At 65.4% G+C, this 56,012-nt stretch carries 44 protein-coding genes and 1 tRNA gene; 19 read left to right on the forward strand and 26 right to left on the reverse strand.

The genetic code is table 11. The features are described from left to right. The 5 genes from GXB81_RS12495 to GXB81_RS12515 all read left to right on the forward strand — a co-directional run. Positions 1-677, forward strand: a 677-nt coding sequence (locus tag GXB81_RS12495) for a helix-turn-helix transcriptional regulator (RefSeq protein ID WP_205989277.1), incomplete at its 5' end; no start/stop codon positions are given. Positions 678-917: 240 nt separating this feature from the next. Then, complete coding sequence (gene argH, locus GXB81_RS12500; RefSeq protein WP_167284384.1) at positions 918-2,324, forward strand: argininosuccinate lyase; 1,407 nt, start codon at positions 918-920, stop codon at positions 2,322-2,324. 475 nt (positions 2,325-2,799) lie between these two features. After that, positions 2,800-3,300, forward strand: a complete 501-nt coding sequence (locus GXB81_RS12505) for an energy transducer TonB (protein WP_241016332.1) — start codon at positions 2,800-2,802, stop codon at positions 3,298-3,300. Positions 3,301-3,749: 449 nt separating this feature from the next. Next, positions 3,750-5,057 (forward strand): MFS transporter, encoded by a 1,308-nt coding sequence (locus GXB81_RS12510; RefSeq protein WP_167036747.1) that lies wholly within the window; start codon positions 3,750-3,752, stop codon positions 5,055-5,057. 306 nt (positions 5,058-5,363) lie between these two features. Beyond that, positions 5,364-5,543 (forward strand): hypothetical protein, encoded by a 180-nt coding sequence (locus GXB81_RS12515; protein ID WP_167036744.1) that lies wholly within the window; start codon positions 5,364-5,366, stop codon positions 5,541-5,543. Positions 5,544-5,569: 26 nt separating this feature from the next. Here the strand turns inward: GXB81_RS12515 and GXB81_RS31760 are convergent, their stop codons facing one another. Together GXB81_RS31760 and waaC are read right to left on the reverse strand one after the other, a co-directional pair. After that, positions 5,570-5,704: a hypothetical protein gene (locus tag GXB81_RS31760; protein WP_275691474.1), complete on the reverse strand. Its 135-nt coding sequence runs from the start codon at positions 5,702-5,704 to the stop codon at positions 5,570-5,572. 598 nt (positions 5,705-6,302) lie between these two features. Further along, entirely contained in the window at positions 6,303-7,307 is a 1,005-nt protein-coding gene (waaC, locus tag GXB81_RS12520) for a lipopolysaccharide heptosyltransferase I (protein ID WP_167036741.1), read from the reverse strand. A 246-nt stretch (positions 7,308-7,553) separates the two neighbouring features. Between waaC and GXB81_RS12525 the strand changes: the two genes are divergently transcribed. Further along, positions 7,554-9,161, forward strand: coding sequence for a chloride channel protein (locus GXB81_RS12525; RefSeq protein ID WP_205989279.1), 1,608 nt, complete (start codon positions 7,554-7,556; stop codon positions 9,159-9,161). 287 nt (positions 9,162-9,448) lie between these two features. On the opposite strand, the gene GXB81_RS12530 is transcribed toward GXB81_RS12525, so the two are convergent. The 6 genes from GXB81_RS12530 to map all read right to left on the reverse strand — a co-directional run bounded on the left by GXB81_RS12530 (position 9,449) and on the right by map (position 14,014). Continuing rightward, the gene (locus tag GXB81_RS12530) at positions 9,449-9,760 is read right to left on the reverse strand and encodes a YXWGXW repeat-containing protein (protein ID WP_167036737.1); all 312 of its coding nucleotides are present in this window, start codon (positions 9,758-9,760) and stop codon (positions 9,449-9,451) included. A 429-nt stretch (positions 9,761-10,189) separates the two neighbouring features. Then, positions 10,190-10,444 carry a cell division topological specificity factor MinE gene (gene minE, locus GXB81_RS12535; RefSeq protein WP_094783024.1) on the reverse strand — a complete coding sequence of 85 codons (255 nt, stop codon included), beginning with the start codon at positions 10,442-10,444 and terminating at the stop codon, positions 10,190-10,192. Between the two features lie 15 nt (positions 10,445-10,459). Next, a complete protein-coding gene (minD, locus tag GXB81_RS12540; protein ID WP_167036735.1) occupies positions 10,460-11,275 on the reverse strand; it encodes a septum site-determining protein MinD in 816 nt (271 codons plus the stop codon). A gap of 103 nt (positions 11,276-11,378) precedes the next feature. Next, positions 11,379-12,233: a septum site-determining protein MinC gene (gene minC / locus GXB81_RS12545; protein WP_167036732.1), complete on the reverse strand. Its 855-nt coding sequence runs from the start codon at positions 12,231-12,233 to the stop codon at positions 11,379-11,381. Positions 12,234-12,526: 293 nt separating this feature from the next. After that, positions 12,527-13,057 (reverse strand): GNAT family N-acetyltransferase, encoded by a 531-nt coding sequence (locus tag GXB81_RS12550; protein WP_167036729.1) that lies wholly within the window; start codon positions 13,055-13,057, stop codon positions 12,527-12,529. 171 nt (positions 13,058-13,228) lie between these two features. Then, entirely contained in the window at positions 13,229-14,014 is a 786-nt protein-coding gene (map, locus tag GXB81_RS12555; RefSeq protein ID WP_205989280.1) for a type I methionyl aminopeptidase, read from the reverse strand. A gap of 421 nt (positions 14,015-14,435) precedes the next feature. On the opposite strand from map, the gene GXB81_RS12560 reads away from it, so the two are divergent. Beyond that, entirely contained in the window at positions 14,436-15,977 is a 1,542-nt protein-coding gene (locus GXB81_RS12560) for a methyl-accepting chemotaxis protein (protein ID WP_205989281.1), read from the forward strand. Positions 15,978-16,056: 79 nt separating this feature from the next. Here the strand turns inward: GXB81_RS12560 and GXB81_RS12565 are convergent, their stop codons facing one another. Continuing rightward, a complete protein-coding gene (locus GXB81_RS12565) occupies positions 16,057-16,968 on the reverse strand; it encodes a LysR family transcriptional regulator (protein WP_167284381.1) in 912 nt (303 codons plus the stop codon). Between the two features lie 102 nt (positions 16,969-17,070). Between GXB81_RS12565 and GXB81_RS12570 the strand changes: the two genes are divergently transcribed. Then, positions 17,071-17,496: an ester cyclase gene (locus GXB81_RS12570; RefSeq protein WP_167036685.1), complete on the forward strand. Its 426-nt coding sequence runs from the start codon at positions 17,071-17,073 to the stop codon at positions 17,494-17,496. A gap of 161 nt (positions 17,497-17,657) precedes the next feature. Here GXB81_RS12570 and GXB81_RS12575 read toward each other — a convergent pair. From GXB81_RS12575 to GXB81_RS12585, 3 genes are all read right to left on the reverse strand, one after another. Beyond that, positions 17,658-17,748: transfer RNA gene (locus tag GXB81_RS12575), tRNA-Ser, on the reverse strand. 242 nt (positions 17,749-17,990) lie between these two features. Continuing rightward, complete coding sequence (gene serS / locus GXB81_RS12580; protein ID WP_205989282.1) at positions 17,991-19,286, reverse strand: serine--tRNA ligase; 1,296 nt, start codon at positions 19,284-19,286, stop codon at positions 17,991-17,993. Between the two features lie 93 nt (positions 19,287-19,379). Further along, positions 19,380-20,693, reverse strand: a complete 1,314-nt coding sequence (locus tag GXB81_RS12585; RefSeq protein WP_167036679.1) for a replication-associated recombination protein A — start codon at positions 20,691-20,693, stop codon at positions 19,380-19,382. Between the two features lie 400 nt (positions 20,694-21,093). On the opposite strand from GXB81_RS12585, the gene cytX reads away from it, so the two are divergent. Then, a complete protein-coding gene (gene cytX, locus GXB81_RS12590) occupies positions 21,094-22,410 on the forward strand; it encodes a putative hydroxymethylpyrimidine transporter CytX (protein ID WP_205989283.1) in 1,317 nt (438 codons plus the stop codon). A 264-nt stretch (positions 22,411-22,674) separates the two neighbouring features. Here the strand turns inward: cytX and GXB81_RS12595 are convergent, their stop codons facing one another. The 4 genes from GXB81_RS12595 to GXB81_RS12610 form a co-directional block, all read right to left on the reverse strand. Continuing rightward, positions 22,675-22,902, reverse strand: coding sequence for a hypothetical protein (locus GXB81_RS12595; protein WP_167036673.1), 228 nt, complete (start codon positions 22,900-22,902; stop codon positions 22,675-22,677). 190 nt (positions 22,903-23,092) lie between these two features. Further along, positions 23,093-23,323: a hypothetical protein gene (locus tag GXB81_RS12600; RefSeq protein WP_205989291.1), complete on the reverse strand. Its 231-nt coding sequence runs from the start codon at positions 23,321-23,323 to the stop codon at positions 23,093-23,095. Positions 23,324-23,642: 319 nt separating this feature from the next. Then, entirely contained in the window at positions 23,643-24,386 is a 744-nt protein-coding gene (gene lolA / locus GXB81_RS12605; RefSeq protein ID WP_205989284.1) for an outer membrane lipoprotein chaperone LolA, read from the reverse strand. A 152-nt stretch (positions 24,387-24,538) separates the two neighbouring features. Next, complete coding sequence (locus tag GXB81_RS12610) at positions 24,539-26,848, reverse strand: DNA translocase FtsK (RefSeq protein ID WP_167284379.1); 2,310 nt, start codon at positions 26,846-26,848, stop codon at positions 24,539-24,541. Between the two features lie 438 nt (positions 26,849-27,286). Here GXB81_RS12610 and trxB point away from each other — a divergent pair, with 438 nt between their 5' ends. The 4 genes from trxB (at position 27,287) to GXB81_RS12630 (ending at position 31,694) form a co-directional block, all read left to right on the forward strand. Further along, positions 27,287-28,288, forward strand: coding sequence for a thioredoxin-disulfide reductase (gene trxB, locus GXB81_RS12615; RefSeq protein WP_167036660.1), 1,002 nt, complete (start codon positions 27,287-27,289; stop codon positions 28,286-28,288). Positions 28,289-28,711: 423 nt separating this feature from the next. Next, on the forward strand, positions 28,712-29,479 hold the full coding sequence (locus GXB81_RS12620; RefSeq protein ID WP_167036657.1) for a Smr/MutS family protein: 768 nt from the start codon (positions 28,712-28,714) through the stop codon (positions 29,477-29,479). A gap of 363 nt (positions 29,480-29,842) precedes the next feature. After that, positions 29,843-30,502 carry a glutathione S-transferase family protein gene (locus GXB81_RS12625; protein ID WP_167036654.1) on the forward strand — a complete coding sequence of 220 codons (660 nt, stop codon included), beginning with the start codon at positions 29,843-29,845 and terminating at the stop codon, positions 30,500-30,502. A gap of 271 nt (positions 30,503-30,773) precedes the next feature. Beyond that, entirely contained in the window at positions 30,774-31,694 is a 921-nt protein-coding gene (locus GXB81_RS12630; RefSeq protein WP_167036651.1) for a LysR family transcriptional regulator, read from the forward strand. A 181-nt stretch (positions 31,695-31,875) separates the two neighbouring features. Here GXB81_RS12630 and ugpC read toward each other — a convergent pair whose 3' ends face one another. From ugpC to GXB81_RS12650, 4 genes are all read right to left on the reverse strand, one after another. Then, positions 31,876-32,991, reverse strand: a complete 1,116-nt coding sequence (gene ugpC / locus GXB81_RS12635; protein WP_167036648.1) for a sn-glycerol-3-phosphate ABC transporter ATP-binding protein UgpC — start codon at positions 32,989-32,991, stop codon at positions 31,876-31,878. A gap of 112 nt (positions 32,992-33,103) precedes the next feature. Continuing rightward, entirely contained in the window at positions 33,104-33,961 is an 858-nt protein-coding gene (locus GXB81_RS12640) for a carbohydrate ABC transporter permease (RefSeq protein WP_167036645.1), read from the reverse strand. Beyond that, positions 33,951-34,889 (reverse strand): sugar ABC transporter permease, encoded by a 939-nt coding sequence (locus tag GXB81_RS12645; RefSeq protein ID WP_205989285.1) that lies wholly within the window; start codon positions 34,887-34,889, stop codon positions 33,951-33,953. Before GXB81_RS12645 ends, GXB81_RS12640 begins: the two co-directional genes overlap by 11 nt. Positions 34,890-35,051: 162 nt before the next feature. Beyond that, a complete protein-coding gene (locus GXB81_RS12650; RefSeq protein ID WP_167036639.1) occupies positions 35,052-36,299 on the reverse strand; it encodes an ABC transporter substrate-binding protein in 1,248 nt (415 codons plus the stop codon). Between the two features lie 534 nt (positions 36,300-36,833). Between GXB81_RS12650 and zwf the strand changes: the two genes are divergently transcribed. The 4 genes from zwf to GXB81_RS12670 all read left to right on the forward strand — a co-directional run bounded on the left by zwf (position 36,834) and on the right by GXB81_RS12670 (position 42,223). After that, positions 36,834-38,297, forward strand: coding sequence for a glucose-6-phosphate dehydrogenase (gene zwf / locus GXB81_RS12655; RefSeq protein ID WP_167036636.1), 1,464 nt, complete (start codon positions 36,834-36,836; stop codon positions 38,295-38,297). A 204-nt stretch (positions 38,298-38,501) separates the two neighbouring features. Continuing rightward, on the forward strand, positions 38,502-39,227 hold the full coding sequence (gene pgl, locus GXB81_RS12660) for a 6-phosphogluconolactonase (RefSeq protein WP_205989286.1): 726 nt from the start codon (positions 38,502-38,504) through the stop codon (positions 39,225-39,227). Continuing rightward, positions 39,205-41,121 carry a bifunctional transcriptional regulator/glucokinase gene (locus GXB81_RS12665; protein ID WP_167036630.1) on the forward strand — a complete coding sequence of 639 codons (1,917 nt, stop codon included), beginning with the start codon at positions 39,205-39,207 and terminating at the stop codon, positions 41,119-41,121. The genes pgl and GXB81_RS12665 overlap by 23 nt, the downstream gene beginning before the upstream one ends. A gap of 175 nt (positions 41,122-41,296) precedes the next feature. Beyond that, the gene (locus GXB81_RS12670) at positions 41,297-42,223 is read left to right on the forward strand and encodes a bestrophin family ion channel (RefSeq protein WP_205989287.1); all 927 of its coding nucleotides are present in this window, start codon (positions 41,297-41,299) and stop codon (positions 42,221-42,223) included. A 21-nt stretch (positions 42,224-42,244) separates the two neighbouring features. Here the strand turns inward: GXB81_RS12670 and GXB81_RS12675 are convergent, their stop codons facing one another. The 5 genes from GXB81_RS12675 to apbC all read right to left on the reverse strand — a co-directional run bounded on the left by GXB81_RS12675 (position 42,245) and on the right by apbC (position 47,863). Next, complete coding sequence (locus tag GXB81_RS12675) at positions 42,245-43,006, reverse strand: lysozyme inhibitor LprI family protein (protein WP_205989288.1); 762 nt, start codon at positions 43,004-43,006, stop codon at positions 42,245-42,247. Between the two features lie 2 nt (positions 43,007-43,008). Then, complete coding sequence (locus GXB81_RS12680; protein ID WP_167036621.1) at positions 43,009-45,294, reverse strand: arginine/lysine/ornithine decarboxylase; 2,286 nt, start codon at positions 45,292-45,294, stop codon at positions 43,009-43,011. Positions 45,295-45,382: 88 nt separating this feature from the next. After that, positions 45,383-45,952 carry a dCTP deaminase gene (gene dcd, locus GXB81_RS12685; RefSeq protein WP_008924193.1) on the reverse strand — a complete coding sequence of 190 codons (570 nt, stop codon included), beginning with the start codon at positions 45,950-45,952 and terminating at the stop codon, positions 45,383-45,385. Between the two features lie 142 nt (positions 45,953-46,094). Continuing rightward, the gene (locus GXB81_RS12690; protein ID WP_167036619.1) at positions 46,095-46,628 is read right to left on the reverse strand and encodes a superoxide dismutase family protein; all 534 of its coding nucleotides are present in this window, start codon (positions 46,626-46,628) and stop codon (positions 46,095-46,097) included. 146 nt (positions 46,629-46,774) lie between these two features. Continuing rightward, positions 46,775-47,863, reverse strand: coding sequence for an iron-sulfur cluster carrier protein ApbC (gene apbC / locus GXB81_RS12695; protein ID WP_205989289.1), 1,089 nt, complete (start codon positions 47,861-47,863; stop codon positions 46,775-46,777). Between the two features lie 399 nt (positions 47,864-48,262). Between apbC and GXB81_RS12700 the strand changes: the two genes are divergently transcribed. Further along, positions 48,263-48,916 (forward strand): OmpA family protein, encoded by a 654-nt coding sequence (locus tag GXB81_RS12700; RefSeq protein WP_167036613.1) that lies wholly within the window; start codon positions 48,263-48,265, stop codon positions 48,914-48,916. Positions 48,917-49,397: 481 nt separating this feature from the next. Beyond that, positions 49,398-51,530 (forward strand): methionine--tRNA ligase, encoded by a 2,133-nt coding sequence (gene metG, locus GXB81_RS12705; RefSeq protein WP_167036610.1) that lies wholly within the window; start codon positions 49,398-49,400, stop codon positions 51,528-51,530. A gap of 263 nt (positions 51,531-51,793) precedes the next feature. Here metG and GXB81_RS12710 read toward each other — a convergent pair. Beyond that, positions 51,794-56,012: translocation/assembly module TamB domain-containing protein (locus GXB81_RS12710; protein WP_205989290.1), on the reverse strand; the 4,219-nt coding region annotated here is incomplete at its 5' end.

Here is a 56,012-nt window from a genome sequence, read left to right on the forward strand (position 1 = left end):
CCACGCCCGGTCTGCGGCGCGAGGAAGTCGCGCAACTGTGCGGCGTGAGCCCGACCTGGTACACGTGGATCGAGCAGGGCCGGCCCGTGTCCGCTTCCGCCGACGCGCTCGCGCGCATCGCGGTCGCGTTGCAGCTCTCGCGCGCCGAACGCGCCTATCTGTTCGAACTGGCCGCGCAGCGCGATCCGGCCGAGCCCGACCCGGCCGCCGCCGATGCGCCCGCCACGCTGCTGCAAACCGTGCAGCTCGTCAGCTCGCCGGCCTACGTGCTCGACCGGCAGTGGAATGCGCTCGCCTGGAACGAGCGCGCGGCCGAGCTGTTCGTCGGCTGGCTCGACGGCGCGCACGACCGCAATCTGCTGCGCTACACGTTCACCGAGCCGGCCGCGCGCGCGTTGATCGTCGATTGGGAAACGCGCGCGCGGCGGCTGGCGGCCGAATTCCGCGCCGACTCGATCCGCCATCTGAGCGATGCGCCGACGCACGCGCTGATCGATGCGCTGTCCGCCGCGAGCGACGAGTTCGCGCGTTACTGGGCCTCGCAGGACGTCGGCGGCCGCGAGGGCGGACGGCGCGAGTTCAATCATCCGCGCGACGGGCGCCTCGTTTACGACCAGATCACGTTCAAGCCCGCGCATCGCGAGGATCTGAAGCTGGTGGTACTGGTGCGGGAGTAGGCTGGCGGCTACCCGTCGCGGCGCAGCCTCAAGCGCGCGCCCATCGCCGCTGCGCCGTTCGCCGTGCTCCTGCCCCGTCTTGAGCGCCCACGCCCGGTGTTAAAATCGTCGTTTCTCCTCGCTGCGGCGCGGCCTTCGGGCCACTCAGCCAGGCTTGCCGTCAGCCGCTTTACCGCCCGATCAACGGCCGCTTCATTGCGGCCTGGTTTCCATTTAACTGCCGCTTAACCGCCCAACACCATGACGTCCCAATTGCACAAAAAAGGCGAAGCCTGGTCGGCTCGCTTCTCGGAGCCGATGTCGGAGCTCGTCAAACGCTATACGTCGTCGGTTTTCTTCGATAAGCGTCTCGCGTTCGTCGACATCGAAGGGTCGCTCGCGCACGCCTCGATGCTCGCCGCGCAGAAGATCATCTCCGCCGACGACCTCGCCGCGATCCAGCGCGGCATGGCGCAGATCAAGGGCGAAATCGAGCGCGGCGAGTTCGAATGGCAACTCGATCTCGAAGACGTGCACCTGAACATCGAAGCGCGCCTGACCGCGCTGATCGGCGACGCCGGCAAGCGCCTGCACACGGGCCGCTCGCGCAACGACCAGGTCGCGACCGACATCCGCCTGTGGCTGCGCGGCGAGATCGACCGCATCGGCGGACTGCTCACCGAACTGCGCACGGCGCTGCTCGACATCGCCGAGAAAAATGCCTCGACCATCATGCCGGGCTTCACGCACCTGCAAGTTGCACAGCCGGTCACGTTCGGCCATCACCTGCTCGCCTACGTCGAGATGTTCTCGCGCGACGCCGAGCGCATGATCGACTGCCGCAAGCGCGTGAACCGTCTGCCGCTCGGCGCGGCGGCGCTTGCCGGCACCAGCTATCCGATCGACCGTCACGCGGTGGCGAAGACGCTCGGCTTCGACGGCATCTGCGCGAACTCGCTCGACGCCGTCTCCGACCGCGACTTCGCGATCGAATTCACGGCGGCTTCCGCGCTCGTGATGACGCACGTGTCGCGCTTCTCCGAAGAACTCGTGCTGTGGATGAGCCCGCGCGTCGGCTTCATCGATCTGGCCGACCGTTTCTGCACCGGCTCGTCGATCATGCCGCAGAAGAAGAACCCGGACGTGCCCGAACTCGCGCGGGGCAAGACCGGCCGCGTGAACGGCCATCTGATGGCGCTGCTCACGCTGATGAAGGGCCAGCCGCTCGCGTACAACAAGGACAACCAGGAAGACAAGGAGCCGCTGTTCGACACGGTCGATACCGTTGCGGACACGCTGCGCATCTTCGCCGAGATGGTCGCCGGTATCACGGTCAAGCCCGACGCGATGCGCGCCGCGGCATTGCAAGGCTTCTCGACCGCGACCGATCTCGCCGACTATCTGGTCAAGCGCGGCCTGCCGTTCCGCGATGCGCACGAAGCGGTCGCGCTCGCGGTGCGCGTGTGCGCCGATCGCGGCTGCGATCTCGCGGACCTGACGCTCGACGAAATGCGCGGCGAATTGCCGAACGTCGCGCATCTGATCGGCGAGGATGTGTTCTCGTATCTGACGCTCGAAGGCTCGGTGGCGAGCCGCAATCATCCGGGCGGCACGGCGCCCGAGCAGGTGCTGGCCGCAGTGAAGGCCGCGCGCGAAGCGCTGAAGTAAGCGATGCCCGACGAGGCCACGGGCGTGAGCTTGTGGTCTCGCGGGAATCCGCGTGCGGCATGGACCTGTATTACACGAACATGCAGCACGGACATGCAGAAGGCGAACCCCGCAGGCGGGTTCGCTTTTTTTTCGCCTGCGTCTGGCGGACTCCACGCCAGCCACCGAAGCGGCAAGTGAGGCGGCCAGCGAAGACAAAAGAAAGCCCGCGTAAAGCGGGCTGAAAAGACTTCCACCGATGCCTCGTTGAAGAGGCCATCAAAGTGTAGGCGCGTTTGATCCATCGACCAATTCGCGGATATTTCCGGCCATTACATCGACGTGCCATACATCACACAGCGACCACGCAACGACCGCGTAGCGGGTGAACGCCGATTGAATACCGGTGGTTTTTGACTACCATCGAATCAGGCCCTCTTCGCGCTGTTCCCCGACGATGCTTTCCCGTCTCCCCGCCCTTCCGCGTCGCCGCGCGATGCAATGCCTGCCATGCATCCGACGCTCGTCGCATACGTCGCGCGTGCTGCTCGCCGCGCTGAGCGCCGCCGTGCTCGCCGGCTGCACGATCACCTCGCTGATGCCGCGCGAAACCGTCAACACGCCGCTCGCCGCGATCAACAGCGCGACGCTCGATCAATACCGCGACGCGGTCGCGCGGCGCATCGTCGAGCGCAATTCCTCGTATGTGCTGCAAGGCAAGCCGCAGGCGATGCTGCGCTCGCTCGTGGTGGTGTCGTTTACAGTCGATCGTAACGGACGCATCGTCGAGTCGTCGGTCTATCGCTCCAACGGCGACGACGAAGCCGAAAGCACGGCCCTCGCCACGCTGCGCCGCTCGGCCCCGCTGCCCTTACCGCCGGGCAAGCTGCTGAACAGCCGCGGTCAGCTCGAACTGTTCGAGGACTGGCTCTTCAACGACAACGGCAAATTCCAGTTGCGCGAGTTGGCCGCGCCGCAAGCGGAATCGCTTGAGTAGGCGTTTGCGCCGCGGTTTTGCGTCACTGCGTTTTGCTTTTCCGCGTTTTGCTTTTCCGCGTCTTGCTTCTCCGTACTCTGCGCTACCGTGCCTTGCTCCGCGATGCATTGCGTCATTGCGCGTTGCCTCATTGCGCTTCACTTCGCCCGACGCCGCGCAGCATCGCGTACGACTACGACAATCTGCCGCCCCCCCCGGGTAGTGCGCCTGGTAGTGCGTCGCATCGCGCGCCGCCACAACCTTACGCCGCCATTGCTGCGCGCCGGCCGCGCTCGCTATAATTTCCGATCCCCTGCGCCGGCAGCATCCGGCATGGCTCACGCCGCCCGCACACCCGCCGGCGCGGCGGGCAAGCCCTCAGAATTTCAACACGGACACCGCGCGAGCGCATGCCGCCTGCTCCAGCAGCCGCATTGCGCCCCACGGCTTTACGACATAGGGAGACCTGCATGTCCATTTCGCCGATTTCCGCGGCTCAGCCTGCAAGCGGGCAAAACAGCAGCGCGCGAATCATCTTCGCGAGCTTTATCGGCACCGCGATCGAGTTCTACGACTTCTACGTCTACGCAACCGCCGCGGCGCTCGTCATCGGACCGGTATTCTTCCCGCATGGCTCGGCCACCGCGCAGGCGCTATCGGCGTTCGTCACGTTCGGCATCGCATTCGTCGCGCGGCCGATCGGCTCGTTCCTGTTCGGCCACTTCGGCGACCGCATCGGCCGCAAGTCGACGCTGGTGGCCTCGCTGCTCGTCATGGGCCTCTCGACCACGCTGATCGGCTTCGTGCCGGGTTACGACGCGATCGGCAGCCTCGCGCCGATTCTGCTGTGCATCCTGCGCTTCGGCCAGGGCATCGGCCTCGGCGGCGAATGGGGCGGCGCCGCGCTGCTCGCCACCGAAAACGCGCCGGCCGGCAAGCGCGGCTGGTTCGGCATGTTCCCGCAATTGGGGCCGTCGATCGGCTTTCTCGCGTCGAACGGCCTGTTCTTCGCGCTCGCGCTGTCGCTCTCCGACGAGCAGTTCCGCAGCTGGGGCTGGCGCGTGCCGTTCATCGTCAGCTCGGTGCTGGTCGCGCTCGGCCTCTATGTGCGCCTGAAGATCGCCGAAACACCCGCGTTCAAGGCCGCCATCGAGCGCAAGGAACGCGTGCGCGTGCCGATCGCGACGCTGCTCTCGCAGCACTGGGCGCCCACGCTGCTCGGCGCGCTCGCGATGGTGGTCTGCTACACGCTGTTCTACAACGCGACGACGTTCTCGCTGTCGTACGGCGTCGGGTCGCTGCATATTCCGCGGCAGACGTTCCTCGGCCTGCTGTGCATCGCGGTCGTGTTCATGGCGCTCGCCACGCCGCTGTCGGCGCGCGCGAGCGACCGCTTCGGGCGCAAGCCGGTGCTGATCGTCGGCATCATCGCGGCGATCCTGTCGGGCTTCACGATGGCACCGCTGCTCGGCAGCGGCGAAACGCTGCTCGTGCTGCTGTTCCTCGTGATCCAGCTGTTCCTGATGGGCGTGACGTTCGCGCCGATGGGCGCGCTGCTGCCGGAACTGTTCCCGACCAACGTGCGCTATACCGGCGCCGGCGTCGCTTATAACCTCGGCGGGATTCTCGGCGCATCGGTCGCGCCGTATATCGCCCAGGTGCTCGCCGCGCACGGCGGCCTGCCGTGGGTCGGCGCGTACGTGTCGGTCGCCGCGGCCGTGAGCCTGTTCGGCGTGCTGTGCATGCGCGAAACGCGCGATGAAAGCCTCATGAAATGAGGCAATGAGGTCGCGGCGCGCATCGGCGGAAATGTTCTTCCGCCGATGCGCGTATGCCGTTTTTCTCATACTGCCCTTTCGTACTGCCTCGCGCATCGTGACTCATGCGCGGCTGTTTTGGCGCTGCCGCTTCATGCTGCTTCTGCGCGCCGACATCACCGCCGACGCGCTCACGCACCCGGCCTTTGCGGCGCCCTCTCCCCTCCGCCCTTGGCGGCAGGCGGCTCGGTAAATCCCCCGCCTTGTACGTCTTTTCGACGTGCCTATACTCCCTGTCATAACCCTACGAAAAACAGGGAGACTCGCATGAACCTCCATCTTCACAATGCCGAGATCGTGACGATCATCGCGCTGGCCTTGCTCGGCGCGTTGCTGCTCGCGCTGCGCTTTCGCCCGGCGAGCTGGAAAGGCATCGTCGTCGAGGCGCTCGCGGCGAACGCCGCGGCCATCGCCGCGGTCATCGCATTCGAAATGCTCATGGCCTGAGTCCAGACCCGAGCCGCGCATCGCGCTCAACGGTAGTAGTAGCCGTGATGGTAGTAGCCTCCGCCGCCGTAGTAATAGCCCGGCGCCGGTGCGATGACGCAGCCGCCGAGTGCCGTTGCGAGGACCGTGCCGGCAACCAGAGTCAGAATCAAGCGTTTCATGTTGTTCTCCATCGAGTCAGTTTGATTCGAGTCGAAGCCCCGAATGACCCGATTGAACACGATCCGCCCCCGCGTGAACGTTGCCATTTGTAAGGGAAAATCACCGCGGTGTTACAGAACCGGCGGGGCCGATTCACGCCGCTGAAACGTATTCGACAAGCACTTGTCACTGAAGCGCGAGCACGTCGATATGGCGAAAAACAACGCCTATACTGCGTTGAGCGCGTCGATGTCGCGCCGGCATAGCGGCTGCCCCGCCGAGCGCGCCTGCACGCGCCTCGGCAGCGATTTCAGACACGACAGCGGGACCTTGGCGCGCGGTATCTCGCGAGTTTGCGATGAGGCCCGATCGCATCGCGCATGCAGACGGAACCGCATGAGCGTGGTGTAAGAACGGCATGACCGCCGCCCTGGCGCCCAACGAAAAGCGACAGATTTAACAGGCGTGTAATCGATTCCTCTACGCCCGTCGTTCCCCGACGCGGGCGTTTTTTAGAGGCGCGACGAGGCCATCCGGCTCGCAGGAGCGGATTGTGCGTCGCGCCTCACTTCTTTGGCGCAAACGTTTGCCAAACGACCCGGGAAAAACCGGCGGAATTCAGGCGGCAGCCGAATCGTCCTGCACCGCAAACGCGTCCGCGCCTGAGTGCACATAGTCGATCGCGTCGAGCGCCGCACTGATCGGCGGCACCGAGCGGCCGTCGCCGATCGAGGTCGAACGGAACGGCGCTTCGACGCCGCAATGCGACGGCGAGGTCGCCACGAAGATCATGACCGTGCGCTTCTGCAGCGCGTGCGCGAGATGGACGAAACCCGTATCCGTGCCGACGACGAGCGCGCACGCGTCGATCATCTGCGCGACTTCGGTCACGCTCATTTGCGGCAGCACGGTCGCGCCCGGCACTTGCGCCGCGATCTGCTCGGCCTCGGCACGTTCGCCAGGCGACCCCCAAGGCAGCACGACCTGAAAGCCGCGCTCGCCCAGCTTACGCCCCACCGCCACCCAATGACCGAGCGGCCACTTCTTGTCGTCCTTGGAGGTGGCATGAAAAAATGCCGCGACGGGCGCCTTGGTGCGCGCGAACGGCCGCGTGACCGGTTCGGGCAGACGCAGGTTGTAGATCGCCGGGCCGTCTACCTTGTAGCCGAGCGCCTCGCTCGCGCTGATGCGCATGCCATGCCATGCATTACCCTGGGGACGCGGACCGAAACGGCCCGTATACGCGAATGCGGCACCGCGCTCGCCCAGATCCTGGGATTGGTAACCGATGCGCTTCGACGAGCGCGCGAGAAACGCAATGATCGCGCTCTTGTAGACGCCGTGAATGTCGATGATGTAGTCGTAGCGATGCGCGCGCAGATCGGAAATCGATGCCCAGATTGCCTTGAAATCGCTCCAGCGGCGCGCTTTCTTGAACCGGCGCAGCGGCGCGCACAGCACGCGGTCGACGCCCTGGCTCCAGTGCACCAGATCCGCGAACGCCTCGTCGGCGGCCCAGTCGACCTGAACGCCGGGAAACGCGCGCTTGATATCGGCAACGACCGGCAGTGCCTGCACGATGTCGCCTAGTGAAGTGACCTTGACGATAAGGACTCGCTTCATTGAGGAACTGTTCGTTGTTCGAGATTCAAACCATTTTAGCTGACGATTCCGTCACACCCCTGCCAAACGCGCAACGGACACAGTCTGTCTCTTAATACCGTCTATTACACCGGGGGCGCGAAAAGTGTCGCCCCAGACTGTCCGCCCATGGCATTTCAAAAGGCTTTCCCAAATCCTGGGCCATGCGGTACGCCTTATACTCTTTCCTTTACGCCTGTCCGATCCCGCCCACCGCCAGCCGATTCCATGCCCCGGTCCTTCCCTTCCAGTCCATCCGTCCTCCTGCGCCGCGCGAAACGCCTGTGGCGGCAATACGGCATTTTCTGGCTCGGCGCGATCGCGGTCGGCCTCGTCGCGGTGCTGTACGCGCGGCTGATCGACTGGGGCTACGACGTGTTTCGCGGCGTGCAGCAACAGCATACGTGGGCGCCGCTCATCATCACGCCGGCGGTCGCGGCGCTCGCCGTGTGGCTCACGCGCACGTTTTTCCGCGGCGCCGAGGGCAGCGGCATTCCGCAGGTCATCGCAACGCTGCACACGAAGCCTGGCGCCTACGGCGCGCGGCTGCTCTCGGTGCGGCTTCTGCTCGGCAAGATCGGCGTGTCGTTTCTCGGGATTCTCGGCGGCTTCACGATCGGCCGCGAAGGACCGACCGTGCAGGTCGGCGCCGCGCTGATGTTCAATCTGCGCCGGCTCTATCCGCGCTCGAACGCGCAGATCGAACGGCAACTCGCGCTGGCGGGCGCGGCTGCGGGTTTGTCGGCGGCATTCAATACGCCGCTGGCCGGCATCGTGTTCGCCATCGAGGAACTGACGCGCAGCTTCGAAGCACGCGCGAGCGGTGTGCTGATTACCGCGATCATCATCGCTGGGGTGGTCGCGCTGGGCTTGAACGGCAACTACACGTATTTCGGCACGATCCAGATCGGCTCGCATTTCCCCGATCTGCTCGCGCTCGCGGTGCTGCTCACGGCACTCGTCACCGGTATCGCGGGCGGCGGGTTCGGCTGGCTGCTGCTCAATACCGCGCGCTGGATTCCGGCGCCGCTGCGCCAGTTGCACGGCGAGCGGCCGGTCGCGTTCGCCGCGCTATGCGGCTTCACGATCGCGGTCGTCGGGCTGCTGTCGGGCGGCGCGACGTTCGGCAGCGGTTATGCGGAAGCGCGCGGATTGCTCGACGGACACGCGCAATCGGTGTTCTATCCGTTCCTGAAGATGATCGCGCTGATCGGCTCATACCTGCCCGGCATTCCGGGCGGCATCTTCGCGCCGTCGCTGTCGATCGGCGCGGGTTTCGGCAATCTGCTGCACATGGTGTTCGACTCGATGCAATTGCCGATGCTGATTGCGCTCGCGATGGTCGGCTATCTGGCCGCCGTCACGCAATCGCCGATTACGTCGTTCGTGATCGTGATGGAGATGATCGACGGCCATGCGCTTGTGATTTCGCTGATGGCCACCGCGTTGATCGCGAGCCGCGTATCGCGTCTGTTTGCGCCGCCGTTGTACGAGTCGTTGGCGCGGCGTTATATGGCGCCGTTGCCGCAGCCTGCGCCCGCGCCTGATGTGCCCGAGGTTGAAGTCCCCAAGGTTGAAGTGCCCGAGCCGACGGCGGAAGAAAGCCCCGAGGTCGATGCTGCCATGGCCAAAGCCGACGGCACTCACGGCGAGCAACCGGCAACGGACGCACAGGTGCAAGCCCCGGAGAGCGCAACTCGAAACACCGCGACGAATGGCGCTGCGAATGTCCCGGCAAACGGCGCTGCGAGCACCGTGGCGGACACCGCCGCGAACGCCGTCGCGCCAACCTCGACAGACCTCGCGAACGGCGCCTCCGACACCCCGCGTCAATAAACCACGACGCGCGGCGCATGCACATACACCGGCCGCGCGGGGACGACGACGCAACCGGCCAGCATCACCGCGAGCGCTGCGAGCACGAGCAAATTCTTTTTCATCGGATAGTTCTCCACACTCCCAGGCGCGCGATCGCCGGCGCCTGTGTTATCGATCAAACGGGAAAATGCGCTGAAGACGCGACGCGAGCGGTATCGAACGCCGCCGCGTCGCCAATGCATGCGTTTTTGCGTGCGGCTTCGCGTTCGCCCATGCGTTCGCTGCCACGCACGCGACTGCGGTCGTTACGCCCAATGCCCCGCAATCCAGCGGTAGTTCGGACCATGCTCGACCCAGTGACCCGGCACCCAGTGATAGCCGACGCGTTCGGCCTGCCAGTGGCCGACGACCCACACGTAGCGGCCATGATCCCAGCGCCAGTGACCGTGATCCCACACGTAGCCGACCCGCGGCGCGGGCACGGCCTCGAAGCGGACCGGCGGCGGCGCGGACGGCGCGACGATGACGACTTCCTCGGCCGAAGCCGACGCCATCGCGGCAGCGCCGGCGGCGATCAGAACGGTGTTGGCAAGCAGCAGGCGAAAGGTTCTGTTCATGATCTCCCTCTTGGGTTGAACACCGGATGCGGCGTTACCGGTTTAATGCGCGAGGGCTCCGGGCGGCTGACGAGCCGCGTGTAACGGTGCACGCTGAAATGCAACGGATTATTTCGATCGGAGAATCGGGCGCGGCGAGCGCCGCCAGGGTCAGGCGGGAGAGAAGCGGAAAGCCGATGACCGAAGGAGTTTCAGCGAGACAACGGTGAGGGAAGACTCGGAGAGAAGGTCTGCACATGAGCATCAGCACGATGCGTCTACATGACCACCGCATGTGCATGCCTATGCGAGCGCAAACAACAAACGGGAAGCAACAAACGAAAAGCGCCGCACAGCATCGCATTGAATCAACACGACACCATGCAGCGCATTTGCGGCGATACAAACCGGCCGCTCACCGGCGGCCAGGCAAACCCACCCGCGGAACGATCAGACCTGCGGTATTTCGATCTTGACTTCGAGCACCTCGAGATCGTCCTGACGCTCGAGACTCACACGAATATCGTCGTCGGAAATCTTCACGTACTTCGAGATCACGGCCACCAGTTCGCGTTGCAACGCAGGCAGATAATCGGCGGGCGCATGGCCGCCGGCGCGCTCGTGCGCGATGATCAACTGCAGGCGTTCCTTCGCTACCGACGCGGACTTCTTTTTCTCGCCCAGCAAAAACGAAAGAATCGACATTACGTGCGTCCCCCCTTACTTGGTGCCGAAGAGGCGCTGCAGCAGCCCGGGCTTCTGGTAATCGACAAAGCGGAGCGACTTCTGCTCGCCGAGGAAACGCGACACGACGTCCTTATAGGCTTCGGCCACATCGGTGCCGTCGAGGTGCACGGCCGGCAGACCCTGGTTCGACGCGTGCAGCACGGCTTCCGACTCGGGAATCACGCCGATCAGGTCGATGCGCAAGATTTCCTGGATATCGGTCAGCGAAAGCATTTCGCCTTCGTTCACGCGCTTCGGGTTGTAGCGCGTAATCAGCAGATGCTCCTTGATCGGCTCCTTGCCCTCGATCGCGCGCTTGGTCTTCGACGAGAGAATGCCGAGAATGCGGTCCGAGTCGCGCACCGACGACACTTCCGGATTCGTCACGATCAGCGCTTCGTCGGCGAAGTGCATCGCGAGCAGCGCGCCCGATTCGATACCGGCCGGCGAATCGCAGACGATGTATTCGAAGTCCATCGCGATCAGGTCGTTGATGACCTTCTCGACGCCCTCCATCGTCAGCGCATCCTTGTCGCGCGTCTGCGACGCCGGCAGGATGAACAGGTTCTCGCACTTCTTGTCCTTGATCAGCGCCTGGTTCAGATTCGCTTCGCCCTGGATCACGTTGATCAGGTCGTACACGACCCGGCGCTCGCAGCCCATGATGAGGTCGAGGTTGCGCAGGCCGACGTCGAAGTCGATCACGGCAGTCTTGCTGCCACGCAATGCGAGGGCCGATGCAAAACTCGCGCTCGTGGTCGTCTTGCCCACGCCACCCTTGCCCGAAGTCACCACAATGATTTTTGCCATTACCCTTACCTTGTGTTCGTCAAATGCGTCAATTATGTGCGGCTTTTTCCCGTGAAACGCGGTGTGCCGGACTACCCCCGGGGCAGCACGCGCGTCGCCTCTCTCAGGTGAGCCGCAACGGTTCGATCATCAGTTTTTCTTGTTCGAGCCAGATCTGCACCGGCTTGCCGAGCACGTCGGCCGGCAGCGGGTTCTCGGTCGTTCGATAGATGCCCGCGATCGAGATCAGTTCCGGTTCGAGACACGTGCAGAAAATGCGCGCGTCGTGATTGCCCTGCACGCCGGCCAATGCCCGGCCGCGCAGCGGCGCGTAAATGTGGATGTTGCCTTCCGCGATCACCTCGGCGCCGTAGCTCACGAGACCGAGCACGACGAGGTCGCCCTTGGCGTAGATGCGCTGGCCCGAGCGCAGCGGCTTGTCGATCACCATGGTTTGCGGCGAGGCGGCGAGCCGCGCGGATTCAGCGGCGGCCGCCGGGTCGAGCGTGGTGCCTACGCCAGCGGCAATGGACGCGGTGGCCGTGGCGGTTGCGGTGTTCGTCGCGGTATCTGCCGCCGTGCCTGCTGTCGCGCTTGCCGCTACGCCGGCACTCACGTTTGCCGCCGTGCCCTCTTCGTCGCCCTGCTTCGCCGCGGCGCCGCGCCGGTCGCGCGCTTCGAGCAGCGGCAAGGCGGTTTCGGTCGCCCACGCTTGCGCCGCATGGGCGACCACGCCGACCGGCCGCATGCGCACGCTGTCGAGCAGTTGCGCGATGTCGACGAGCGGCACGCGTTCGTTTTCGGCGAGACGCCGCACGTCGATCGCGACGACGTCGTTAGCGAAGAATTCGGGGGTCGCCTCGAAGCGCCGCGTCAGTTCGGCGCGCATCGCGTCGAGGTCGGTCGTTTTGACCACGAACATGAGCGTGTCGACAGAGCCGCTGCGAAGTTCGAAAAAAGGCGATTTCTTGGGCGACATAGCGTTCGGCAAAAAATTTTGCGTATTTTACAGGCGTACACGCGCCCGGCCAGTTTTTTTGCCGGGAGAATCTGCTGTCGCGCGCGTGGCGCGGCGCAGCGCCCGATACGCGCCGCCACACGTCTCGCGCAAGACATATCGCGCAAGACATGCGCGAACGACGGCAACACCGTGGCGCGGCCGCAATCGTGGACGAGACAAAAGAAATTGGCGCACCGGACATGCGCGCCGGAGACATCTCGAAGCAGCGCGACGCAGAGGCAGGCGGCCTGCTGGCACGCCGCTCGCGAGCGCTACCCGTGCGTGTGCGAGGTGGCGCTCACGTGTCGCACCAGCAGGCTTTCGGCCTGCTCGGGCGCGCGCACGACGCGCCGGTGCTCGCCGGCGGGACCGAAGCCGAGCGCTTCGTAAAAGCGCATCGCGTTGCGGTTCGCGTCGGCAACCCATGCGTAGATTTCGGTGGCGCTCGCGCTCGCGAGCCAGTTGCTCGCGGTATCGACGAGCAGTTCGCCACCGCGCAGATGACGCACCGCCGGCGCCACCCATAGTTCGCAGACGAACGCGCGGCGCGCCGCGGTGTCCTCGAAATGCGCTTCGATCAGCCCGGCTGGATGACCCTCGGTGTAGAGAATGAAGGTGCCGACGGCCGGCGAAACCGCGTGCTCGGCCGCGGTGGCATCGAAGCTGGCGGCGTCGGCCGACAACGCGTCCTCGAGTGTCGCGCCGAAGGCATAGGGCGCCTCCCGCAGCGACGCAGTACGGAGTTCGCGAAAAACGGCGCCCTGCTCAGCGGTGATGCGGCGAACGGTCAGTGACGGACTCATGCAGACAAAAACCCCTTGAAACCCTAACGCGTAGCTTTAACCGAACCGGCACGCGAGTCAAATTATTATTGACCAGAACAGCCGCGCGCGCGACGTGTTCGCCTCGCATGCGAACCATGCAGGCCACTCTCGATACGGCCCGCATGCGCTGCAATCTGGCATGCGGCGCGCTCACGGCGCCTCGTAGCGGCCGGTGCCGTCCGGCCACGGTGTGAGCAGTTCGTAGCCGTCCTCGGTCACGGCAACCATGTGCTCCCATTGCGCCGAGAGCGAGCGGTCCTTCGTGACCACGGTCCAGCCGTCGCGCTGCACGCTCGTGCCGGCGCGGCCCGCGTTGACCATCGGCTCGATCGTGAAGACCATGCCCGGCTTCAGGCGCACGCCCTGCCCCGGCTGGCCGTAGTGCAGCACCTGCGGGTCCTCGTGATAGACGCGGCCGATGCCGTGCCCGCAGTAGTCGCGCACGATCGAAAAACCATCGCGCTGCGCGACCTTCTGGATCGCGTGGCCGACGTCGCCGAGCGTCGCGCCCGGCTTCACCTCGCGCATGCCGGCGACCATCGCCTCGTAAGTCGTGTCGATCAGCTGACGCGCGACCGGGCTCGGCTGGCCGACGCAGTACATGCGGCTCGTGTCGCCGAAATAGCCGTCCTTGATGATCGCGACGTCGATGTTGATGATGTCGCCGTCCTTGAGAACCTCGTTGCGGTTCGGAATGCCGTGGCACACCACGCTGTTGACCGAGGTGCAGACGGTCTTCGGAAAGCCCAGATAACCGACGTTGGCCGGAATCGACTTCTGCGTGTTGACGATGTAGTCGTTGCACAGCGCGTCGAGTTCGTCGGTGGACACGCCGGCCTTGACGTGCTCGCCGATCATTGCCAGCACGTCGGCCGCGAGGCGGCCGGCAATGCGCAGCCTCGCGATATCGTCGGGAGTCTTGTAGGTAATGGCCATGAATTCAGTCGATGTGGGTCGGATGGATTTCGAATGTTCGACGACGTCGTGCCGCCGCGAGCGAAGCGGCCGATCCTGCTCGCGCCAGCGGTCGATCGTGTCAATTGTACAGAGGATCGCGCGGCCCCCCTGGCAAAACCGGGCAAAACGACCTGCGCGGCGGTGAACCATTCGAGACGCGTCGTCGCGCCGGAGCCCGGAATAAATCAGTATCGCTTAGCAGTCCGTTCGGCTTGCCGGGGCGGGCCGAGCATCTCGGCGACCCGCAGGCGGACCCACGGCGAGGTGCCTTAACTTCGCCACCAGACCTAAATAGATCGCGTCGAAATGCCGTTATATGCCGTTATTCATTCCACTGGTGTCGTTTTGTTTCATTAAAGGAACGAGACGACGATTACGGCAACCCGAACGCTCCCTTCCGATGAAAAATCTCACGCTCAACGCACGCATCGCCGCCACGATCGCGTTCCTCGCCCTGCTGCTGATCGCGACCGGCGCGATCGGCATCGTCGGCATGGCCCAAAGCAATCGCGCGCAGCGCGACGCCTATGCGGTGCATTACGCGTCGGTCGTCGTGCTCGGCAAGTCCGGCACGGCGATGTCGCGCGCTCGCTACGGGCTCGACTGGGCGATGGCCAATCCGCACTCGCCGCAGCTTGCGATGCAGCTCGATCGCGCGAACAGCCTGCTCGTGGAATCCGACCGTCACTGGGCCGAGTTCCGCGCCTTGCCGAAGAGCGCCGAACTCGCGGCCCTCACCGCCGACCTCGACACGAAACGCAGTGCCGTGCGCCACGACGGCATCGACAAGCTGATCGAGGCGATCCGCGGCGGCGACACGGGCTGGATGGACGAAAGCCGCGCGCAGCACCTGATCGCGCTCTACAGCGCGATGAACGAGAGCCAGGGCAAGCTCGAAAGCTATCTCGACGCGCAGGCGACCGAGGCCGGCGCGCGCTCCAACGCGCTCTTTCGCGCGATGCTCGCGACCTGCGCGGCAAGCATCGTGCTGGCGCTTGCGGTCGCGTTCCTGAGCTGGCGCTCGCTGCGCCGCGCGATCATGACGCCGCTCGCGAGCGCGCTGCATCAGTTCGACGCGATCGCGGCGGGCGATCTGCGCACGCGCGCGGCGGCGCACGCGAACGACGAAATGGGCACGCTGCTGCGCGCGCTCGCCGCGATGCAGACGCGTCTGCTCGGCACGGTCACGTCGGTGCGCTCGGGTTCGACGGCGATCGCCTCGGCCACGCAGCAGATCGCGGCGGGCAATCAGGACCTCTCGCAACGCACCGAGGAACAGGCGGCCTCGCTTGGCGAAACGGCATCCGCGATGGAACAGATCACCGCGACCGTGCAGCTCAACGCGAGCCATGCCGAGCAGGCCAGCACACTCGCGCGCGGCGCGTCGGACCTCGCCGCGCACGGCCGCGACGCGGTCGGCAGCATGATCGAAACGATGCGCGCGATCCACACGGGTTCCGCACAGATGACGGGCATCATCGGCACGATCGAGAGCATCGCGTTCCAGACCAACATCCTCGCGCTCAACGCGGCCGTCGAAGCCGCGCGCGCCGGCGACGAAGGCCGCGGCTTCGCGGTGGTGGCCGGCGAGGTGCGCAGCCTCGCGCAACGCTCGGCGGCCGCGGCGCGCGAGATCGGCGCGCTGATCGCCGATTCGACCTCGCGCGTCGAACGCGGCGCGGGCCTCGTCGAAGACGCGGGCGGCACGATGCAGCAGATCGAGGCGGCGATTGCACGCGTGACGGGCATCGTCGGCGAGATCGCGCAGGCTTCGCGCGAGCAGAGCGACGGGATTCAGCAGGTGGGACTCGCGATCACGCAGATGGACGAAGTGACGCAGCAGAACGCGGCGCTCGTCGAGGAAAGCGCGGCGGCGGCGGCATCGCTGGCGGATCAGGCGCGCGCCTTGAGCGAGTTGATGGAAGGGTTCAAGGTGGCGTGAGGGCCGCCGCCGCGGGACTCGAAACGCGGATTCGAGCCTCGTGGTGTGGGCCAGCCAGCCTCGACCGAGGCTGGCGGAATCAGCGGGCCTGCGCCGGGTTCGACGACGTTTCCAGGTTCGTTGCGAGGCCCATTTCCAGGCTTTCCTGGAGCAGCGAAACGAGCGGCGGGATCATGTGCTGAATTTCGGTCCGGTCGCCCATTACTTCGACTTTGATCGGCGGTAGCGCAGGCCAGTTTCTCGACGCCGGCATGACCCGCATGCCGTCCCGCACCTGCGAGCGGCTCAGCACCGTCACCCCCAGGCCGCCAAGGATCGCCGCCTGCATGCCGCCCAGATTGCTGACCGTGCAGGTAGGGGTCCATTCGCGCCGCGCCGACGCGAGCGAGTCGGCAATGATCTCGCGATAGATGCAGGGCGGCTGCATCATGACGAGCTTCGCGGGATAGCGGGGTTCGTCGCGAAAACCGGCTCCGGCGACCCACACTAGCGGCTCGCTCCAGACGACCCGGCTACGCCGCGCCGACGTTTTGCCGATGACCCCAACGATGGCGACATCGAGCTTTTTCTGTTCGAGGGCTTTCAGAAGGTGCTGGCTCGAATCGGTCGTCAGCTCGAGCTGCACGTCACGGTAGAGACTCTTCAGGCGCGCGAGAAAATTCGGCAACTGCGCCTGTAGCAGATTTTCCGCCACGCCAAGCCGCAGAACAGACACGTTGGGCGGCTCGAATACTTCGCGCAGAAAGCTCTCGTATTGATCGAGCAGCCGCCTCACGGCAACCAGAACGCGCTCGCCGTCGCGCGTCAGCGTGAGCGAGCGGCTGGTCCGCTCGAACACGCGCATCTGCAGCGCCTCTTCGAGACGCAGAATTTTCTGGCTGACAGCCGATTGCGTGCGGCCGACCCGTTCCGCGGCGGCCGTGAAACTACCCGCCTCGGCAACGGCGACAAAAGCTCTCAGCAGGTCCATTTCGAGGTCGGGAAGTTTCATCTATCTATAAGTATCGCTACTTGATCCTATAAGTCTTATTCGTTTGATTTCTTCATTATAGAGGCGGATATTACCTCATCACCTCGTTTTACTGGAGAAAAAATGAGCAAGCGAAATTCTGTTTCGATCGTCGAGGCTTTCTGGCGAGAAGTATGGCAAGGCAAGAATCCCGAGGCCGCCGATCGGCTCGTCGCGGAAGACTTTGCGATCACGTCGGGCGGCACGGTAATCGGCCCTCGCGAAACGTTCAAGCAGTGGGTCGGCGCGTTCCTCACCTCGATCGACGACTTCAACTTCGAAATCGTCGAGATGTTTCAGAACGAAGCGGGAGACCGTGTCGCGACCCGCTGGGCGGTCACGGGCAAGAACAACGGCGTGATGGGCGCCGAGCCGTGCGGGTCGCCGATTTACATGACCGGGACCGCGGTGATTCATGTCCGCGAAGATGGGTTGCTTCAGCACAACTGGGTCGAGCGTAATGCGCTGGAGGTGCATCGGAGCCTGCTCAAGCGCGCAGAGGCGAGCTAGACGCGTGGTTCGTGTTTGTGCTTCGTTTTGATGAGGCGGTCTCTGGTTTCCAGCAGTTTTTAAACGCAACACCACCTTGAATCGAGCAAGGTGATGCGCCAGGAACTGGAGACTAAAAAGCAAAAACCCCGTAAGCCTGAGGCTTACGGGGTTTTCTAATTTGGCGGAAAGGGTGAGATTCGAACTCACGGTACGGTATAACCGTACACTGGATTTCGAGTCCAGCGCATTCGACCACTCTGCCACCTTTCCGGGTATTCCAACTCGCAGTGCGACTTCAACTTCCTGCTACTGCTTCGCCAGATCCAAGCGGGTCGTTGCTTGGGAGAACAAGATTATAGAACAGCTCGAGCCTGTTTTCCAAGCCTTTCGCCGAAAATTTTTTTAGAAAAGCCCGACAGGCGGGCAGGCAGCAAGCCGTTGCGGCGCAATCGAACCACACGACGACGCCGAACGACACGCCACTCACAACAGCCGCACCGCCGATCACGCACTCAGGCCGCCGGCACTTCCAGCCGCTCGACGCCGCCGAGGTACGGACGCAGCGCCGCCGGCACCGTCACCGAACCATCGGCATTCTGGAAGTTCTCGAGCACGGCCACGAGCGTGCGGCCCACCGCGAGCCCCGAGCCGTTCAGCGTATGCACAAGTTCGGGCTTGCCTTGCGCATTGCGATAGCGTGCCTGCATGCGCCGAGCCTGGAACGACTCAGTGTTCGAGCAGCTCGAAATCTCGCGGTACGTGTTCTGCGCGGGCAGCCACACTTCGAGGTCGTAGGTCTTCGTGGCCGAGAAGCCCATGTCGCCGGTACACAGTGTGATCACGCGATATGGCAGTTCGAGCTTCTGCAGAATCGTCTCGGCGTGGCCGACCATCTGTTCGAGCGCATCGTACGACGCTTCCTGGGCGACGATCTGCACCATCTCGACCTTGTCGAACTGATGCTGGCGGATCATGCCGCGCGTGTCGCGGCCATACGAGCCCGCTTCCGAGCGGAAGCACGGCGAATGCGCGGTCAACCTGATCGGCAGCGCTTCCGCTTCGACGATGCTCTCGCGCACCGTGTTCGTCAGCGAAATTTCCGAGGTCGAGATCAGATACTGCGTCACCGTGTTTTCGCCGCCGCCCTTCTCGACGCGGAACATGTCGTCCGCGAATTTGGGCAACTGGCCGGTGCCGTACAGGATGTCCGGATTCACGATGTACGGCGTGTAGATCTCGGTATAGCCGTGCTGCTGCGTGTGCGTGTCGATCATGAACTGCGCGAGCGCGCGATGCAGCCGCGCAATCTGCCCGCGCAGCATCGTGAAGCGCGCGCCCGACAGCTTCGCGCCGGTCTCGAAGTCGAGGCCGAGCGGCGTGCCGACATCGACGTGATCCTTGACCTCGAAGTCGAACTGACGCGGCGTGCCCCAGCGGCGCACTTCGACGTTGTCCGCTTCGTCGCGGCCCACCGGCACGCTCTCGTGCGGCAGGTTCGGCACGCCGAGCAACAGGTCCGACAGACGCTTCTGGATCTCGTCGAGCTTCACGGCCGACGCCTTCATCTCGTCGCCGATGCCGCCGACTTCGGCCATCACCGCCGAGGTGTCCTCGCCGCGTCCTTTCATCGCGCCGATCTGCTTCGACAGGCTGTTGCGGCGCGCCTGCATTTCTTCGGTGCGGGTCTGGGTGTCGCGGCGTTCCGCTTCGAGCGCGGCGAAAGCCGCCACGTCGAGGGTATAGCCGCGGTCGGCGAGGCGCTTGGCGACGCCGTCGAGGTCTTTGCGCAGCAGCTGGATGTCGAGCATGGGATGGGACGGGTGTTCGTTGTATGAAAGCGCGATTTTAACGCACCGGCACGGGCGGCCGGAACGTCCGGGAAGCGAGGTGTGGCGCGCGGCTCACCCCTTCTTCGCCTTGTTCTCCGCGCGCCACTGCGCATCGAGATCGGCAAGCCGCGCGAGCTTCTCGCCGATCTTGCCTTCGAGCCCGCGCGGCGTCGGCTGATACCAGCGCGGATCGCGCATGCCGTCCGGCAGATAGGTCTCGCCGGCCGCGTACGCATCGGGCTCGTCGTGCGCGTAACGGTAGTCGTGGCCGTAGCCGAGTTCCTTCATCAGCTTCGTCGGCGCGTTGCGCAGATGCACCGGCACCGCGCGCGACTGGTCCTTGCCGACGAAGCGCCGGGCCTCGTTGTACGCGTTGTATCCGGCGTTCGATTTCGGCGCGACCGCGAGATAGATGATCGCCTGCGCAAGCGCGAGCTCGCCTTCGGGCGTGCCGAGCCGCTCGTAGGTTTCGGCGGCGTCGAGCGCGATGCGCGCGGCGCGCGGATCGGCGAGACCGATGTCTTCCCACGCCATGCGCACGATGCGCCGCGCGAGATAGCGCGGGTCCGCGCCGCCGTCGAGCATGCGGCAGAACCAGTAGAGCGCGCCGTCCGGACTGCTGCCGCGCACCGATTTATGCAGCGCGCTGATCTGGTCGTAGAATGCGTCGCCGCCCTTGTCGAAGCGCCGCAGGTTTTCGGCGAGCGCACTGCCGAGCAAGGTGCCGTCGATCTCGCGGGTCTTCTGCTGCGCGGCCGCGCGCGCGACGATTTCGAGGTTGTTCAGCAGCTTGCGGCCGTCGCCGTCGGCGGAACCGATCAGCGCGGCGCGCGCTTCGTCGGTGAACGTGAGGCCGCCGAGTTCCTTCTGCGCGCGTTCGAGCAGTTCGCGCTGCTCGTCGTCGGTGAGGCTCTTCAGCACGTAGACCGCCGCGCGCGACAGTAGCGCGCTGTTGACCTCGAACGACGGGTTCTCGGTCGTCGCGCCGACGAATACGAACAGCCCCGATTCGACGTGCGGCAAGAACGCGTCCTGCTGGCTCTTGTTGAAGCGATGCACCTCGTCGACGAACACCAGCGTCTGATGCCCGTTCGCGCGATGAATCTGCGCGGTCTCGACCGCCTCGCGGATATCCTTCACGCCCGAGAGCACCGCCGAGAGCGCGATGAACTGAGCATGAAACGCATCGGCCATGAGCCGCGCGAGCGTAGTCTTGCCGACGCCGGGCGGCCCCCAGAGAATCATCGAATGGGCTTCGCCGGATTCGAACGCGACCCTGAGCGGCTTGTTCGGCCCGAGCAGATGCGCCTGGCCGATCACTTCGTCGATATTGCGGGGCCGCAGGCGTTCGGCGAGCGGAACATTGGCACGGGTTTCTTCAAACATGACGTTTTGGGGATAATCTCGGCTTTCCGGGCTTTTCGAGGCTGTGCCCCGGCCCTTGCGGGTTCTTCCCGGGCGCGGTCCGCGAGAACGCGGCGGCCGGCCGGACAAGCGCAACGCCCGCCGGCCAAGCCACGGGCAACGTCCTGCATTATGACAGCGACGGCGTCCGGGCGAAGGCCGGGTGTCGCGGAGCCGGCGCATCGGTTCGCGCAAGCGGCGTATCGCGTGGGCGCGGGCGAGGCATGCCTGAGGGGAGCGCCGGAGTAAATCGCGGCGTGGATAACCGGCAAGGCGATACGGCACAGCGATACGGCAGAATGCCGGGCCCGAAGCGCGGCAAGCGGCATCGGCCAAGCTCGGCAGAACGACAGGCAGCGACACCAACAGGAACAGACATCAGATGGCACAAGAACCCCTCGCCGGCGACACCGGCTCCACCTACGCGCCGCTCACGCCGGTGCCCGACGCGCGCCGCGCCTTCCGTACCGGCGACGCATTCGCGCTCTGGTTCTCCCTCGGCATCGGCCTGCTCGTCGCGCAGGCGGGCGCACTGCTGGTGCCGGGGCTATCGCTGCCGCACGCGCTCATTGCGATCGCGCTCGGCAGCGTGATCGGCGTCGTGCTGCTCGCGCTCGTGGGCGTGATCGGCACCGACACCGGGCTCGCGGCGATGTCGTCGCTGCGTCCGACGCTCGGCGTGCGCGGCGCGTCGGTGCCGGCCGTGCTGAACATGGTGCAGCTGGTCGGCTGGGGCTCGTTCGAGGTGATCGTGATGCGCGATTCCGCCGACGCGCTCGCCAAGCAGGCATTCGGCCTGTCGATGCCGCTCGTCTGGACCGTGCTCTTCGGCGCGCTCGCGACGCTGCTCGCGGTCAGCGGGCCGCTGTCGTTCGTGCGGCGCTTTCTGCGCAAATGGGGCATCTGGCTGCTGCTCGCGGGCGCCGCATGGCTCACGTGGAACCTGCTCGCGCGCCACCATCTCGCGGACCTGATGCAGCGCCCCGGCACGGGCGAGATGTCGTTCGGCGGCGCAATCGACCTCGTGGTCGCGATGCCGCTCTCGTGGCTACCGCTGATTTCCGACTACACGCGCTTCGGCCGCCGCGCCGGCGAGACGTTTCGCGGCACGCTGTACGGCTACGGCATCGCGAACATCTGGTTCTATGCGCTCGGCGCGATCTACGGTCTCGCGGCGGGCGGCGGCGACGCGCTGCTGACGAGCGCGCTCGCGCAAGCGGGCGGCGGCTTTGCGCTGCTGCTGATCCTGATCGACGAAATCGACAACGCATTCGCCGATATCCACTCGGCCGCGGTGTCGACCGGCACGTTCTGGACGCGAGCGAGCGTGCCGCTGCTGTCGGCCGCGTTCGGCGCGCTCTGCACGATGATCGCGCTGCTCGTGCCGATGGCGAAGTATCAGAACTTCCTGCTGCTGATCGGCTCGGTATTCGCGCCGCTGTTCGGCGTCGTGCTGATGGATCACTTTATCGTGCGCAAACGCCGCATCGACGCCACGGTGCTCGCCGACCTGCGCGGCCGCTACGGCTTCTCGAGCGGCTGGCATCTGAGCGCGTTCGTCGCGTGGGCGATCGGCATCGCCTCGTACCAGGTGATCAATCAATGGCTGCCGAATCTCGGCGCAACGCTGCCTTCGCTGGCGATCGGAGCGGTGTGTTATTTCGTGTTCGTGTCGACGCGCAAGACCGCGTATGCCTGAGTGGTGAATGCTTCGGCGCTGCATGCGGCCCGTGCGAGCTCGAAGCTCTCAGCACGACGGCATTGGCCGAAGTCGTGGGCTGCATAGCGCGGCGTATCGCGGCATATCGCGCAAACCGATCTGCGCGATATGCCCGCAGTCGAATCACCCAGCCTCGGCCGCGTGGAGAAACGGCGTGCCGCGCGCCGTCTCCCCACCCATCAGTTTGATCGCTGTGAAAATCACGCGGCCGAAGCAATGCCCCTGCTGCGATACGGCCGATTTCTATTTCTTCGCGGCTTTACGCCTGCGCGATTCGATTTTTCGGCACAAGTCCGTGAGCAGCCAACGCGCCACGGTTTCAGGGCGATTCGGCGCATAGGACGCGAATTTGGTTTCGTTTTCGAAGTGAACGATGACGGTTCCCGTCATCACGCGATAGGTACCGGCGTAATTGACGCCGTCCAGTTCCACGCTCAGCGCGTGCGTGGTTTCGTATTCTGCAAAGGTCAAGATAAAAGCGATATCTCAAAAAAGACGAGACATTATCGCTTCGATCTCCTACAAATCAAAAAATATATGCAAATTGTTGCATATTAAGTCATTACGTGTCGCCGCCCCGTCCGCGGCGCGCCCGCAAACCTCGCTATGGCCGCGATTGGCGTGCATTGGCCTCGGGTCCCACCCCAGTTCCGGCCGCGCGTTAATGGTGCTCGAGCGCTAGCACGGGCGTGTCGGCGAAGCGCTCGAGCGCCCGCTTCCCGTCGCGTTGAGCCTCGGCTTCATCGCCGAAGGTCGTTTCGCTGTAATCGATGACCTTGACACCGCTGCCGACCGGCCGCGGAATCGTGATGCCCCAATGCCAACCGCCCTCCTGCTCGAAGACATGGAGCGTCGGGGATAAATGCGAATCTTGTGATAAAGATCCTCTCATAACATGCCTCACTTTCCGAACATTCGAAGCCACTACCCACTTCGACCAGTTTAGGCGTTATCTTGCTGCGTTGCAGCAAAAAAATGTCAGAGAATGTAGAGGAAAACTGAAAAGAGTCTGACACGCCTGTGTCAATCTTCTGAGGATGCCGCTTATCCGGCTCCGCACGACAACGACGGTTTGCGCCGAAAAAACCACATCTGTACCAACCACGGGCAAGGGCCCGCGCACTCCGCGTCAATAAGCAAAGCCGCGCCCGGCGAACGCGGCTTTGCGAAGCGATTCACACGGCGTCGACCACCGACGCCGGCCACGCAGCTTATCCGTTGATGACGTCCGCGCCCTTCGGCACGGTGAACTTGAACGCATCGGCCGGCAACGCGGGATTTTTCTGGATATTCGAGAAGGTCAGCAGCGTCACGTTGCCGAACACGTCATGCAATTCCATCGCTTCGAGATTGCCGTCCTTGAAGCCGATACCAACACGCTGGAACTGCGTGTCCTTCGCCTTCGGCGTCAATTCGAGCCAGTCGATGCCGGCCTTCACGCCGGCGTCATGCAACGTGAAGTTCTTGTCCAGATCGTTGCTGCCGAACAGGATCGCCGCCGGACTCGCGCCGAGCGCATTGCCGAGCGCCCGCACCGTGACCTGGTTCAGGTCCTTGTCGTAGACGTAGAGCTTGTCGCCGTCCGCCTGCAACAGTTGCGCGTAAGGCTTCTCGTATTGCCAGATGAACTTGCCGGGCCGCGCGAACGTGAACGTACCGCTCGACGTGGTGGGCTGGCCCGCGCCCACCGTGGGCAGCGCGCCGGACGAGCCCTGCGCCTTGCTCGGCGCGCGCACTTCCTGCTGCACGAAGGTGCCGCGCGCCGCATGAACCTGTGCGACGAACGCCTTCAGTTGCTCGGTGCCGCTCGCGAAGGCGTGCGAAGCGACCAGCAGCGACGCGCCGATCGCCACGCTGCCCGCGCCGCGCGCGAACTTGCGCGCGCTCTGGCGGAGGCGCTCGCCGAGACGGCCGGATCGACGCTCTCGAACGTCATGCTGCGCGATGGTGTGCATATGGTTTCTCCCTTGATTGAATTCGCCGACGGGCCGCGCGAGGCGCATGTGGATAAACACACGGGCCGCCTTTGCGCGCATCCGGCAGCGAGGCTGCGGTGCCGCGCATACCGAAACGGCATGCCGCGCTGCCTACCCGCAGCGGCAACGGCTTATTCCGCTTCCCGCGCCGGCGCCAGAATTTCGCGATTGCCGTTCGACGACATCGCCGACACCACGCCCGAATTCTCCATCTGTTCGAGCAAGCGCGCCGCGCGGTTGTAGCCGATGCGCAAGTGCCGCTGCACGAGCGAGATCGACGCGCGGCGGTTTTTCAGCACGACGTCGACCGCCTGATCGTATAACGGGTCCGACTCGCCTTCGGTGGACACGGTTCCCGCCGAGCCTTCGTCGCCCTCGCCCGTCACGCCGCCTTCGAGAATGCCCTCGATGTAGTTCGGCTCGCCCTGTTCCTTGAGCTTGTCGACGACGCGATGCACTTCGTCGTCCGATACGAACGCGCCGTGCACGCGCACCGGCAAACCGGAGCCCGGCGGCAGATACAGCATGTCGCCCATGCCGAGCAGCGACTCGGCGCCCTGCTGGTCGAGAATCGTGCGCGAGTCGATTTTCGACGACACCTGGAAGGCCATGCGCGTCGGCACGTTGGCCTTGATGAGCCCGGTGATGACGTCGACCGACGGCCGCTGCGTGGCGAGAATCAGGTGGATGCCGGCCGCACGCGCCTTCTGCGCGATGCGCGCGATCAGCTCTTCGACCTTCTTGCCGACCACCATCATCAGGTCGGCCAGTTCGTCGATCACGATCACGATGTTCGGCAAGCGCGTGAGCGGTTCCGGATCGTCCGGCGTGAGGCTGAACGGATTCGGCAGCTTCTCCTCGCGCTTGGCCGCGTCGTCGATCTTGTTGTTGTAGCCGGCGAGATTGCGCACGCCGAGCTTGCTCATGAGCTTGTAGCGGCGCTCCATTTCGGCGACCGCCCAGTTCAGCGCGTGGCCCGCCTGGCGCATGTCGGTGACGACCGGGCAGAGCAGATGCGGAATGCCTTCGTAGACGCTCATTTCGAGCATCTTCGGATCGATCAGGATCATGCGCACCTGCTCGGCGCTCGCCTTGTAGAGCAGCGAGAGGATCATCGCGTTGATGCCGACCGACTTGCCCGAACCGGTCGTGCCGGCGACGAGCAGGTGCGGCATCTTCGCGAGGTCGGCACACACGGGCTTGCCGCCGATGTCCTTGCCGAGGCCCATCGTGAGCGGCGAAGCCGCATCGGCATAGACGGCCGAGCCGAGAATCTCGGAGAGGCCCACGGTCTGACGGCGCTGGTTCGGCAGCTCCAGCGCCATGTAGTTCTTGCCCGGAATCGTTTCGACGACGCGGATCGACACGAGCGACAGCGAACGCGCGAGGTCCTTCGCGAGATTGACGATCTGGCTGCCCTTCACGCCGGTGGCCGGCTCGATTTCGTAGCGCGTGACGACCGGCCCCGGATAGGCGGCGACCACGCTCACTTCGACGCCGAAGTCCTTGAGCTTTTTCTCGATCAGGCGCGAAGTGAATTCGAGCGTATCGGCGGAAATGGTTTCCTGGGCGGCGGGCGCGGGGTCGAGCAGCGAAATGGGCGGCAGCGTGGAGTCGCCCGGCAGATCGGTGAAGAGCGGCACCTGCCGTTCCTTTTCGACGCGCTCCGACTTCACTGGCGTAACGACGGGCGGCACGATCATCACGGGCTCATGTTCCTCGATGCGCACGCGGCCCTTCTCGACCTTGCCCTCACGCTTGACGGCGGCGGCTTCGCCGAGCTTGCGGTCGCGCCCGGCTTCGCGGCGCAGCTTCGCGAACGTGACCGCGGAAATGATCGACTCGCCGACCTTCTCCGCAACCGATAGCCACGAGAAACGGAAGTACAGCGACAGCCCGATCGCGAGCCCGAGCAGCAGCGCGAGCGTGCCGCCGGTGAAGCCGAGCGCATGCGAGATGCCGCGCGCGACGGCCTCGCCGATCACGCCGCCCGGCGCGCGCGGCAACTGCACCTTGAGCGACCACATGCGCAGCGCCTCGAGGCCGTTGCACGACAGCAGCACGAGCATGAACGCGAATGCGTCCGCGAGCCAGCTCACGCCGTGCGGCGCGGCGTCGTCCTGCGGCTCTTCGTGGCGGGTGATACGCCGGTAGTTCGCGGAGATATGGCGGCCGAGCAGCACGATCCACCAGTAGGCGGACAGGCCGAACAGCAGCAGCAGAATGTCGGACGTCCATGCGCCGACGCGGCCCGCCCAGTTCGAGATGTGGTCGACCTGCGCGGCGTGGGTCCAGCTCGGGTCGTGCCTGCTATAGCTGACGAGGGCCATCAGCAGGAACACGCCGAGCGCTACCTGCAGAATCCAGCGAATTTCGGTGAAGAGGCGCGACATGCGGTGAGGCAATGCCTGCGCGCTCGCGGAATAAGGAGCTTTTGCCATTGATCCTGTTGCCTGGGGTAGCCGGTTCAGGCCGAGACTGCCGCCGGGAACACGGCCCGGGCCTCGCCGCGCGTGGCTTCGGGCCCGATCCCGGCTACCGGAAACTTCGATCCGGCCTATTGTAAACGCTGTGCCCCGCACAGGGCTGTAAATGACGGTAACTTGACCGCTTTGGCCGTTCGGCTGCTTGAAACGCGGAGGCGCGGAAGGCGGCCCGACCGGTTCGGCGCGCGAGCTGCGTGCCCGACGTCCGGCTGTCCGCCCGCGCGCAGCCATGGCGCCGGCCTATGCCGCCACCCTATCGCGGCGATCGGAAAGCTTCATGGCGCAGCCGCGCGCCTCGCCCTTTATAATGCCGGACTGACACCCATCTACCGTTTCAGCTCAAAACCGCACGGCCTCGCATGAGCGGGCCGCGCGCTGCACAAGGATTCGATCATGCCCGCAACTGCAACGAAACACGCCAAGGTTCTGATTCTCGGCTCCGGTCCCGCCGGCTACACGGCGGCGGTCTACGCGGCGCGCGCCAACCTCTCGCCGGTGCTCGTCACGGGCCTCGCGCAAGGCGGCCAGCTGATGACCACGACCGACGTCGAGAACTGGCCCGCCGACGCCAACGGCGTGCAAGGCCCGGAACTGATGGCACGCTTTCTCGAGCACGCCGAGCGCTTCAACACCGAAATCATCTTCGACCACATCCACACGGCGAAGCTCGACGAGAAGCCGATCCGCCTGATCGGCGACGCGGGCGAATACACCTGCGACTCGCTGATCATCTCGACCGGCGCCTCGGCACAATACCTCGGCCTGCCGTCGGAAGAAGCGTTCATGGGCAAGGGCGTGTCGGCCTGCGCGACCTGCGACGGCTTCTTCTACAAGCAGCAGCACGTGGCCGTGATCGGCGGCGGCAACACCGCGGTCGAAGAAGCGCTGTACCTCTCCGGCATCGCCAAGAAGGTGACCGTGATCCATCGCCGCGACAAGTTCCGCGCCGAGCCGATCCTGATCGACCGCCTGCTCGCGAAGGAAAAGGAAGGCGTCGTCGAAATCAAGTGGAACCACGTGCTCGACGAAGTGACCGGCGACGCGTCCGGCGTCACCGGACTGCGCATCAAGCACACGCAAACCGGCGCAACCACCGACCTCGAATTGCAGGGCCTGTTCGTCGCGATCGGCCACAAGCCGAACACGGACATCTTCGCAGGCCAGCTCGAGATGAAGAACGGCTACATCATCACGAAGGGCGGCCTGAACGGTTTCGCGACCGCGACGAGCGTGCCGGGCGTGTTCGCCGCCGGCGACGTGCAGGACCACGTGTACCGTCAGGCGATCACGAGCGCGGGCACGGGCTGCATGGCCGCGCTCGACGCGCAGCGCTACCTCGAAACCATCGACGAGATGGCCGGCGAGCACGCGATGAGCCAGGAAGCGGAGCGTTGATTCACAGCGCTTCGTCGCGATGCGGGACTGTGAGGGAAAGCGCAACGGTAAAATGACGGCAGGGCGCAGCCCGGCCGTCCGACCGAAAGAAGGCCGCGGCTGAAAAGCCGGCGGCCTTTTTTGTGTCCGGCGCGCTCGGATTGAGGGTTTGCGATGCGTCCGCGTGATGCACTTGCTTGATGCACTTTGCGCGTTGCGCCTTCTCGCCAGGCTTCGTGTGACGCGCTCGTGCTGTGTGCCTCGCTTCATCGAGCGCTTTGTGCCAGGCTTTGCGCCAAGCGTCCCGCCGAGCTTGCGTGTCCGACTTGCGCTCGCTGGCACCGGCGCACGATCTTCGCGCTTCGCTTGAGCCGACCTTGCAAGCCAACGCATCCGCCGCCCAAGCCCCGCGCGACCGACCTACTCTTTCCGTGTATTGCCGATATGCCGAAGAATCTGCCCCACCCCAACGAACCGAAACGCCCGCAAGCCGCCGCACGGCCCGCGCCGGCCCCAGCGGCACCCGCAGCCGTGCCGAAACCCGATCGCACGACGGGGCTCGCCGGTCTCGGCGCGCTACGCGAGGCGTTGAAGGGCGATGCCGAGCAGCGCGAGCGCGAACAGGCGGCGGCCCGGGCGGCGCAGCGCGAAGCCGCGGCGGACGCCAACCTGTTCCGCCACGAGATCGGCGAAGTCGCGCCGCTCGTGGCGGCGCCGCGCGCGACCTTGACACGCAATCCCCCGCCGCCGCTGCCGGTGCAAACGCTGCTCGACGAAGAGGCTGTGCTGCACGAAGCGATCTCCGATGAATTCGATCCCGAGGTGCTGCTCGAAACCGACGAGACGCTCTCGTATTGCCGCCCCGGCGTGAGCCGCGACGTCGTGCGCAAACTGCGGCGCGGCGACTGGATCGTGCAGGCGCAGATCGACCTGCACGGCATGCGGCGCGAGGAAGCGCGCGAGGCGCTGGCGGAGTTCATCCGCGAATCGGTGAGGCGCGGCTTGCGGTGTTTGCGCGTGATCCACGGCAAGGGCCTGGGGTCGATCGGCAAGGAGCCGGTGCTGAAGGGCAAGGTGCGCGCATGGCTCGTGCAGAAGTCCGAGGTCATCGCGTTCTGTCAGGCGCGGCCGCACGACGGCGGTGCCGGCGCGGTGGTCGTGCTGCTGCAACCGGGCGCGTTGCCGGCGCATGGGGTGCAGGCGAAGGGTTGACGGACCTCTCCGGGGGCGAGGCTGCGAGGCTAAGCCTCGGCCTGGGCTAAGACCTGGGCCGCTCTGGCTCTGGCTCTGGCTCTGGCTCTGGCTCTGGCTCTGGCTCTGGCTCTGGCTCTGGCTCTGGCTCTGGACCTGGACCTGAGCCCGAGCCGCTGGGCGGCCCCGCCCACGCATCCCCGCTTATAACCCGCAAGGTCTCGCGTGAGCTTGTGGTCACGCGGCCGCACTTCCACACTCTCATCGCAATCTGTCGATTTTCGCTGCCGCCGTTCGTCGTCGGGTAAACGGCCATCGTGGCCGTCGCGCGGTGGCCGCCATTGCCACCGCACCGTGCCGTGCAACCGTCAAAAGGTGATCGCGATGCCTCTACAGCTCTATGCCCACCCGTTCTCGTCTTACTGCCAGAAGGTCCTGACCGCGCTCTACGAAAACGGCACGCCGTTCGAGATGCGCCTGCTCGCGCACGACGACCCGCAGATCATGGCCGAATTCGCCGCGCTCTGGCCGATCAAGCGCTTTCCGGTGCTCGTCGACGGCGGCCGGACCGTGGCTGAGGCGAGCATCATCATCGAATATCTCGGCCTCTATCATCCGGGCCCGGTCGCACTGCTGCCCGCCGACGCGCGCGCCGCGCTCGACGTGCGCGGCATGGACCGCTTCTTCGACAACTACATTTCGACGCCGCAGCAGCGGATCGTCTACGACAGCCTGCGCGCCGAGGCCGAGCGCGATCCGCGCGGCGTCGCCGAGGCGCGCGCGATGCTCGATACCGCGTACGCGTGGCTCGACAAACACATGGCCGGCCGCGAATGGGCCGCCGGCGACCGCTTCAGCCTCGCCGACTGCGGCGCGGGCCCGTTCCTGTTCTACGCCGACTGGACGCATCCGATCGACCCGGCCTTCGCGCACGTACGCGCGTACCGGCAGCGGCTGCTGGCGCGGCCATCGTTCGCGCGCGCGGTCGACGAAGCACGGCCGTATCGTCATTTCTTTCCGCTCGGCGCGCCGGACCGCGATTGAGCGAGGCAAAGCATTGGCCGCGGCGACCTCGGCAACCCCAGCAAACACGGCAACTTCAGCGGCCTTCGGCAAGCCCCGCGCCCCCGGCAAACGCGGTGGACACAACGGCCGCAACCCGCACAACCGCCGCACCAGTCGCCCCCACCGCGGCCGGGCTGCGCGCGCCCTCACCGCTCGCCCCCACGCGCAGACAACCCCCTTTCCTCGCTGTAGACTTCATTTCGCAAGCGCGTCTCGACCTTTCCCCGGCTCACCACCCACAAGGCACACCATGGACCGTTTCGAAGCGATGGAGATCTTCACGCGTGTGGTCGAAGCAAACAGCTTTACCAAGGTATCCGAATCGCTCGACCTGCCGCGCGCCAAGGTGAGCCGCACGATCCAGGCGCTCGAGGAACACGTCGGCGTGCGCCTGCTGAACCGCTCGACGCGCCAGGTCAGCGTGACCGAAGACGGCGCCGAGTTCTACGAGCGCTGCGTGCGCATTCTCGCCGACGTCACCGATGCCGAATCGTCGCTGTCGAACAAGCGCGAAAACCCGGCCGGCACAATCCGCGTCGATACGTCGGGCACGCTCGCGCGCTCGCTGCTCCTGCCCGCGCTCGACGACTTCTACCGCCAGTACCCCGCGATCGACGTGCGGCTCGGTCTCGCGGACCGCAACATCGACCTGATTCAGGACGGCGTCGATTGCGTGATCCGCATGGGCACGCCGGAAGAGTCGAGCCTCGTCGCGCGGCGCATCGGGCTCGCGCGCATCGTTACGTGCGCGTCGCCCGCGTACCTGGAAAAGCACGGCACGCCGGCCACGCTCGCGGAGCTCGACCGGCATCGCGCGGTCAACTACGTGTCCGCGCGCAGCGGCAAGACGTTCCCGTTCGAATACGAGGTGGAGGGCGAGATCGAGCGGATTGCGATGACGGGCACGCTCGCCGTCAACGACGGCTCGGTGTACATCACCGCCGGCGTGCTCGGCCACGGCATCATCCAGCCGTCGCGCTTCATGGTCGCCGAGTTGATCGAGCAAGGCGCGCTCACCGAGATTCTCGGCAACTACACGAGCCCCGGCACGCCGCTGTCGATCCTGTACGCGCATCGCCGCAACCTGAGTTCGCGGCTGCGCGCGTTCATCGATTGGGTCAGCGAGCTGGCGCGCAATAATCCGGATTTGCGTTTGCCGGACGGAGCCTAACGCGTCGGGGGCGTCGGCCTCATGCAGCCTGCGCCAAACACAAAGCCCCCTGCGTCCATACGACGCAGGGGGCTTTTTCAATGCAGCAGCAGCGCACTCAACGCATTGCACGGCCTGCCGCGCGAACTACGATGAGCAAACCGCCGCGCTACAGCACTGCAAATCGCGGCAATCCGCCCAATCAGGCAATCCGCTCTTCATTGCTCGGATCGAACAACACCGCCTTCGACGTATCGAACAGCAGCGTCGTATTCGTCTGCGGCTGCGGGTTCGACGCCGGGTGCACGCGGCTCACCACGCGCTTGCCGTTGACCTGCGCGAACACGAGCGTGTCCGGACCGGTCGGCTCGATCACGTCGACCTTCACTTCGACCGGCTGAAGCTTGCCGTCGTCGCCATGCGCGCCGCGCGCATCGGTGATGCGCTCCGGGCGCAGACCGAGAATCACGTTATTGCCGACGTGCGAGCGCACCTTCGACGAATCGAACGGCAACACCAGCACCTTGCGCGCCACGCCCGTATCGAGTTCGATGCCGACGCCCGCGCCCTGCTCGACCAGCTTGCCTTCGATGAAGTTCATCGGCGGCGCGCCGATGAAGCCCGCCACGAACAGGTTCGACGGCGAGTCGTAGATGTCCTGCGGCGCGCCGAACTGCTGCACGATGCCGTCCTTCATCACCGCGATGCGGTCGCCGAGCGTCATCGCTTCGATCTGGTCGTGCGTCACGTAGACGATCGTCGTGCCGAGGCGCTGATGCAGCAGCTTGATTTCCGAACGCATCTCGATGCGCAGCTTCGCGTCGAGGTTCGAGAGCGGCTCGTCGAACAGGAACATGACGGGATCGCGCGCGAGGGCGCGGCCCATCGCGACGCGCTGGCGCTGGCCGCCCGACAGCTGGCCCGGCTTGCGATCGAGCAGATGCTTGATCTGCAGCGTGTTCGACACGCGCTCGACGATCTGCGTCTGCTCCTGCTTCGGCACCTTGCGGATGTTCAGGCCGAACGAGATGTTCTCGCGCACCGTCATCGACGGATAGAGCGCGTACGACTGGAACACCATCGCGATGTCGCGGTCTTTCGGCGACAGATTGTTGACCGTCTTGCCGTCGATCTGGATCTCGCCCTTGGTCACGGTTTCGAGGCCGGCGATCATGTTGAGCAGCGTCGACTTGCCGCAGCCCGAGCCGCCGACCAGGATCAGGAACTGGCCGTCTTCGATGTCGATGTTGACACCCTTCAGAACCGGCACCCCGTTCGGGTAAGTCTTGTACACGTCACGGATGGAAAGGCTTGCCATGCTGTGAATCCTCTATTCTCTGGTACTGCCTGAAAACGTCTGTGTGACGGCGGCGCTCTCTTCGCGATGCGCCGCCGCGCCTCAAGGGAGTGGCTCCTCGCCCGGTCCTCGTTCAGCCCTTCACCGCGCCGGCCGTCAGGCCGCGCACGAAATAGCGTCCAGCGATGATGTAGACCAGCAGCGTCGGCAATGCCGCGATGATCGCGCCGGCCATGTCCACGTTGTATTCCTTCACGCCGGTCGAGGTGTTCACGAGGTTGTTCAGCGCCACCGTGATCGGCATCGAATCGACGCCGGAGAACACGATCCCGAACAGGAAGTCGTTCCAGATCTGCGTGAATTGCCAGATCAGGCACACCATGAAAATCGGCAGCGACACCGGCAGCAGGATCTTCGTGAAGATCGTGAAGAAACCCGCGCCGTCGATGCGCGCCGCCTTCACGAGTTCGGCCGGCACGCTCACGTAGAAGTTGCGGAAGAACATCGTGGTGAACGCGATGCCGTAGATCACGTGCACGAGCACGAGGCCGCTCGTCGTGTTCGACAGGCCGAGAAAGCCTTCGAGACGTGCCATCGGCAGCAGGATCGCCTGGAACGGAATGAAGCAGCCGACCAGCAGCATCGTGAAGATCGGATCGGCGCCGCGAAAGCGCCAGTGCGTAAGCACATAGCCGTTGAACGCGCCGATAATCGACGAGATCAGCACGGCCGGAATCACCATGCGCACCGAGTTCATGAAGAACGGCTGCATGCCGTCGCAGCGCACGCCCGTACAGGCGCCACTCCACGCCTTGAGCCACGGCGCGAAGGTCCAGTGCGACGGCGGCGTGAGCAGGTTGCCGGTGCGCAGCTGGTCGATGTCCTTGAACGACGTCGACAGCATCACGTAAAGCGGGAACAGGAAGTACAGGGCGAACAGGATCAGGGCCGCGTAAATGACGGCACGGCTGAGCGTCATCTTAGGCTGCATTGCGCGTGCTCCTCGATTCCATATACATCAGCGGCACGAGCACGGCCACGACGGTGGCGAGCATCATCATCGACGATGCTGCGCCGACGCCGAATTGCCCGCGATTGAACGAAAACGTGTACATGAAGATGGCCGGCAGCGACGACGAGGTGCCCGGACCGCCCGCGGTCAGCGCGACGACGAGGTCGAAGGTCTTGATCGTGATGTGGCAGAGAATCAGCAGCACCGAGAAGAACACCGGGCGCATGCTCGGAATCACGATCTTGCGGTAGATGGTCGGCAGGCTCGCGCCATCCATCTGCGCGGCCTTGAAGATTTCGCCGTCCACGCCGCGCAGGCCCGCGAGGAACAGCGCCATCACGAAGCCGGTCGACTGCCACACCGCCGCGATCACGATACAGAAAATTGCCTTGTCGGGATCGCCGAGCCAGTTGAACGAGAAGCTCGTCCAGCCCCAGTCGTGAAACACCTTCTCGATGCCGATGCTCGGCGTGAGAATCCACTGCCAGGCCGTGCCGGTCACGATGAACGAGAGCGCCATCGGGTACAGGAACACGGCGCGCAGCGCGCCCTCGTTGCGAATCTGCTGATCGAGCAGGATCGCAAGAAAAAGCCCGAGGCCGATGCAGATGGCGATGAACGGAATGCCGAACCAGCCGAGATTGGCGGCCGAGGTCCAGAACACGTCGTTGTCGAACAGTTCGCGGTAACGGTCGAGGCCCGCGAAGTCGAAACGGGGCATCAGCCGCGAATCGGACAGCGACAGATAGCCGGTGATTGCGATGAAGCCATAGACGAAGACCAGGCTGATAACGACGCTGGGTGCGAGCACCAGCTTCGGAATCCAGCGATCGGCCAAGGCCGCCGTGGGCGACGCGCGGCGGGTGGCGGCGGCCGTTTTCCCGTTTCCGCTGATAGAAGCAGTCACTACTCGACTCCTGCTGAAACTGGACCGTCAGGCTGGCTCGCGCGTTGCGCGCGAAACCGCGACGGCCTGGATGTGACTCCATGAAACCACGATGAAGCCCGCGCCCGGCGCCTGAAAGAGCGCCGGGCGCAATGCCTCGCTTACTTCACCGACTGACTTCGCTTACCTGGTTTTCGCTGCCTTCGCGAGCGCCTGCACCGCGCTCTTCGAATCTTCCTGCGAGTTCATGAACTTCGTGACGACGTCGGAGATCGCGCCGGCTGCCGCATCGGGCTGCGCCATGCCGTGAGCGAGCGACGGCACGTAGCCGCCGGCCTTGATCGCGACCTGCTCATCCGCGTACGACTTCTTCGCGCAGTCGTCGAACTTCGCCATCGACACGCCGAGACGCACCGGGATCGAGCCCTTGTACAGGCTGAACTGCTCCTGGAAGTCCGGCGACATGATCGTCTTCGCAAGCGCGAGCTGACCCGGCGTTGCCGCCTTCTGGTCCTTCTGCTGGAAGAACACGAACGAGTCGACGTTGAACGTATAGGCCTTCTCCGTGCCCGGCACGGCAGCGCAGATGAAGTCAGTGCCCGACTTCTTGCCGGCGTTCGAGAATTCGCCCTTCGCCCAGTCGCCCATGAACTGCATGCCGGCCTTGCCGTTGATGACCATGGCGGTGGCGAGGTTCCAGTCACGGCCCGTGCGGCCCGCGTCGAAGTAGCCCTGGATCTTGCGGACCGTGTCGAACACCTGGACCATCTTGTCCGAGGTCAGCGTCTTCTCGTCGAGGTCCACCAGCGCCTTCCTGTAGAAGTCCGCGCCTTGCGACAGCACGACGTCTTCCCACAGCGTCAGGTCCTGCCACGGCTGGCCGCCCATCGCGATCGGCTGGATGCCCGCGGCTTTCATCTTGTCAGCGACCGCGAAGAACTCGGGCCACGAGGTCGGCACCTTGCCGCCGGCTTTATCCAGCGCTGCCTTGTTGATGTACAGCCAGTTCACGCGGTGCACCGAAAACGGCGCGGCGACGTAGTGGCCGTCCGCGTGCATGATCTTGTCGATTTCCGGCGGCAGGTTCTTCTTCCAGTCGCCCGCGACGGAGTCGATCGGCACCAGCACGCCCTGCGAAGCCCAGTCCTGGATCAGCGGGCCCTTGATCTGCGCGGCGCTCGGCGCGTTGCCCGAGATCACCTGCGTCTTCAGTGCCGTCATGGCAGCCGCGCCGGCGCCGCCCGCGACCGCGAAGTCCTTCCACGTGTAACCCTGCTTCGTCATGTCGTCCTTGAGGACGCCGACGGCCTTCGATTCGCCGCCCGACGTCCACCAGTGCAGCACTTCGACCGACTCGGCAGCCTGCACGGCCGACACGCCACACATCAGACCCGCAGCGCACAGAGCGCCCATGATCGCGCGAAATTTCATTGCTTATCTCCTCCAGACACCTGAACAAAAAAACGAATGACCCCTGATATCGCCAGGGTGCTGTGGTTGGTTCAAACAGGCAAAACACTGGGCGATCGAGCACGGTCGGGCGCATGCGCGAAGCATGTGCCGGCGGACCGATGTCCGGCCGCCGGACGCTCAAGAGGTGAGTGGTTCGGGATGCAAAGACTGTCTCCTCTTTTGATTTTTGCCTGCCCGCGTCGCGCGGCAGACTCGAGGTGCTTCATACGCAAATTCGACGCAAACCCGACCTCGGCCAGCTATCGCCAGCGGCGGCTGACACGTATCGACGGGCGTTGTCCGCTAACATGCCGGGGACGCCCATCGATTCGCAGAAGCGCGCGTACCGCCTGAACAGCTCACGCTTTTTTCATCGAATTTACGCTACCTCTTGATTTGGATTGTAGTTAAACTACAATTCAGTGTCAAAAAATATTTTATCGGACTACGGTCGCCTTTCCGGTGCAGATACGCGCTCAGCGCGGCGGCCCTTCAGGACATCGACGGAGACTCATGCAAACCGACTCAAGCTTCACTTTCGTTCTCTTCGGCGGAACCGGCGATCTGTCGATGCGCAAGATTCTGCCCGCGTTGTTCGAGGCGCATCGGGCCGGCGGCATGCTGGCCGAAAGCGGCAAGATCGTCGCGGTGGCGCGGCATGTGGCGGATCGCGGCGAGTACCTGCAATGGGTCGAGGAGCATGTCAAGCCGCATGTGTCGAAGAACGGTGTCGACGCGGCGGCATGGGCCGGCTTCCTCGCGCGCATCGAGTTCGTAAAGATCGATCTCGGCAAGCCGGAAGACTTCGTGCATCTGCGCGACGCGCTTCAGGACCTGCCCGGCATCCGCGTGTTCTATCTGGCGACCGGTCCGTCGCTGTTCGTGCCGATCTGCCACGCGCTCGCCGCGGTCGGGCTCAATGCCAACGCGCGCATCGTGCTCGAAAAGCCGCTCGGCTACGATCTCAGGTCGTCGAATGCAATTAATGATGCAGTCGGTGAAATCTTCGCGGAAGAGCAGATCTACCGGATCGACCACTACCTCGGCAAGGAGCCGGTACAGAATCTGCTCGCGCTGCGCTTCGGCAATGCGCTGTTCGAGCCGCTGTGGCGCCGCGAATGGGTCGAGAGCATCCAGATCACGATCGCCGAGGAGCTCGGCGTCGAAGCGCGCGGCGACTTCTACGACAACACCGGCGCGCTGCGCGACATGGTGCAGAACCATCTGCTGCAATTGCTCTCGATCGTCGCGATGGAGCCGCCCCATTCGATGGATTCCGACTCGGTGCGCGACGAAAAGCTGCGCGTGCTGCGCGCGCTGAAACCGATCGATTCGCAGGAAATCGCCAAGGTCGCGGTGCGCGGCCAGTATCATTCGGGCGTGATCCGCGGCAGCGCGGTGCCGGCCTACGCGACCGAGCACGGCGTGAAGCCCGATAGCTCGACCGAAACCTTCGTCGCGCTGAAGGTCGAGATCGAGAACTGGCGCTGGGCCGGGGTGCCGTTTTTTCTGCGCACGGGCAAGCGGCTTGCCGATCGCGTCGCCGAAATCGTCGTGAATTTCCGTCCGGTGCCGCATTCGGCGCTCGGCGCCTCGGCGCTGCGCGCCGGCGCGAACCGGCTCGTGATCCGTCTGCAGCCGAACGAGACGATCCGTCTGTATTGTCTTGCGAAGCAGCCCGGCGAAGGCATGAACCTCGCGAGCGTGCACCTCGACCTCGCGTTCGACCAGTTCTTCCGCGAAGGCCAGATGGAGGCGTATCAACGGCTGCTGCTCGACGTGATCCACGGGCGCCTCGCGCTGTTCGTGCGGCGCGACGAACAGGAAGCCGCATGGCGCTGGGTCGAGCCGATCCTGAACGAATGGAAAGCCTCGACGCGGCCGCCCAAGCCGTACGCGGCGGGCACGTGGGGACCGGCCGCGGCGAGCGCGATGCTCGCGCAGCACGGCACCTGCTGGCTCGAGGAAGAGAATTAAGTGGTACTGCATTGAAATTGAGGGAAGGCGCCGCACCGGTTCGAGGGCAACACCGCGCGGCGCAGGCAAAAAACCCACTGACGAACTGAACGGCAACGCACCGGACTCGCGCGAACACGCTGCAGGCCACCTCGCCTTGCAGGTATCGCACGAGGGCAGACGGCGCGTTGCCGCAGACCCAACAAAAAGCTGCACGGAGGAGAAGTGATCGAGCTTCACGCTTTCGACGACCAGCGCGCCCAATCCGAAGCGCTGGCGCAAGCGGTCGGCGATGCGTTGCATGCGTCGCTTGCCGCACAGGCGGCCGCCACCGGCACGCCGGCCCCGCTCGTGCGCCCCGCGCGTCCCGCCATGCTGGCCGTGTCGGGCGGCAGCAGTCCGCGGCCGTTCCTGCAAACGCTGTCCACGCAAGCGTTCGACTGGGCGCGCATCGCGGTCACGCTGGTCGACGACCGCTGGGTGCCGGAAACCGACAGCGCGAGCAACGCGCAATTCGCGCATGCCACGCTGCTGCGGAACGCCGCCAAAGACGCGACGTTCTGGCCGCTCGTCGACACCACCCAGGATCTGCACGCGCACGTCGCGGCGCTGAACGCGGACCCGCGCTTTGCCGCGGTGCCCGACGTCGCGGTGCTCGGCATGGGCGAGGACGGCCACACCGCGTCGATCTTCGCCGACGCGCCCGAATGGGATCACGCGATCACCACCGCCGAGCGCTTCGTGGCCGTGCATCCGGGCGCGGCGCCGCATGCGCGCGTGAGCTGGTCGATGTCGGCGCTCAAGGAAGTGAAGCAGCTGTTTTTGCTGATCGCAGGACCGCGCAAGATGGACGTGCTCAATACCGCCACCGCCGCGCTACAAAAAAATGCCATCTCGCAACTGGCAAACGACAAGGGAGTGAGACTCGATGTCTACTGGTGTGCAAACTAAAGCTGTGCCGGGCGCAGGCCAGCACGCCGACGGACCGAGGCTGCTGGCCGACATCGGCGGCACCAACGCGCGTTTCGCGCTCGAGACGGGCCCCGGCGAAATCGGCTCGGTGCAGGTCTATCCGTGCGCGGAGTATGCGGGCATCGCCGAGGTCATCAAGAAGTATCTGAAGGACACGAAGATCGGCCGCGTCAATCACGCGGCGATCGCCATTGCGAACCCGGTCGACGGCGACCAGGTGAGCATGACCAATCACGACTGGACCTTTTCGATCGAAGCGACGCGCCGCGCGCTCGGCTTCGACACGCTGCTCGTCGTCAACGACTTCACCGCGCTCGCGATGGCGCTGCCGGGCCTCACCGACGCGCAGCGCGTGCAGGTGGGCGGCGGCCAGCGCCGGCCGAACAGCGTGATCGGCCTGCTCGGCCCCGGCACCGGCATGGGCGTGTCGGGCCTGATTCCCGCCGACGACCGCTGGATCGCACTCGGCAGCGAAGGCGGCCACGCCACCTTTGCGCCCGCCGACGAGCGTGAAGATATCGTGCTGCACTACGCGCGCAAGAAGTGGTCGCACGTGTCGTTCGAACGCGTGGCCGCGGGTCCCGGCATCGAGGTGATCTACCGTGCGCTGGCGGGCCGTGACAAGAAGCGCGTGGCGGCCAACGTCGACACGATCGAGATCGTCAAGCGCGCGCTCGAAGGCGAGCCGCTCGCGGCCGAATCGGTCGACGTGTTCTGCGGCATTCTCGGCACCTTCGCCGGCAATATCGCGGTGACGCTCGGCGCGCTGGGCGGCATCTACATCGGCGGCGGCGTCGTGCCGCGCCTCGGCGAATTCTTCGCGCGCTCGTCGTTCCGCAAGCGCTTCGAGGCGAAGGGCCGCTTCGAAGCGTACTTGCAGAACGTGCCGACCTATGTGATTACCGCCGAATATCCGGCGTTTCTCGGCGTCTCGGCGATTCTCGCGGAGCAGCTGTCGAACCGCGCGGGCGGCAGTTCGTCGGCCGTGTTCGAGCGGATTCGCCAGATGCGCGACGCGCTGACGCCGGCCGAGCGCCGCGTCGCCGACCTCGCGCTGAACCATCCGCGCTCGATCATCAACGATCCGATTGTCGACATCGCGCGCAAGGCCGACGTAAGCCAGCCGACCGTGATCCGCTTCTGCCGCTCGCTCGGCTGCCAGGGCCTGTCGGATTTCAAACTCAAGCTCGCGACCGGCCTGACCGGCACGATCCCGGTCAGCCACAGCCAGGTGCATCTCGGCGACACCGCCACCGACTTCGGCGCGAAGGTGCTCGACAACACCGTCTCGGCGATCCTGCAGTTGCGCGAACATCTGAACTTCGAGCATGTGGAGCGTGCGATCGACCTGCTGAACGGCGCGCGGCGCATCGAGTTCTACGGGCTCGGCAATTCGAACATCGTCGCGCAGGACGCGCACTACAAGTTCTTCCGCTTCGGCATCCCGACGATCGCTTACGGCGACCTGTACATGCAGGCGGCCTCGGCCGCGCTGCTCGGCAAGGGCGACGTGATCGTGGCCGTGTCGAAGTCGGGGCGCGCGCCCGAACTGCTGCGCGTGCTCGACGTGGCGATGCAAGCCGGCGCGAAGGTGATCGCGATCACATCGAGCAATACGCCGCTCGCCAAGCGCGCGACCGTCGCGCTGGAAACCGATCACATCGAGATTCGCGAGTCGCAGCTGTCGATGATCTCGCGCATCCTGCATCTCGTGATGATCGACATTCTGGCGGTCGGCGTGGCGATCCGCCGCGCGGTGCCGAGCGACGACGTGACCGAGACGGTCGAGAAGGCGCGCGAAGGCGCCGACGACGACGCAACGGCCGTGCTCGACTGGCTCAGCCACGGCGCGGCTCCGTCGGCGCGCGACTGAATCTGCCCGGCGCTGAATCTGCCAGGCGTTCTGCGCTTGCGCTCGATGAACCCGCGCGGCACGCATCGAATCCGATGTGCGCCGTGCGGGTTTTCTTCTGCGCTCGGCGCTTCGGGCGCGGCACAAAGCGTTCGATAATAGGGGCTTTCCCGCCCGGCGCCGCTCGCCCAGTCAGATGATCATCCGCCCGCATCTCCATTGGTTCCGCATGCTGCTCGCGTGGCGCGGCTCGGTGTTGCCGCAGTTGCTGCCGCGGCTCGCCCTGATCTTCGGCATTTCGATCGTCGCGCTCGCCGCGCACGATCATCTGCTGCCCGTCAGCCTGAACCTCAACACGACCGCGCCGTTTTCGCTGGTCGGCATCGCGCTCGCGGTGTTTCTCGGCTTTCGCAACAACGCGAGCTATGACCGCTGGTGGGAAGCGCGCAAGCTGTGGGGCCAGTTGCTGAACGAGTCGCGCTCGCTGACGCGCGAAACGCTGACGCTGCCCAACCGCGAGTTGCCGCAACAGGACGTCGACGAATTTCTCGCGCTGCTGAGCGCGCTGCCGCATGCGCTGCGCCATCAGTTGCGCGGCAGCGATCCGCGTGAAGACCTTGCCGCGCGGCTGCCCGCCGCGCTGTTCGAGCGCGTGATCGCATCGCGCTACAAACCGGCCACGCTGATGCTGTGCCTCGGCGAATGGGTGCAGCGCGAGGCCCGCGCGGGCGCGCTCGATCCGCTGGCGGTGCTCGCGTTCGACCGCAATCTGAACGGGCTGTCGGATGTGATCGGCGGCTGCGAGCGCATCGCGTCCACGCCGCTGCCGTTCGCCTATTCGGTGATGATTCACCGTACCGTGTATTTCTTCTGCGCGTCGCTGCCGTTCGGGCTCGTCGACAGTATCGGCATCTTCACGCCGGTGTTCGCGGTGTTCGTCGCCTATACGTTCATGGCGCACGAAGCGATTGCCGCGCAGCTCGAAGAGCCGTTCGGCACTGACGACAACGACCTCGCGCTCAATACGATGTCGGCGGTCATCGAGGACGCGATGCGCGATCTGCGCGGCGAGCCGCCGCTCGCGCCGCCACGGCCGCGCGCCGAAACTTATCAGCTCGATTGAGGCGGGTGCCGCGTGCGGCGCTCAGTCGTTGCCGACCGTTTCGGAGAGGCGCTTGATCGTCGCCACGCGCGCGCCGATGATGTCGATGCGCCCGCGCTCGTCGACGAGCGGCGTCGACGCCGTGAGATACGCGCTCCACGCGCGTTGCGCGCGCACGAGCGTGGGCCGCGATGATGCCGGCATCCGCGAATTGAGCAAACGGTAGTAGCGGTTCAGATCGAACATCGCGTGTTCGCAGCGGGCATCGGCATTGCACGCGCGCGGACGGCGCGGCTGCGCCCCGCTCACGTTGGCGAGCGCGCCCCGCAGCACGAGCGCGCGGTCGCGCACCGGCTGCAACTGCATGTCGGCTTCGGCGAGCACGTACATCGAGCCCTGCGTCGTCGCGAATACCGCGGCGAGCAACTGCTTCTCGGCGTCGCGCGAGGCGAGCCAGCTCGACTGACTCTTTTGCCATAGCCTGCGCCGCGCGGCCGGCAGCTTGTCGAGCAACTGCTGGTAGGCGCTATCGACCGCGGCCTTCCAGCCGATGCGCGCATTGTCCATGCACTGCACCTGGCCGACCGTCGTCGACATGTCGGCGCGCGCGAGACACGCGCGCATCGACGCGTCGATCGGATCGGCGGCGGCGACTTCGGCATGCGCGACCGGACTCCACGCGCCGCCGAGCACCGCCACCGCAACCGGCCCGGCTACCGCCGCCGCCACCGAACCCGCGACGGCCAGCGCGCCCGAGACGCGCCGCCAGCCATCGCTACCCGCGAGGAACTTCGCCCACTGCATCGTCAAACGCGCACGCAATCGACGAAGTATTCGATGCGTCCGTTGATCATTTCGCCGACAAGCCCGTGGATGTCCGTATGGAAGCCAGGGAAGCGCTCGTTGAACTCGCGCGCGAAACGCAGATAGTTGACGATGGTCCGGTTGAAGCGCTCGCCCGGGATCAGCAGCGGAATGCCCGGCGGATACGGCGTCAACAGGATCGAGGTGACGCGGCCTTCGAGTTCGTCGATCGGCACCCGGTCGATCTCGCGGTGCGCGAGCTTCGCGAACGCGTCGGACGGCTTCATCGCCGGCTCCATGCTCGACAGGTACATCTCGGTCGTCAGGCGCGCGATGTCGTTCGCGCGATAGACGCTGTGGATCTGCTGGCACAGATCGCGCAGGCCGACGCGCTCGTACATCGGGTGATGCTGGACGAACTCGGGCAGCACGCGCCACAGCGGCTGGTTGTTGTCGTAGTCGTCCTTGAACTGCTGGAGTTCGGTGACCATCGAGTTCCAGCGGCCCTTCGTGATGCCGATCGTGAACATGATGAAGAACGAGTACAGCCCCGTCTTCTCGACGATGATGCCGTGCTCGGCCAGGTACTTCGTGACGATCGCGGCCGGAATGCCGGTTTCGCCGAAGCCGCCGTCCATGTCGAGACCCGGCGTGACGATGGTCGCCTTGATCGGGTCGAGCATGTTGAAGCCTTCGGCGAGCGGGCCGAAGCCGTGCCATGCGTCGTTCGGGCGCAGCATCCAGTCGTCGCGCGAGCCGATGCCTTCCTCGGCGAACTGTTCCGGGCCCCAGACCTTGAAGAACCAGTCGTCGCCGTATTCGGCGTCGACCTTGGTCATCGCGCGGCGGAAGTCGAGCGCTTCGGCAATCGACTCCTCGACGAGCGCAGTGCCGCCCGGCGCTTCCATCATCGCGGCGGCCACGTCGCACGAGGCGATGATCGCGTACTGCGGGCTCGTCGACGTGTGCATCAGATACGCTTCATTGAAGCGATGCTTGTCGAAGCGGCTGTTCTTCGAATCCTGCACGACGATCTGCGAGGCCTGTGAGATGCCGGCGAGCAGCTTGTGCGTGGAGTGCGTCGCGTACACCATCGCGCCGATGCGCGGACGGCCCGCGCCGATCGCGTGCATGTCCTGGTAGAACTCGTGGAATTCGGCGTGCGGCAGCCAGGCCTCGTCGAAGTGCAGCGTGTCGAGCCATTCGCCCAGCATCTCCTTGATCATTTCGACGTTGTAGATCACGCCGTCGTAGGTGCTTTGCGTGATCGTCAGGATGCGCGGCTTCAGGTTCGGGTTCTTCGCGAGTGCTTCGCGCGCGAACGGGTTCGCCTCGATCTTCTTGCGGATGTTCTCCGGCTCGAACTCGCTGCGCGGAATCGGCCCGATGATGCCGAAGTTATTGCGCGTCGGCGTGAGGAACACCGGAATCGCGCCCGTCATCGTGATCGCGTGCAGGATCGACTTGTGGCAGTTGCGGTCGACCAGCACGATGTCACCGGGCGCGACCGTGCCGTGCCAGACGATCTTGTTCGAGGTCGAGGTGCCGTTGGTCACGAAGAACACATGGTCGGCGCTGAAGATGCGCGCGGCGTTGCGCTCCGAGGCCGCCACCGGACCGGTATGGTCGAGCAGCTGGCCGAGTTCGTCGACCGCGTTGCAGACGTCGGCGCGCAGCATGTTCTCGCCGAAGAACTGGTGGAACATCTGGCCGAGCGGGCTCTTCAGGAACGCGACGCCGCCCGAGTGGCCGGGGCAGTGCCACGAGTACGAACCCTCTTCCGCGTACTGCACCAGTTCCTTGAAGAACGGCGGCGCGAGCGAGTCGAGATACACCTTCGTCTCGCGGATGATATGGCGCGCGACGAACTCCGGCGTGTCCTCGAACATATGGATGAAGCCGTGCAGTTCGCGCAGGATGTCGTTGGGCAGATGGCGCGAGGTGCGCGTCTCGCCGTACAGGAAGATCGGAATGTCGGCGTTGCGGCGGCGCACTTCGGTCACGAACGCGCGCAGCGCGACGATCGCGGCGGCCAGCTCCGGCGTCTCGCCTTCGACCACCACGTTGTCGACGTACGGCAGCAGTTCGTCGTCGTCGATCGAGAGGATGAAGCACGAGGCGCGGCTCGACTGCTGCGCGAACGAGGTCAGGTCGCCATAGCTCGTCAACCCGAGCACTTCCGCGCCTTCTTTCTCGATGGCTTCGGCCAGCGCCCGGATGCCGGAACCCGAGATGTTCTCGGAGCGGAAATCTTCGTCGATGATGACGACGGGAAAACGGAACTTCATGGGCGATTCTCCAAAAAGAACGACCGCTGACTTACCTGGCAAGTGCAGCGGTCACCCGCATAGCTGATGGGTCAAGACGCTGCCGGGGTCACGTTTTCGGCAACGTGACGCCGTGCTGACCTTGATATTTGCCGCCGCGATCCGCGTACGACGTTTCACAAATTTCGTCGCTTTCGAAAAACAGCACCTGGGCGACGCCTTCGTTCGCGTAGATTTTCGCAGGCAAAGGTGTCGTATTCGAGAATTCGAGCGTGACATGCCCTTCCCATTCCGGCTCGAACGGCGTCACGTTGACGATGATCCCGCAGCGCGCGTAGGTGGATTTGCCGAGACACACGGTCAGCACGCTGCGCGGGATGCGGAAGTACTCGACCGTGCGCGCGAGCGCGAACGAATTCGGCGGGATGATGCAGACGTCGCCCTTGAAATCGACAAACGATTTCTCGTCGAAGTTCTTCGGATCGACGATCGTCGAATTGATGTTGGTGAAGATCTTGAATTCGTCGGCGCAGCGGATGTCGTAGCCGTAGCTCGAGGTGCCGTAGCTGACAATCTTCCGGCCGTCTTCGGAGACGCGAACCTGATCGGGCGCAAACGGCTCGATCATCTTGTGCGACTCGGCCATGCGCCGGATCCACTTGTCGGATTTGATGGTCATAGGTGAACGCTGCTCGACGTGAATGTCAGGTGTAACGAAAGGTGGGTGAAAAACAACGGGCCGACGCCAGGTGCCCAGCCCGCTGCGAAAGGCGCATATTTTACGCGATCACGGCGATGCCGCCGCCGGCCACCACGGCCGGCTACGGGCGAATCACGCCGCAGGCCAGCGCGACGCCGGCGCCGTGCTGCGGATACGCATAAGGATCGGTCGCATCGCGATGCAGTACGACCGCGCGTTGCAGCACCGAGCGGATGCCGTCGAGCGAGACGTCCGGCGCGACGATGAAGCCGGTGGCTACGCCGTTCGCATCCGCGTGGATGTTGCCGAGGTCGCCCTCGACGCGCGCGCCCATCTTGAGCCGCTCGGCCGCCGGCGAAAACACCTGGCCCGCGCTCGAGCCGTCGGCGGCATTGCAGTCGCCGCGCTCGTGAACCTGCAGCGCGTGGTCGCTATTGGGCGGCAAGCCCGCGAGATTGTAGGTGACCTGAACGCCGTCCGAGCGCTCGATAAACGTCACGAGGCCGTGCGCCTGATTGCCCACGGTGGGCAGCAGTTGCGCGTCGGCGCGCTTCTCCTGCGGTCTCAGGAACACGCCGCAGCCGCTCAGCAATACGCAGCAGGCAGTCAGAACGATAAATGCACGCACCGCCTGCCCGTCGATTCGTTTTCCCATGCGATCCTCTTGCCGGCCTGGCGGCCGCCCCTGCGGCCGCCGAGCCGAACTTGTGAAGCCGACATGATACCGCGAGAGCACACATAAACAGACGCCCCGGCCCCTTGTCCGAACGGCTACCCGCGTGTTTTTCGCGGGTCGCGCCCTCAGGTGTTCTGCACGACGATGTTCGGAAACTTCGAGGTCATGTCGCGCGCGCGCTCGGCGATATGGATCGCGACCTTGCGCGCGATCGCGCGATAGATCTCCGCGATGCGCCCGTGCGGATCGGCCACGACCGTCGGCGTGCCCGAGTCGGCCTGCTCGCGGATCGCGATGTCGAGCGGCAGGCTGCCGAGCACGTCGACGCCGTACTCCTTGCCCATGCGCTCGCCGCCGCCCGCGCCGAAGATGTGCTCCTCGTGGCCGCAGTTCGAGCAGATATGCAGGCCCATGTTCTCGACGATGCCGAGGATCGGAATGCCGACCTTCTCGAACATCTTGAGGCCCTTCTTCGCGTCGAGCAGCGCGATGTCCTGCGGCGTCGTGACGATCACCGCGCCCGTCACCGGCACGCGCTGCGCGAGCGTCAGCTGGATGTCGCCGGTGCCGGGCGGCATGTCGACGATCAGGTAGTCGAGATCGTGCCAGTTGGTCTGGCGCAGCAGCTGTTCGAGCGCCGAGGTCGCCATCGGACCGCGCCACACCATCGGATTGTCGGCCTCGATCAGGAAGCCGATCGAGTTGGCCTGCACGCCGTGGCCCGTCATCGGGTTCATCGATTTGTCGTCGGGCGACTCGGGGCGGCCCTCGATACCGAGCATGGTCGGCAGCGACGGGCCGTAGATATCGGCGTCGAGAATGCCGACCGAGGCGCCCTCGCTCGCGAGCGCGAGCGCGAGGTTCACGGCGGTCGTGCTCTTGCCCACGCCGCCCTTGCCCGAGGCGACCGCCACGATGTTCTTGACGTTGGGCAGCAGTTTCACGCCGCGCTGCACCGTATGCGCGGCGATCTGCTGGGACACCTCGACGCGCGCGTTCGCCACGCCCGGCACCGCGCGCAGCGCGTCGGCGAACTGCCGGCGAATCGTCTCGAACTGGCTTTGCGCCGGATAGCCGAGCACCACCTCGAGGCTGACCATGTCGCCTGCCACGACCACGTTGCGGACATTTTTTGCGGCCGCGTACGGCAAGCCGGTGTTAGGGTCAGTGACGGCCGCGAGGGCGGCGTCCACCAAAGCCCGATCGATACTCATTGGCACTCCGTGGGGAACACGTGGGGCACGGCGGCAACGAAGTCACGGCCGCGCGCCAGAATTTGAAAAAAATTGTTATACGGCATTGCGAAAATCAGACGTGCCATGCACGCTTGCGCAGGCGGGACGCCATGGGGTCGCATCACCGCGTGTTTCAGGCATCATTGTAGTGTCTGGTGGCAGGCGTTGCCCGAAGACCCTTCTTCGCTGTCGGACCGGCGGCGAAGACAGGCGCCGGATTTCATCCCGGATTTCACCCGAATTTCACCGTTTCGTGCTGTTTCGCGCAGTTTTTCGAGTAGTCCGCTGTACCGTACGACCGCCGTCACGTCGGCTCGATAGTTTGGCTGGATCAACCGTACCCGCTGGTTCACTCGCTTCACTCAAGGGGATTTGAAAATGAATGCAAAAATCATGACTCGCATGGCTGTCTTCGCAGTTGCTGGCTCCCTGCTGGCAGGCTGTGCCACCCAACAGGGCACGAATACGGCAGTCGGCACCGGCGTCGGCGCCGGCACGGGCGCCGCGCTCGGCGCGATCTTCGGCGGCGGCAAGGGTGCGGCGATCGGCGCGGCCGCCGGCGCGGCGGTCGGCGGCATCACCGGCTACAACTGGGAAGCGATCCGCAACCGCATGTCGGGCGCCACCAAGGGCACCGGCACGCAGATCACCGAGCAGCCGGACGGCTCGCTCAAGCTGAACATCCCGAGCTCGGTCACGTTCGACACGAGCAGCTACGCGATCAAGCCGTCGTTTGCACCGGTGCTCGACCAGCTCACGCAGACGATGCAGCAGAACCCGGAAATCATCGCCCAGGTGGTCGGCCATACCGACAGCACCGGCTCGGCGCAATATAACCAGACGCTGTCGGTCAACCGTGCGCAAAGCGTGACGGGCTACCTGGCGCAACGCGGCATCGCGCCGCAGCGCCTCTCCGCAAGCGGCATGGGCGCGAGCCAGCCGATCGCCGACAACAACACGGAAGCGGGCCGCGCCGCGAACCGCCGCGTGGAAATCTATCTGCGCGCGACGGCTCAGCACGCTCCGCAATAAGGACGCGCTTCAGGAGAATGAGCGAGCCAGGGGCCGGGCGTTGCCGCCCGCCCCGGTTCGGGCGCCATCGGGAAGACCGGCATGGAGGTACGGCGATTTTGATCCGTTCCGAAGACGATTTCGGCTCGGGTTCGCATCAATTGCCGGCATCCAAGGAATTTGAAAGATGGTTAAAAAAATTTCGAACTCTGCCGAAAAACCGTGGTCTCTCTTTACGGTACGTGGCTGGCGAAGCCGCCGCGGCACCATTCTCCTCTTGTCGTTGTTGCTCCGGGGTTAATCACCCCGGTTTTTTTTGGGCGCGCGGTTTTGATGTGGTCAGCCGTGCTTCCGCCCCTGCCTTGCCCCTGATCCCCCGCTCGTCCAATGCCCTCGCCGTCCCCGTGACAGCGGCTCTGCCGGCCGGTCCCGCCCGTGCCGCGTGACGCGCCCGCCCTGCTAGAATTGCCGTTTCGTCCCACCGCAGGCACCCAAGATCCTTATGTCAGCCCCCGCCACCGATCTCACCGCAGGCGCGCCGTCCGGCCATCGCCAGATTCTCGTCACGTCGGCCCTTCCGTATGCGAACGGGCAGATTCATATCGGCCACCTGGTCGAATATATCCAGACGGACATCTGGGTCCGGACGCTGCGAATGCACGGCCACGAGGTCTACTACGTGGGCGCCGACGACACGCACGGCACGCCGGTCATGCTGCGCGCGGAAAAGGAAGGGCTGACGCCTAAACAGTTGATCGACCGCGTCTGGCAGGAACACAAGCGCGACTTCGACAGCTTCGGCATTTCGTTCGACAACTACTACTCGACCGATTCCGAAGAGAACCGCGTGCTCAGCGAGAACGTCTACCTCGCGCTCAAGGAAGCGGGTCTGATCGAGGCGCGCGAGATCGAACAGGCGTATGACCCGGTCAAGGAAATGTTCCTGCCGGACCGCTTCATCAAGGGCGAATGCCCGAAATGCGGCGCGAAAGACCAGTACGGCGACAGCTGCGAAGTCTGCGGCTCGACCTACCAGCCCACCGAGCTCGTCAATCCGTACTCGGTCGTCTCGGGCGCGACGCCGGTGCGCAAGACCTCGACGCACTACTTCTTCCGCCTGTCCGATCCGCGCTGCGAAAACTTCCTGCGCGCATGGGTCGGTGGTTTGGCCCAGCCGGAAGCGACCAACAAGATGCGCGAATGGCTCGGCGACGCCGGCGAAGCCAAGCTCGCCGACTGGGACATCTCGCGCGACGCGCCGTACTTCGGCTTCGAGATTCCCGGCGCGCCCGGCAAGTACTTCTACGTATGGCTCGACGCGCCGGTCGGCTACTACGCGAGCTTCAAAAACCTCGCCGAAAAGCGCGGCCTCGACTTCGACGCGTGGGTACGCAAGGGTTCGAAGGCCGAGCAGTACCACTTCATCGGCAAGGACATCCTCTATTTCCACACGCTGTTCTGGCCGGCCATGCTCGAATTCTCGGGCCATCGCACGCCGACCAACGTGTTCGCGCACGGCTTCCTGACCGTCGACGGCGCGAAGATGTCGAAGTCGCGCGGCACCTTCATCACGGCGCAGAGCGTGATCGACACGGGGCTGAACCCCGAATGGCTGCGCTACTACTTCGCCGCCAAGCTCAACAGCACGATGGAAGACCTCGACCTGAACCTCGACGACTTCCAGGCGCGCGTGAACAGCGATCTGGTCGGCAAGTACGTGAACATCGCGAGCCGCGCGGCCGGCTTCCTCATCAAGCGCTTCGACGGCCGCGTGCAGGACAGCGCGATGCATCATCCGCTGCTCGCCACGCTGCGCGAGGCGATTCCGCAGATCGCCGCAAACTACGAAGCGCGCGAGTACAACCGCGCGCTGCGTCAAACGATGGAGCTGGCCGACACGGTCAACGCCTACGTCGACACCGCGAAGCCGTGGGATCAGGCGAAAGACCCGGCGAACGCGGTCGCGCTGCACGAGACCTGCAGCGTCAGCATCGAGGCGTTCCGTCTGCTGTCGCTGGCGCTGAAGCCGGTGCTGCCGAAGCTCGCCGAAGCGGTCGAGGCGTTCCTCGGCATCGAGCCGCTCAAGTGGGCCGACGCCGGCGTGCCGCTCAGCTCGGCGCAGCCGATCAACGCCTACAAGCATCTGATGACGCGCGTCGATCCGAAGCAGATCGAAGCACTGCTCGCGGCCAACCGCGAGTCGCTGCAAGCCACGCCGGAAGCGGCCTCGGCCGACGCGAAGGGCACCTCGAAGAAAACCGCGAAGGCTCCTGCCGCAAAGGAAGAAGAGCCCGGCATCATCTCGATCGACGACTTCGCGAAGGTCGATCTGCGCATCGCGAAAATCGTCGACTGCAAGGCCGTGGAAGGCTCGGACAAGCTGCTGCAACTGACGCTCGACGTCGGCGAAGAGAAGACCCGCAACGTGTTCTCGGGCATCAAGTCGGCGTATCAGCCGGAGCAGCTGATCGGCAAGCTGACCGTGATGGTCGCCAACCTCGCGCCGCGCAAGATGAAGTTCGGCCTGTCCGAAGGCATGGTGCTCGCGGCATCGGCAACGGACGAGAAGGCCGAGCCGGGGCTCTACGTGCTCGAACCGCATAGCGGCGCGAAGCCGGGCATGCGCGTGAAGTAAGACGCGGCGCCGTTCGGGCGCTGTGCGGCAATCGTGGGAAAACGGCACGCCTGAAGCGTGCCGTTTTCTTTTGCGGCGGCACGATAACGCGATGACACGACGGCGCGGCGGCAGCGACAGCACGGGGCGTTTGCGCTGACTGTTTGCAGCCAATCTCCGCGCTTAAGCCAGCGGAAACAGCCGCGCCGAACAGCAAACGCAACCGTGTGTAGTCGTAGCGCCCTGCAACGGCGTCACGTCACCCGCCCGCCCCACCGCCACCCTCACCACTTGATCCGGTCGAACCGCCGCGTATACAGCACGTCGGCCCCATAGAACGTGCCGCCGTACACCACGAACGACCAGTAGCGCGACAGGTTGATGGTCGCCTTGACCGCGTTGCTCGCCGACTGCAACCCCTGCTCATAGCCGATCACGAGCCACTCGTTGATCGCCTTCGACACCATCACGACCTGCGGATCGGTCAGGCCGACGTCGCTGCGGCCGATCGAAAACTCGTCGAGCCCGACCGTCTGCGCAATCCGCTTGCCGGTCGCGCTGCCGAGCAGCGCAAGCGCCGTCGTCATCGTGCTCTGTTGGCCGAGGTTGTTGCCCTGGTCGGTGCCATGGCCGAACAGCAGCCACGAGAGCTTTTCGTTATCGGGCACGCTCGGCTCCGACACGAGCCGCGCGACCGGCAATTGCAGCGTGCCCGTCACCTGCACGCCCGCCTCGACCTGCTGGTTGCGGCGCATCGCGAGAATGTTGATGCCCGGATTCGTGACCGGACCGTTGAACGTGAAGAAGCCGTTCTCGATCGCGAGCTTGCGGCCGAACGCGGTATAGGTCGAACCCGGTGTCACGCGCACGTTGCCGACCGCGCGCAGCGGCATGTTCGGCGCACTCGTCGCGGTGATCGTGCCGGCAAGGCCGAGATCGGCACCCTGGCCGCGGAAGCGGAAGTTGTTGCCGAGACCGATCTGGATATTGGCGCGCGGCGAGAACGGGCTGACCCGCTGCTCGCCGCCCTCGCTCGGACGCGGCTGGCCACCCGAGCGCGTACCGTCCGGGCGGATGATCACGACGTCGTCGCCAAGACTCGGCGCGGCCTGCTCGGGCATATCGAACAGCGCGCTGTCGACGACGAACTTGCCGTCGATAGCGAGCCCGCGCTCGGTCCCGCCGTTCGCGATGGCCGCGCTGCCCGACAACGACAGATGACGATCGGGCGACGCGAACACATCGAGCTTGTCGGCGACGATGCTCGCGGTCAGATCGGGCTCGGCGCCGTCGAGGCGAATGCGGCCGGTCGCGCGCAACGTGCCGCTCGAGCCATGAAACTCGACCTGCTGGAAATCCACCATGTTCTGCGACAGCGCGATGCGCACCACGCCGTCCTTCAGTTGCACACCCTGGCTGACCACGGTCGCGGACAATCCGTCGCCGACGAGCGAGCCCGTCACGCTCGGCTTCGCGACCGCGCCGCCGAGCGCGAGCTTGAGCGCGAGGTGCCCGTCGAGCAGATAGCTCGGACCGAGCAGGCCGCCCGTGGTGCGCAGCGACGGCACGTCGACATTGACGTTGCCCGACAACGCGCCCTGCGGATCGACACTCAACAGGCCATCGCGCATCACGAGCAGCGTGTGCGCATCGGCATCGATCACGCCGACCCGGCTCGCTTGCGCATGCACGGTCGCGTTGAGGCGATTGCCGCCCGTGAATTCGGCGCGCGCGCGAACCTCGCCAATCCCCATCGAGGCCAGCCCGCGGCCGATTTCGACCGTCACGTCGCCGCTGCGCCGCCGCAGTTCGATATGGCCGCTCGCCGTCGTGCCGAGCGAGAAGTCCCAGTCGCCGTCGAACACGAGATCGGTTCTGACGGCCGGCGGCTCGCCGGTGATTTCGCGGCGCAGGTCCTGCAGACGGGCGAGCGACACGCCGGTCAGATTGCCCGCCGACTGGATGCGACCACGATCGAACACGAACGACTTGAGGCTCAGCACCGCGCCTTCGATCGTCAGATGCGTGGCGCCGAGCGTGAGCCGGCCCGGCCCCGCGCCGACCGCGAGCGGCGCATCGAGATTGAGCGACGGCAGGCCGCGATTCTGCAAACGCGTGACCGTGCCGTCCCAGCGCGTGCCGTCGCGGGTATCGGTCAGCTTGCCGTTGGCAGCAAGCGTCAGATCGAGCGGATGGTCCTGCATCTTGCCGGTGGCCGCAGCCTCCAACGTGTGATTGGCGCGCGTGCCCGAGAGACGCGCCGTCAACGTGTTCAGATCGACGCCGCCCGCGCTCACGTTGCGCGCGTCGGTCGTGAACGCGAGCGCGCCGTTCGCGCCGTCGCGCAATTCGGCGTGGCCTTCCGCATGACCGACCCGGTTGCTCGCGAACACGAAGCCGTCGGCCTTGTAGTTCAGCGTGACGTTCGGATGCGCGAGCGAGCCGGTCACGTCGCCGTCGGCGGCGACCGCGCCCGCGATGCCGAAACCGAGCCGTTCGAGCTGCGGCGCGTCGAGGCGAAAACGCAGCCGGTCGCCCGGCGCGCCGAAGCTGCCTTGCAGATCGACCTGGTTGCCCGCCACCGATAGCGTCGCGCGGCTCGGCAGAATCCGCGTACCGGCCAGCTGGATCGTGCCGCTGCCCGTGAGCGGCAAGTCGTCGTAGACGCTCGGCCCGAGCTTGAATTCGGCGCGCGTCGTGAAGACCGGCGCGAGCACGCCGGTTGCGCTGAGCGTGCCGTTCACGCGCGCCTCGATCCGGCGCGCGGGCGCTGCCGTACGTGGCGCGGGGGTTGCACGATGCGCGGGCGGCGTCTTGCGCTCCAGCACCTCGCTGCGCACCGCCGCCTGGGCGGTGTTCTTCGCCACGGCGGCGGCCTGATCGCCTGGGGCCGCGCTTTTCGCGCCGGCGGTTCGGGTGGTCCCCGCAGCCGGCGCGGCCGCCGACGCCACTGATGAAGCGGCCGGCGGCGTGACCGGCGTACGCGACGGCATCTGCGAAGTCAACGACAGCGGGTCGAAGTCGGTCAGTTGCGCTTTCAGGTTGTAGGTGGAATTCGCGTCGTGCTTGAGCGCGCCGGACAGATCGATACGGCCGCGGCCCGACGTCACGCGCACGTCGTTGAAGCTGATCCGCGCCGGGTCGAACGTGACCTTGCCTTGGGCGCGCAGCGCAGCGGCCGGGTCGGCGAGATCGAGCGTGAGGCTCTGGATATCGTCGTTCAGGCGGATGCCGATCGTGCCGCCCAGTTGCGTGGGCCGCACCGTCGCCTGCAATGCGTTCAGATCGAGCCGCGCGACGCGCAGGTCGATCTGGCCGTGCCGGTCGCTCAGCGTGCCGCCGCCCGTGACCGTCGCGTCGCGCACGAGCCGCACGCTCAGGTTCGAGATGCTTTGCGTCCGGGCGTCGAGCCGCACGTCGGTGTTCGCGTCGATGAGCGGCAGCAGGTTCTGGTCGATCGCGCCGGGTTTCGCGTTGACGATCGACAGGTGACCCGCGACGGCGAAGCCCGCGGCCGCGCCACTCGCCGCGTTCGCAGCCCCTGCTCCTGCTCCTGCTCCTGCTCCTGCTCCTGTAGAAGCAGCCGCGGTAGTAGCAGCCCCGCTGGCACCCGCCGGAACCCCGGCCGCGCCGCCCTGCCCCACCGGCTGCAACTCCGCGCGCACGGCCAGATCGGCCAGCGGCGCGCCAGGCGCAAAAGCTTGCGGATTCACGTGATCGAAGCTCAGCGTCGCGCGCTGCAGCGGCACCGCGTCGAACGGCGCGGCCTCGACCCGCGCGTGACCGGTCAGCTTCATGCCGCTCGCATCGAGTTCGGCGACGAGCTGTTCGAGCGTGCCGCTCAGATGCCCGCCGACCTGCACCGCCTCGTCGCGGACCTTGCCCGAATAGCCGACCTCGCCGGTCAGCGGAAACGGCTGCACGCCGTCCAGTTTCGCCGACGCCGTCAGCGCGCCGAACGGCGTATCGAGCCGATCGATCGAGGCCTCGTGGTGGCGTCCATCGCTGCGCCCATGAAACGCGAAGTGCGACAACTCCGTCGTCGAAGTGCCCTGGTGCAGCAGTAAACGCTCGACCTGCACGTCGCGGATGTCGAGCGGCATCGGCAGGCGCAGATCGCGCGGCAGCTTCATCGGCTCGCTGCTGCTCGACGACGAGGCGCCCAGCCACGTCTCGATCGTGCCGACGTGCAGATAGTCGATCGTGAAGCGCCACGGCGTGCGCGCCAGCGCCCAGCGGCCCGCGACGCGGTCGATCCGGATATCGGTGCCGCTGCCGTCGAGGCTGCGCCAGTGAACGTCGCGCAGTTGCACGCCGCTTGCGAGCGTACCGCCGTCGAGCGTGCCGCCGAGCTGGCCGCCCAATAGCCTGAGCGCCGCGTGCCATGCGTACGCGGTGCCGCGTTCGGTCGTAAGCGCGCCGTACAGCAGGCCGGCCGCGAGCGCGACGAGCAGCACCAGCACGGCCACCGTGCCCGCGACCGTTCTGAGCAGCAGCCGGCCC

The organism is Paraburkholderia sp. Ac-20336, from assembly GCF_017105025.1.
GTDB lineage: Bacteria > Pseudomonadota > Gammaproteobacteria > Burkholderiales > Burkholderiaceae > Paraburkholderia.

What these genes read in the sequence shown, in the direction of transcription:
- argH (WP_167284384.1), top strand. Translation starts at nt 918, where the DNA reads ATGACGTCCCAATTGCACAAAAAAGGCGAAGCCTGGTCGGCTCGCTTC.
- GXB81_RS12505 (WP_241016332.1), top strand. Translation starts at nt 2,800, where the DNA reads ATGCAATGCCTGCCATGCATCCGACGCTCGTCGCATACGTCGCGCGTG.
- GXB81_RS12510 (WP_167036747.1), top strand. Translation starts at nt 3,750, where the DNA reads ATGTCCATTTCGCCGATTTCCGCGGCTCAGCCTGCAAGCGGGCAAAAC.
- GXB81_RS12515 (WP_167036744.1), top strand. Translation starts at nt 5,364, where the DNA reads ATGAACCTCCATCTTCACAATGCCGAGATCGTGACGATCATCGCGCTG.
- GXB81_RS31760 (WP_275691474.1), bottom strand. Translation starts at nt 5,704, where the DNA reads ATGAAACGCTTGATTCTGACTCTGGTTGCCGGCACGGTCCTCGCAACG.
- waaC (WP_167036741.1), bottom strand. Translation starts at nt 7,307, where the DNA reads ATGAAGCGAGTCCTTATCGTCAAGGTCACTTCACTAGGCGACATCGTG.
- GXB81_RS12525 (WP_205989279.1), top strand. Translation starts at nt 7,554, where the DNA reads ATGCCCCGGTCCTTCCCTTCCAGTCCATCCGTCCTCCTGCGCCGCGCG.
- GXB81_RS12530 (WP_167036737.1), bottom strand. Translation starts at nt 9,760, where the DNA reads ATGAACAGAACCTTTCGCCTGCTGCTTGCCAACACCGTTCTGATCGCC.
- minE (WP_094783024.1), bottom strand. Translation starts at nt 10,444, where the DNA reads ATGTCGATTCTTTCGTTTTTGCTGGGCGAGAAAAAGAAGTCCGCGTCG.
- minD (WP_167036735.1), bottom strand. Translation starts at nt 11,275, where the DNA reads ATGGCAAAAATCATTGTGGTGACTTCGGGCAAGGGTGGCGTGGGCAAG.
- minC (WP_167036732.1), bottom strand. Translation starts at nt 12,233, where the DNA reads ATGTCGCCCAAGAAATCGCCTTTTTTCGAACTTCGCAGCGGCTCTGTC.
- GXB81_RS12550 (WP_167036729.1), bottom strand. Translation starts at nt 13,057, where the DNA reads ATGAGTCCGTCACTGACCGTTCGCCGCATCACCGCTGAGCAGGGCGCC.
- map (WP_205989280.1), bottom strand. Translation starts at nt 14,014, where the DNA reads ATGGCCATTACCTACAAGACTCCCGACGATATCGCGAGGCTGCGCATT.
- GXB81_RS12560 (WP_205989281.1), top strand. Translation starts at nt 14,436, where the DNA reads ATGAAAAATCTCACGCTCAACGCACGCATCGCCGCCACGATCGCGTTC.
- GXB81_RS12565 (WP_167284381.1), bottom strand. Translation starts at nt 16,968, where the DNA reads ATGAAACTTCCCGACCTCGAAATGGACCTGCTGAGAGCTTTTGTCGCC.
- GXB81_RS12570 (WP_167036685.1), top strand. Translation starts at nt 17,071, where the DNA reads ATGAGCAAGCGAAATTCTGTTTCGATCGTCGAGGCTTTCTGGCGAGAA.
- serS (WP_205989282.1), bottom strand. Translation starts at nt 19,286, where the DNA reads ATGCTCGACATCCAGCTGCTGCGCAAAGACCTCGACGGCGTCGCCAAG.
- GXB81_RS12585 (WP_167036679.1), bottom strand. Translation starts at nt 20,693, where the DNA reads ATGTTTGAAGAAACCCGTGCCAATGTTCCGCTCGCCGAACGCCTGCGG.
- cytX (WP_205989283.1), top strand. Translation starts at nt 21,094, where the DNA reads ATGGCACAAGAACCCCTCGCCGGCGACACCGGCTCCACCTACGCGCCG.
- GXB81_RS12600 (WP_205989291.1), bottom strand. Translation starts at nt 23,323, where the DNA reads ATGAGAGGATCTTTATCACAAGATTCGCATTTATCCCCGACGCTCCAT.
- lolA (WP_205989284.1), bottom strand. Translation starts at nt 24,386, where the DNA reads ATGCACACCATCGCGCAGCATGACGTTCGAGAGCGTCGATCCGGCCGT.
- GXB81_RS12610 (WP_167284379.1), bottom strand. Translation starts at nt 26,848, where the DNA reads ATGGCAAAAGCTCCTTATTCCGCGAGCGCGCAGGCATTGCCTCACCGC.
- trxB (WP_167036660.1), top strand. Translation starts at nt 27,287, where the DNA reads ATGCCCGCAACTGCAACGAAACACGCCAAGGTTCTGATTCTCGGCTCC.
- GXB81_RS12620 (WP_167036657.1), top strand. Translation starts at nt 28,712, where the DNA reads ATGCCGAAGAATCTGCCCCACCCCAACGAACCGAAACGCCCGCAAGCC.
- GXB81_RS12625 (WP_167036654.1), top strand. Translation starts at nt 29,843, where the DNA reads ATGCCTCTACAGCTCTATGCCCACCCGTTCTCGTCTTACTGCCAGAAG.
- GXB81_RS12630 (WP_167036651.1), top strand. Translation starts at nt 30,774, where the DNA reads ATGGACCGTTTCGAAGCGATGGAGATCTTCACGCGTGTGGTCGAAGCA.
- ugpC (WP_167036648.1), bottom strand. Translation starts at nt 32,991, where the DNA reads ATGGCAAGCCTTTCCATCCGTGACGTGTACAAGACTTACCCGAACGGG.
- GXB81_RS12640 (WP_167036645.1), bottom strand. Translation starts at nt 33,961, where the DNA reads ATGCAGCCTAAGATGACGCTCAGCCGTGCCGTCATTTACGCGGCCCTG.
- GXB81_RS12650 (WP_167036639.1), bottom strand. Translation starts at nt 36,299, where the DNA reads ATGAAATTTCGCGCGATCATGGGCGCTCTGTGCGCTGCGGGTCTGATG.
- zwf (WP_167036636.1), top strand. Translation starts at nt 36,834, where the DNA reads ATGCAAACCGACTCAAGCTTCACTTTCGTTCTCTTCGGCGGAACCGGC.
- GXB81_RS12665 (WP_167036630.1), top strand. Translation starts at nt 39,205, where the DNA reads ATGTCTACTGGTGTGCAAACTAAAGCTGTGCCGGGCGCAGGCCAGCAC.
- GXB81_RS12670 (WP_205989287.1), top strand. Translation starts at nt 41,297, where the DNA reads ATGATCATCCGCCCGCATCTCCATTGGTTCCGCATGCTGCTCGCGTGG.
- GXB81_RS12675 (WP_205989288.1), bottom strand. Translation starts at nt 43,006, where the DNA reads ATGCAGTGGGCGAAGTTCCTCGCGGGTAGCGATGGCTGGCGGCGCGTC.
- GXB81_RS12680 (WP_167036621.1), bottom strand. Translation starts at nt 45,294, where the DNA reads ATGAAGTTCCGTTTTCCCGTCGTCATCATCGACGAAGATTTCCGCTCC.
- dcd (WP_008924193.1), bottom strand. Translation starts at nt 45,952, where the DNA reads ATGACCATCAAATCCGACAAGTGGATCCGGCGCATGGCCGAGTCGCAC.
- GXB81_RS12690 (WP_167036619.1), bottom strand. Translation starts at nt 46,628, where the DNA reads ATGGGAAAACGAATCGACGGGCAGGCGGTGCGTGCATTTATCGTTCTG.
- apbC (WP_205989289.1), bottom strand. Translation starts at nt 47,863, where the DNA reads ATGAGTATCGATCGGGCTTTGGTGGACGCCGCCCTCGCGGCCGTCACT.
- GXB81_RS12700 (WP_167036613.1), top strand. Translation starts at nt 48,263, where the DNA reads ATGAATGCAAAAATCATGACTCGCATGGCTGTCTTCGCAGTTGCTGGC.
- metG (WP_167036610.1), top strand. Translation starts at nt 49,398, where the DNA reads ATGTCAGCCCCCGCCACCGATCTCACCGCAGGCGCGCCGTCCGGCCAT.